Genomic DNA, 57671 nt, shown 5'->3' with positions numbered 1-57671 from the left:
ACTTTTCCAGACAAATGGAAGTTTGATTCTATTATTGGTAATTCCTTCAGTAAGGTGAGCCTTATTAGAAAATCGGGTAAACTCAGCAGTAGGAATTTTGTTTTCCTCGTAAAAAAGCTTTTGTTTCCCTTTATTTTGTATTTTTTCCAGAGTTTTTGAACTTGGATAGACTTTCTTACCTTCTTTCTCTAGCTGAACTAAAGCTTCTAGATTTACAGTTTCGATTTCAAAAGTGAGTACATCTACCTTTTTTCCAAAATTATAAACAGTCTCATAATCCATCAAATTACCTTGTTGAAAATGATCGCATGCAATTTTGCAAGGAGCATCTTGACTTGGATCGAGGACATATGTTTGGATGTCATATTTTCGGGTGTCATAAAGCATCATCTTACCTAGCTGACCTCCTCCTAGTATTCCTAACTTAAAGTTTGACGAGAAAAAATTTGTCATTTTCGGGGTTTCAAATTTATCATAAAATGCAAAAATAATTTTTTCGGAAGGAATAACCACAATAATGTAAGGTAAATGCAATAAGTTAACCATAAGAAAGCCTATTTGGTTGGTATGTGTTTTTATTAGATGATGATTAAACCTATACTAATCTGTATTTGTATAACAACGATTTAGACCCGCCTTTGGTTGTAAGAAGGTTGATGTCGTAATTCTTAGTTATGCTCATTACTAATCACTATCTTTGCGGCTTTAAATTAAAAAATCAAACCAGAACAAGTATAAAATAAGATGGTAAAACTGCACGATTTACAGTTTGTTCCTTTCATTAGTGAGGAAGAAATAGAGACTGCAATAGATAAGGTGTCTGCTGGATTAAATCAAGATTTGGTAGATAAAAACCCTTTATTTATAGGAGTATTAAATGGTGCGTTTATGTTTGCTTCAGAGGTTTTGAAACGGTTTGATTATGATTGCGAAATTAGCTTTGTGAAATTAGCTTCTTATGAAGGGACCGAAACCACACACGAGGTTAAAGAGTTAGTAGGACTAGGTGAAGAGGTTTCGGGAAGAACAGTGGTGATCTTAGAAGATATTGTAGATACGGGTAATACGATCGAAGTGCTAACAGAAATGTTAGTAGAAAAAGGGTGTTTAACATACAAAATTGCTACTCTATTTTATAAACCCGAAGCATATACTAAAAAAATTAATATAAATTATATTGGGATAGAAATCCCAAACCGATTTATTGTAGGATACGGACTTGATTATAACGGATTAGGGCGTAATCTTACAGAAGTTTATCAATTAAAACCAAACAACATGACAAATTTGGTGTTATTCGGACCTCCAGGAGCAGGAAAAGGAACACAAGCAGAAGTTTTAAAACAAAAATATAATCTGATACATATCTCTACAGGAGATGTGTTTAGATACAACATAAAAAATGAAACAGAGTTAGGTACTTTGGCAAAATCATATATCGATAAAGGCCAATTGGTACCTGATGAGGTTACAATTAATATGCTGAATGCCGAAGTTGATAAAAACCCAGAAGCTAAAGGCTTTATTTTTGATGGGTTTCCAAGAACTGAAGCTCAGGCAGATTCACTGGCTAAATTGCTAGAATCAAAAGGAGCAATGGTTAGTGCAATGGTAGCTCTAGAGGTAGATGATGAAGTATTAGTACAACGATTACTCGAAAGAGGAAAAACATCAGGGCGACCCGATGATGCAGATGAAAAAGTGATACGTAATCGTATTAAAGTATATTATGACGAAACAGCCATCTTAAAGAATTACTACCAAAAACAAGATAAATATTTTGGAGTAGATGGAGTAGGAGGTATTGATGAAATTACAGAGAGGTTAAGTAGTGTAATAGACAAACTTTAGTTTGTGAAAGCTGAACCTAATTCAGTATAGTAAAAGTAAAATTGAAATATCTCTGATTTTTATTAGGGTGATATAGGAAACGAATTATGACAGAAGGGAATTTTGTAGATTATGTAAAATTACATATAACTTCCGGGAACGGGGGGAAAGGATCTGCACATTTACATCGTGAGAAATACATTACCAAAGGAGGACCCGATGGCGGTGATGGAGGCCGTGGTGGTCATGTTATTATTCGTGCAAACCCTAACATGTGGACACTACATCACCTTAAATTTAAACGTCACCTAAGAGCTGGTCATGGTGGGCACGGAAGTAAAAGCAGAAGTACAGGAGCAGATGGAGAAGATGTTTATGTAGATGTACCTCTGGGAACCGTAATTCGGGATACCGAAACACAAGATATTATTAAAGAAATTACAGAAGTAGGACAAGAATATGTTGCTGCCGAAGGTGGTATGGGTGGTAGAGGTAACTGGCATTTTAAAAGCCCAACAAACCAAACTCCTCGCTATGCCCAGCCAGGTGTAGAAGGACAAGAATATGATGTTACTCTAGAGCTTAAAGTACTGGCAGATGTTGGGTTGGTAGGATTTCCTAATGCAGGAAAATCTACTTTGCTGTCGGTTATAACCGCTGCAAAACCGAAAATTGCAGATTATGAGTTTACTACACTTAAACCAAATCTGGGTATTGTAGAATATAGAGATTTTCAAACTTTTGTGATGGCTGATATTCCTGGTATTATAGAAGGAGCAGCAGAAGGTAAAGGTATAGGTCATCGTTTTTTACGTCATATCGAACGTAATTCTACCTTGTTGTTTTTGGTTCCGGCAGATGCCCCTGATATCAAAGAACAATATGAAATCCTCTTGGATGAACTACGGAGGTACAACCCTGATTTATTAGATAAAGAACGACTTATAGCAATATCAAAATCTGATATGCTGGATGATGAGTTAAAAAAAGAAATGAAGGTTGAGTTAGATCAGCAACTAAACGTTCCTTACTTGTTTATTTCTTCGGTAGCACAACAAGGGTTGCAAGAGTTAAAAGACAAACTTTGGCAAATGTTGAATGACTAAAAATTTGATTTCTTATTTTGTAATATAGTATTAGTGCTAATTCTATTTTAGCATTAAGATGATATATTAACTTTTTTAGCATGGTATCATATTTAGTGCACCGCTTATTTCTCTAATAAAAAGGTTCACAATTTTCTTCAATTTCTTTTTCTACAAAGTAGAAAACCAAACATTCCAGAGTTCTTTATTACATTGTTATGTGTAGTTCCTTCTCTTGAAATGTAATATTACCATTCAATAAAAGATCTTAATCATAGATCAAAAGCCAAAATTTCCCATCATAACCCTGGAAAGGTTCTTTGTTAATTTTCAAATATAAAATAATGCGTATCGAATATCACTAAAAGCAATGCGAATATGAAGTAAAGCTTTTTTTGTTTTGACCGATATCTATATTTGAACACTTAAAAAATTACTTTAATAATATGAATCAATTTAAGAGTATTCTCATTGTCATTTTAGTATTGTTTTCTGTAAAGGCAAGCGCCCAAAAAATTCCTGATGGACTCTATTTTGTGACTGGAAATAAAATAAACCAAATTAAAATCCTTAATCGAAGAGATGGAAGTATAAAAGCAACATTCGACACGTATCGAGGAATTTCAGAGATGGCTTTTTCATTGCTGAAAAATATACCAGGCAGTTATGAAAGTGTTGATACAAAAGAAAGTTACATTTTGACAAAAAAGAATAACCTTTTAACACTTCTAGTATTAGGAGATATGAATCTGGTCATAAAAAAAGAGGTTTTGGCAATTAGTAAAAAAGAACTAAAAGCCGCAAAAAAACAACTAGGTATTAAGTCCGAATTATCTAAGGAGTTAGGAAACCTGTGGGGAAAGAAAAAAAAGAAGGAGGAAGAAGAAGAAAAAGGACCTCCTGAATATTTTGTGAAGGATGCAACGTCAGATTTTCACAAAAAGAATGTTGGGAAAATAGTTTTCTTTTCTAAAGAGCCTACAGTTGGTAACGAAGATATTTCAACAATAAAAACAGATTTTAAAATTGGAGATGAAATTTGGGGAGTGGCTTACTTTCCTGCAAAAATGAAAGATAGCTATTATTTGAAACGGCTAAGTAATCGTTTTCAAGATAATTTTGGACGAAATCACTATTGGATAACTATAGGTATGGATAAAATGGAGAAAGATCTGTTGCCAAAAGAAAATGAAGTAGTAAATCAATGTACCGTGAAAAGGCTGAAAAAAACAGATTTAGAGAAAAATTATGCGATATTTCAAATAGTTCCTTCTTCTCTAGCTAATATGAAAATAGATAGAGATGGGGCTTCCTTTTTGCTGGGGAGAATGGGAGAACGCTTAGACCCTTATAAGCATAATTTAAGAATTTCACTTACCGATGGGAAAATGGATCAGGAGGATGAACTTTATTTTGGTACGATAACCTATGATACAACAGAGGGGACAGAAGATTTAATAATGATGGCTAAAGAAATTGAAGAAGGAGCTTTAAAAGCAAAAAGAGCACCTACTCCTGTAAAACATAATGCAGATTTGGAAGCAGAAATGATGCAACAAATTGAGTTATGGGCAAATACTAAAGACTGGCCAGGAGTGAAATTTCATAAAGTTATAATCACATTAGATTGGCAAATCTTAAAAGATGATTATGGAAATATTAAAGGAAATTATGTAGAAGGAGATGTGTTATATTCTGATGATGAAGGGTGTGGTTATAGAAATTTTGGGTTTTTAAAAACCTATTTAGGTAATGGGCAATATGATGAAAACATCAAGCAGCATACCATTGGTCATAGAGGAGAATTAAGTTGTGATAAAGTGAAATAGACAACAAAATACAGATACCAATTGTAGAAAAGGTTACTTAGCCAGTAAAAAAATAGTTATGAAAGAAGAGTTAGTAAAAGAAGGAATCCAAAAAGAAGAAAAAGTAGGATATCTTAAATCAAAAGTAAACTTGATGCAGGGAACACTTTATCTAACACCAGATAGACTCGTTTTAGATGCCCATAAGACAGGGGTAAGTGGGTTAGGGCTTTTGGGTAGTTTACTTAAAAAACAAGTTGAAAAGAAAAGTTTTGGATTTAATCTTGAGTTTAAAGACATACAGAAAATAACCCAGGGAAAACATGGTGTAACAAAAAATGTCCTGGAGGTTACAAGTAAACAGAATGAAACATATAGAATCATCGTGAAAAATTATGAAGAGTGGGAAAATGAATTGAATCAAAAATTGTAACCTTTTAATTTAAACAAAAGAAAATCTAACCCCTTCTCCTAAAAAGATTTGTTGGTATAAACCAAGAGATGATCAAGGTTGTATTTAAATAAAATGATTATAGAATTGTAGGAACCTAAATATGGCGAGAAAAATTGAAATAACCACAGAGAAAACACTTAACAAAGAAGTATTAAAAGATGATCTAAACACGATGTTTTCTTCTTTTGGATATGAGGTGTATCTAAGTTCCTTGATAGGAGCAGATGTTGTTATTAAGAAGAATAACTGGATAGGTGCTTCTGTTAAGTTGAAAACTAAATCTGATAAAAACTATATAGTAATAAGTGGATTTTCGCCGTCAACAATGGCAAGAATACTAGTCTCTGGTGTTCTTCCTATCTTAATATTATTACCAAAATGGTTACGATTTGAAAAAGAAATAGAAGGCATAATTAAAGAGGATCAAGCAATTTTTAATACATGAATAATAGCAGATGGTTTATAAATTAAATACAGAAGATGTAAATGCAGCAAAAGAAGAAATAAAAGAATTTGTTTCTGGATTAGCAGCTAAGTTAGATAATGATTTTGGAAATGAATATATAATTTCTTTAGGGAAAGACACCGAAATAGAAGATGATTGGAGTTATGATATAAAAATAAGAAAAGGGAATAAAATCGGTGCTTCTTTATCTCTAAACTGGAAGAAACAACATTTTAGGGACCTAAATATAGAGGTCTCAGAATCTACAAAGATTGGTAGTTTTTTAATGTATGGTATAGCTTTTCCTTTTATGTTTATAGGAGCTTATATGGGGGCTAATCATATAGCGCCATTAGATTTTTTGCCAGGTTATAAATTGGCAGGAGCTTTAGGAGGAATTATAGCTTTTATTCCGGGAATAATTTTGACAACTCTTATTAAGTCAATAATACTGAAAAAATATAAAGAGGAAAATGTAAGTCTTATGAAAAAAGTACTAAGCACGGCGGGTAATACATTTCAGAAAATTTAATATGAAAACAATTATAAAACTTTTTATCGGATTTATTATTTTTTTGGTACTAGGAGCAATCATTCTAGGTGTTATAGCAAATGAACAGGATGGAGCAAGACAGCATTTTAGATTGTTTAATACCAGTGAAGAGCAAAAGTCAGTTACTTTTGAGATGATTTATGACGATGGTACACCAAGTGATGTTTGGGCAATAAACGAAATAATTGATCCAGGAAATACGGTGCAAAAAATACTCCTTCCTGGTACTTATTTAGTAAAAACATGGGATCAAGAAGAGGTGCTAGAAAACGAATTCAAGTTTTCGTTTAGTCTGCCTAACCCAGAGGAATCAAACTATAATTATTACAGGTTTGATATAGCTATGGATAAAGATTTTAGAGTTGTAAATATGGCAGCAGCTTATGAAGGGAGCTCGCTGGCCAATACGATGTCTAAAGCAGTAGGAGCACATCAAGATGATATTTTGATAGTAGAGACTTACATGGGAAACAGGCCTTTTTTAATTCCAGAAAGTTATACAGATCGTACATTTATTGACGTGTATGAGGATATGCCTAATCGAATTAAATACGGAGAATTAATTTATAGATTAGAAATTGTAGATATCGATAGTAAAACAGCTAATGAAACAATAAAATAATTATGAGTGAAGAAGTAACCAAACTCATATTATATTGTTTTGGATGTTAAAAATATAGATGAGCACAGAAGTGTAAAAAAGAGGATTATACTTTGTGGTTTACCTTCTGTGCTTGATCTTAATGTATTATGCCGATTACTTTTTACTTAATAATGTATCGATTTCTAGATATTTTTCTTTGATTATGCTAAGCCCAAATCCAGCTGCTGCTGCAGAGAATACAGAATAATCTAGTGGTGCTTTAACACCAATAGTAACACACATAGTAATGCCGAAAAGGGCAATAAGAGTACCACTTAGCTTGGCAGATAATGATGTTTTGAATCCAATAATCAAAAATATAGCCAATACTATTTCTGCAACTGTTGCTACAACTCCTACAGCATTTATAAGGCTATTAGGAACCCATGGGTTAAGCACTTTGGTGTATTCTATAAAACTACCCCAGTTACCCCAGGCAGAGCTTTCTTGGGGCCACCATCCAAATCGATCTGCTACTGCAGATAAAAAACCTAAAGCAATACTTACTCTTAGAAAGAGTTTGACATAGATAATCTTCATTGATATAAAAATTTAATTATTCTTAAGAAGGTATTGGAGTCATTAAAGTGGCTCTTCCTATTCTATTCCATACATTGATACAACAAATTGCCATAATAATGTCTGCCACTTTTTTTTCACCAAAAAGACGAATGGCCTTTTGATACAGCTCATCACTTAATCCATCTACAGAAATATGAGTTATTTCCTCTGTCATTTCCAGGATGACTTGTTCTTCTTCAGTAAAAAAAGGAGATTCTCTCCAAAAAGGTAAAGCATGTATGCGATATTGTTTTTCTCCTTGATTAACAGCTTCCTGAATATGCATTTGCACGCAGTAGGCACAACCATTAATTTGTGAAGCCCTAATTTCTATCAATAAAAACTCTAAGTCAGATAATGAACTTTTTTTGATATCATCATAAAGTGCCAAAATAGGCTTGTAGGCATTTGGATTAACCTCACTAATATCGATCCGATCTTTTTTCATGTCATTGATTTTATTTGCTTAAGACAAAATTCAACATATAAGATGACTAAAAAAATAATCTAGATTAAGAAATTCATTATGAGTATGACTAAAAACGAATACTAGAAGAAACGTTACGGATAATAAGTTGACGTTTATAATTTTGCTACCCCTGCTACCTTTATAGAGTAATTGTATAGTAGTGTTCTTTGGTTCTTAAAATTTGTTGAATAATGAATTTAGTGTTTTGTTAAGATTTATTTAACCAAAATTTACCAAAGAAAAACACTTCTGTACCGTTCCCATACAAACAAAAAAACGAAAAATCCTTACAATGAAAATTAGAAATGTATTACCAGTTTTTACTTTATCCGGATTGTTATTACTAACCGCTTGTAGTGAAACGAAAAATAATAGGACTACACAAAACGAAAAATTAATAGCACAGAATGTAACATCTTCGGAAACTATTAAGGAAAAACTACCCACTATACTCGAATTTGCTTCTGTGGATAAAGGATTTTCTACACTCACATCTGCAATTAAAGTGACCGAATTGGCAAAATCACTAGAGGATAAAGGTTCGTTTACCATATTTGCTCCTGTAAATTTAGCTTTTGATAAATTAAACCCCGTTACATTAGAAAAATTATTAAACCCAGAAAATAAAGAGCAATTAAAAGCTATTTTGAATTGTCATATTATACCTAGTGTAATTACAAAAGAAGATATTGTTATTGCGATTAATGAAGGTAACGGAAGTGTGAAGTTAAAAACAATAGGAGGAACATTATTGACTGCAACAATGAAAGGGGATAGAATTTTTCTTATCGATAAAATGGGTAATGGAGGTAATCTGGTAACTACAGATGTTAAGGCATCTAATGGGCTTATCCATACGATAGATGCAGTAATGATGCCCAAGAAATAAAATTAGATCTTTATACTATTTCTAGACCTGTCGGTTTAAAACCAGACAGGTCTTTTTTTATCTGTCGGATTAATTTTTATGCATACCCAGTAATCCAAAATCAAAGGGTGTCCATAAACACGCTTTTATATCGCTTTGTTTCAATCCGGTGTTGACCCAGCTATTACAGGTGTTAAAGCATGTGTAATTTCCTGTAGCTTCATAAAAATCATCGTTTTTGTAATACCCTAAACCAGGTAATACTATCTTTTTGTTTTCACCATTTAGTCTAAAAGTAGCAGAGATATATTGATTTATCTTTGTGAGCTGTTTTTGATTGACTTTTAGAGCCACCCAATCCTCTTGCATAGAAGAATGCCTGGTGACATGTAATAAGGTTGGAGTATTAAGAAATAAAGCTTGAAACCCATTAACAAATGTAAGATCAGCCCATAATGGAGTTTCGACATAAAAGTTTTTATCGCCCCAGCCAAATGAGAAATATTGTGCCTGAGAAGTATCTAACTGATCTTCTAAAACAATAGTATTTAAATCGTTTTTGGCAATGATAATTTCTAAATGAACACCATTAGAACTTAGGTAAACAGTGTGATTTTTTTCTTCGTTATCTTGTTTTCCATTTACTGGAATATAGGTTAGTACCAGAGATATGATAAGATATAATGCCGGGAGTATTAAAATGATCCCAATGTATTTCAATATCTTTTTGATTACCCTCATAAAATAAAGCCTGAATATTAGTTAGTCTTCTTCAAGAATACCAAACCATACTCGGTAAACTTGGAGAAGACTAAAATAATTAAAAGAAATGTATTATTCTATTTGATGGTTACTCTGATTCCTTCAGAATGACTAGAGAATTCTGGGGCATACATACTTTGTATCGTGGTGATGCCATTAGAAAAATCTCCTTTATTATTGACACGAAGGTCATACTCAAAAACATATACTCCTTTGGGTAAATAGTCAAAGAAAAAGTTTGTAGAAGCATCTTTCGTACTTTCATAATATCCCAAACCATCTTGCCATTTGTATTGTGAGATTACATTGATGGGCTCCAGGCCAGATGCTCTCATATCTTTCATATGAACAAACTCCATTGTACGATCAGATCTCAATTCGATACGTACTCTTATCAGATCACCTAATTCTAGCTTGGTTTTTGAAGTAATTTCTGTAATTTCTTCACCAGTATCTGTATTCTTCTTTAAGAACAATTTTTTCTTTAAAGAGAGTGGTGTTTTTGCCGAAGTGATTTTATCTAGCTCTTCAAAATATTGCCAGTATAAAGCTCCCCAGGCAATACCTTTTCCTTTTTTAGAGATTTTGGCAGTTGCCATATTAGGTTTTATTTCATTGCCATTCCAGGAGGTTTTAAAATATCCTGTTCCAGCTTCGACCTTTACATCTTCCATTTTGCCTGGATCGATTTTTTGATCTCCTAATACGATATCTACCATATCGGTTACCGATAACCAATCACTACCTTGTAGTAATAATGCATATACAGCATCAGAAGTAGCCTTAGTAGTTTTCCAGCGATTGGTTTGTTTGTTTTTAAGTAACCAGATTTTCAGATTATCAACAATTTTGGTTCGTTTAGGTTCTGCTTCCACTTCAGAAAAGACTTCAATCATTAAAGATTGAGTTTCAATTGGAGCCTGATACCAGAACCAACTTGCTGTATTAGATTTCCAATACATTCCTAATTCTTCACTAGATATACTTTTTTCGTCTAGTGATCTTATGATTTTATTAGCTGTTGCACTATCATCGTTTCGGTGTGTTATTAAGGCTAACATTCCCTGCGCATACAAACTCTGATTTAACCAGTATTTTTTGGATTGTCCCAGGTAGTAGTTCCAAGCCTCGTTAGTATTTTTTGGCCTTTTGATATTGGTAAAGAAACTACGCATATACAAATAATGAATCTGAGTATAGCTTAAATGATTTTTATTAATATCAATCTTATGTTTCTCACAATATCGCTTAAGCTCCTTGTATTCTTTTACAAATTCTGCATCCAGAAAACGAACTGCATTTTGTAGCATATTAGCGGTATCTCCATCATACTTCGTAACTCCTAACTTTTTTAGATGTCCGAATCCTGTAGTAATATGTTGTGTGATGAACCTGTTTTCTCGCCCTCCCTGAAACCAAGGGAACCCACCAGAACCATACTGCATTTGTTTTAATTTGTTTAATGCTGATTGTAGTTCATTATTCATTTTATTAAGATCAAAAAGCAAAGCGATTCGTTTCTTTTGTTCTGTTTCGCTTTGTGCATCACGTAACCATGGTGTTTCTTGAATCATCAGAGACTTTAACTCCTGGTTTTTTTCAAGATTACTTAGTAGTGCATCACTGGATTTCCATTGATTAAATACTTCCTGAATTCTAGGATTAGAGTTAGCGATATGGCTAGCTAAGGTATTTGCATAATACCTCGAAAATGTTTGCTCTGCACATTCATATGGATACTCCATAAGGTAGGGTAGTGCTTGTACGGCATACCAAGCTGGATTAGAAGTCATCTCCAGAGTAAGCTTATGGTGTTTTAATGTACTAGAGGTGTTATCTTTTAATTTATCTAGTGTAAATGTCTTTGTTTGATCAGAACGAATCCACATTGGTAACGTCTCGGTAACCAACATTCGATTACTTAATACCGGAAGTACATTTTGTTCGCCATCAGAGAAATCTCCTGCTTTGGCTATGATTTTATATTGAACAGTCTGTACATCATCGGGAATCCGAAGCTCCCAGGATACATTAGTGTTTCCTTTGGCTTTTACCATAAAGTCTAGACGAGCATTATTGTTTTGAAGCTTTGTGTCTATCATTTTATTGGTTAAAGCATCAAATAATTGTAATTCTACAATACCATTAAGATCTTTGGTAGCAAGGTTTGATATTTTAGAACTTAATACAATCCTATCACCTTCTCGTAAAAACCTGGGTGGATTAGGAAGAATCATCAACTCTTTTTGGGTTACTGTTTCTAAAGTTGTTGTTGCTGCGTTTAAACCTTTGGTATGTGACAGTAGCTGCAATTTCCATTTTGTTAATGCTTCGGGAGCAGTGAAATTAAAACTTACATTGCCGTCTTCATCAGTAGTTAACTGCGGAAAGAAAAAAGCAGTTTCCTGTAGGTTTTTCCGAATTTTAACACCTTCGAGAGATTGCTGTTCTTGTTGTTTTTGTTCTTGTTGTTTTCCTGCTCTACTTTCTTCCTCGTCTTTCTCGGCAACATCTCCAGCGACTCCTCGAACCCCATCATCGGCATTAAATTCTGCTTCTTCCATTGCAACTTCATTGGAAACAGCAGATTTGGCAGCAGACCTTTTCATCATCGGTGCAGGAGCACCACTTTCCATAATGTCATAATTTCTATTTCGACCTCCAAAATATTGTTGACCAAAATATAAACCATACCAGTTTAGTTGATCATACCCCTGGCTGCTATAATGGTATGATGGGTTATTGTGGTTTTGTAATCTAAATGTAAGGACTCCGAAACTCTGTGTAGCATGTCGTTTACTCTGGGTATAATATGTAGGTCGATTGATGGGATCAAAATACCATTGATGAGGTCTAAACTGATCTAAAGAAGCATCATACATACTAGCCAATAGTTCTGCACTAACCTTATCACCTTTAGGACCTTTGATCGTAAAACTCCAGGTTTCCTGTTGACCAGGAAGTAATTTGTCTCTAAAGGTTTTGGTTTCTATGCTAAGCTCTGTAGGTTCATAAGGTACAGGGATTATCATTGCTCCGCTTTGATATCCATTATAATTTAGGTAGCTATATCCGATTGAAAACCCTCCTAGATCCTCTTTTGTAATTGGAATTTTGATAGTTTTACTATTCTTGGAGAGCTTAATAAGTTTTGTTTCAATAATTTTATGGTTCTTCTCAATGTCTACTGTAATTGTTATATCTTCTGAAGCAGAACTAAACTTTACAATCGCTTCATCTCCAATTTTATAGGTAGATTTATTGGTGGTGATTTCAAACAATTGCTGATCACTAATATTTTTGTCTTCCTGACTGTATAGGGTAATGTATTGTATATCTTTTACATCCTGACCAAATCGATCTTTGGTATTTAATTCGATAACATATTTACCAGACTCCCACTTTTTGATGCTACCCAAAGAAAGTTGTTGTGTTCCTGTTTCATTTTCTTTTGTCGATGCAGTATTAAACGGTTTATCCAGTACCATATTTCCTTTATCCCATTTTCGATAATCATGCTCATTTTTGAAAGCATCATGTGGGAATAATTCTGCAAATTTTTCTTTTTTGAAACCCTCATAATCAGGTGCTTTCCATGGGCGAATTCGCATAGGTTTTTTAGGAGCTTTCAGTTTATAAATCTTAATTGTTCCTTTGGTAGCAACAGACTCATTATTTAGGTTAATGGTGGTTATCGTAAGTGTGTTGTCTTTTTGTATTTTATCAATCTTATCTTTGATTGTAATAGCAGCGGTCAACGCGTGATATCCTACATTAACTATTGTTGTAGTACTACGTGTTTCTCCGTTTATATCAATAACATCTGCTGTAACCTCGTAATTAAAAATTGGTAAATCTTCTTTAGATACCCCAAGATCTGGGAGTGCTTTAAAATTAATATTGTACTCTCCTTTTTCGTCGGTTATGGTTTCTCCATGGGTAATTTCCTGAGGCTCTACTGTATGTCTTGGGTACCAATAGCACCAACGAGGGTATTGTACTTTACGATGTACCCGATACACTACTTTGGCATCGGTAATTGCACTACCAGCATAAGCTGTGGCAACTCCGGTAAGTTTTATTTCATCATTAACTTTATAGGTTTCTTTAACTGGATTAAATTTAGTTTCAAATTTAGGTCGTTTATACTCTTCGACAGAAAAAGAAGTACTGTGGTAATTATTAGTTTGTATAGTATACACTCCAGTAAGTCCAGAAGAAGGAACTATAAACTCACCGCTAAAGGATCCATAATCATTCGTTCTAAAGTTTAACGTTTTTACATCTTGTCCGTTTACATCTTTTAGTGTAGCAAAAGTGGACTGATTGGGTAATACTTTAAATTCTTCTTTGCCATCAGAAGACATCATAATTCCTTTAAAATATACGGTTTGTCCAGGTCTGTAAATACTGCGATCTGTAAATAGAAAAGTGGTAGTATTTGTTTTGGTGCTATAATCTGGTTTATAAGATTGATTTAGATAGTATCCTTCAAACCTGGCTACATCTTTTTCATGCGAAACAGTAATACTAACATCATAGTGATATGTATTTACTGTTAAATAAGCCTGACCCTTGGCATCTGTAATTAAGGTTTTATCTAATTTGTTGCCATACCCTCTTTGATTATTTGTTTTTAAATGTATTTTGGCATTGGCAATGGGTGCTCCATTATTACGATCTAAAACCTGGAATATTGATTTTTCTGGAGTTCTGTTTTCTGTTAATGCTAAATTAGTAACCTGGGTATTTCCATAAGAAAACAAACTTTTTTGAGAAAGATCTTTTGATATCGTTGCTAAAATAAGATAAGAGTCTTGTTCTAATTCTGGTAACAATACTTCAGTAGTATGAGTCTGATAATCATGTTCATCACAAATTTCTGCTTCCCATGTTTTAGTAGCCTTTAAGGAACTCAGGAATTTGATCTGATCTGGAGTTTTGTATAACTTATTTAAATCTTTTAATTGCTTAGGAGTAATTTTAAAGGCGTTAAAATAAAGTTTATTCAGGTTTTTATATGTGATTAGTAATCTGCCCGGTTTTTGTATTGGAACATATTTTTCGGTTTTGATGTTTAACTCGGTATGAAGTATCTGGCTTTTTAATGCTTCACATTGGTTGGCTCCTCTCGAATCTGGGAATTTCTTAATTGTAGCATCACATATCTCTAAGGCTTCTTTTAATTTCCAGCGATGGGTTTCGTTTTCTTCTGGGATATACGTATCAGCATATTCTTTATATAAATTTGCAATTTGATAATCGTATAAAGCTGAAGCACTATGAGTTGCAAATTTCTTTTTTTCTGATTGTAAGCATTCGAGTAAAATGGTTTTTTTGTCGCCAAAAACAGCATTTTCTGATACAAATTTTATACGCTCTATATTTACTTCGATCAAAGCATCTGGTGCTTTGTCTCTTGCATGAAATTTTATTAAATCTTGAAATAACTTTAAAGCATTAAATTGTAGTGATAATGAATCTTTGGTTTCTATTTTTAAAGATGAAAAAACAGTGTGTTCCTGTAAATATTTTTTATCATTTATTGTAAAAGCATACGAAGGTTTGGTGATATTGGTTTCTGAGGTTTTATAGAAATCTAAGGCATTATGAGCTAAAAAATCGTATAGTGTAGGGCGATATTTTTTAGAATCAGTACGCGTATCTAAGATTTGATCAAACCTACTAAGATTTGTTTGCTGGGCCAAAACTCCATTTTTAAGAGATTTTTGATAATAAAGATGTGTTTCTGCAAATAATGTTTCCAGATCCCAGGTTCTAAAATCTTCGGCATCAACTTTTTCTGAAGTTTGAGTTCTATTATAGAATTTCCATCGATTTTGTTGAAAATACTGCCAATATAAATTGGCGAGAATGCTTTCTAAAATATTTCTTTTTGGAAATTCGCTATTTTCAATATCGCTTTTTAAGTTTTTGATAATGGTAAGTTGTGCGTTTTCTTCTAGAGTAAGCATATACTTTGCCTTGTGAAGAAAAGCTTTGATTACCTGGTTATCATTATTTTCTTTTTTCGCTTTAGTATATATAGTTTCAACTACTTCCAAAGCAGATTTTGGTAATCCTTGCTGGTTAAAAGCTTCTACTTTTTTCCAATCACTTTGATAGTCATTTTGACCTTTCATAATATACAGGTTTGATATACAGATTATAATAAGGATGATATGCTTTTTCATCATATATTTTTTAGGTTGTGAAACAAACGTAAATAAGTGTTGTATTATTTTATATGATAACGCTTCATAATTCGTAAATAACATCATAAAACTACGTATTTGAAATGAGTCAGGATAATTTTGTTGCTATAAATCAAAATTTCTACCACATTTTATTTGATGACTAAGAAAGGCTTAAAAAAGAACAGATAAAATGATAAATGAGGGAAGTCTCTGTTTTGTTTAGGAAACCCTACGATTTAATGAGGAAAATAATTAAGACTCGAAATTATTTTTCATTACCTCATTATTTTATTAGCTAATTGTTAATTGTATCTTTACTCTCTGATTTAAGAGTTTACTATGCGTGTACATTTTATAGCTATTGGAGGTAGTGCGATGCATAACCTGGCCATAGCATTACATCAAAAAGGATATCAAATAACAGGAAGTGATGATACTATTTTTGAACCTTCAAAATCAAGATTAGAACGATATGGATTATTACCAACCGAATTTGGTTGGTTTCCAGAAAAAATCACTTCAGATCTTGATGCAATTATTTTGGGTATGCATGCCAAAAAGGATAATGAAGAACTTCTTAAGGCTCAGGAATTAGGGTTGAAAATATATTCGTATCCAGAATTTTTATACGAACAGTCCAAAAATAAGACTCGTGTAGTAATAGGAGGATCACATGGCAAAACAACGATTACTTCTATGATTTTGCATGTATTGCACTATCATGATAAGGAAGTAGACTATATGGTAGGAGCGCAATTAGAAGGTTTTGATACCATGGTACATCTTACAGAAGAGAATGATTTTATCGTTTTAGAAGGAGATGAGTATTTATCTTCGCCGATTGACCGCAGGCCAAAATTTCATTTGTATCACCCTAATATTGCTTTGGTAAGTGGGATTGCCTGGGACCATATTAATGTATTTCCGACTTTTGATATGTATGTCGATCAGTTTAGAATTTTTATGAATTCTATTGTTAATGGTGGTGCATTAGTATATAATCAAGAGGATACTGAGGTAAAAAAACTAGCAGAGTTAACAGAAAATCCAATTCGAAAGTTTGAATATGTAACTCCGCAGTATCGCGTAGAGGATGGGGAAACTTTACTAGATACTCCTGAAGGAGAAATGCCTATCGAAATTTTTGGCGCACATAATTTAAATAACCTTGCTGGTGCAAAATGGATTTGCCAGCATATGGGAATTGATGAGGATGATTTTTATGAGGCCATTGCTTCTTTTAAGGGAGCATCAAAACGATTAGAAAAAATTGCAGAGAGCGATAAAGCTGTGGCATATAAAGATTTTGCGCATAGCCCGTCTAAAGTAAAGGCAACTACAAAAGCAGTAAAAGAGCAATATCAAAATAGAAATGTGGTGGCCTGTCTCGAGTTACACACTTATAGTAGTCTGGATGCTTCGTTTTTAAAAGAATATGAAGGCGCTTTGGATGCAGCCGATGAGGCAGTGGTGTTTTACTCTCCTCATGCAGTAAAGATAAAACAGCTTAAAGAAGTTTCTGCTTCACAAATTGCCGAAGCTTTTAATCGCAATGATCTCATTATTTATACCGATCCAGAAAGTTTTCAGCAGTATTTAAAACAGAAAGATTTAGATAATTCTGCACTATTACTTATGAGTAGTGGTAATTATGGAGGGTTAGACTTTAGCGAAGTGAAACATTGGATTGAAAACTGAAAATGTTTTCAATAGACTTGATAGTAAATTTTCTATACTTTTTTGGGTTGGATTGATTAACAACTCATGGTTTAGCACTTCTGGATAATGCTTTTTTATACTAGTATTTTAGGAGTTATGTATTAAACTGTTGAAGATGGTGGTCGAGATGTTTATATTGTAACTGCCCCCACTGCTTATTAGTAAATTTCCCGAATATTGGATGAGGTTCCCATTCTTTTTTATCTCTCTGGCTAGAAAATTCGGTTACAAGATGTAAAAGTTTTTCTTTCTCGGTTTCAAAATCTTTTTGCTCAACTACTTTTAGTTTTGAATGCGTTGGCAAGTTTTTTCTCCATGGTTTATCATTATACATAGATTTTTTGAAGAGTAGCTTTGCCAATATATTGGGTTTAAGTTTGGGATGATCTTTTTTTAAAGCAATTTTTAATGGAAATTGACAATGATGAAACATTTGTGAAACATTCATTTTTCCCCAGATAGCATTACTTGTAACAGATAATTTGTTTATGCGATTTTCTATCTCATTATGTACAGCTGGATCGAGTAGGGATTTCATAATACGCTTTTTTTAGGTGGTGTATACTCAAAAATACCACTTTTTAGACTAAAAAATAAAGGCTAATCATATGATTAGCCTTTTATAGAATATTATATATGTTTTTTTAACTTACCTCATCAAAGAAAAGACTTAGAAACCCATCTAGATCATCATTATTTGCAATATCTTTTGGAGTACCCAAATTGATCATTAGCGGTTGATCTTTAATTGTTCCTTTCAAAAAATATTGGAAAGTAGTACCCATCTTAAATTTATATCCTTTTAATTGGGCACCAAAAGAAGTAAAAGTTACTTCTGTTTTTGAACTATTACTTTCTGCAAATGCACTTATTGTAGCATCAAAAACTGCAGATAACATGTCATCATTATAATAATCCCATTTTATAGATGTTCCGTCACAAGCTTGCAGCTCATATTCAGATTGCGCTTGGCATCCTTTAGGGACTTGTATGTTATTTCCTACTAAATTAAGAAACGAAATCTTCTTATCCTGCCCATAAAAACTCACGGTCGCAAGAAGTAAAACGAAAGTAAAAATATTCTTCATAAATAGGTTCATTTGAAGGTGTTAAAATATTCATTTTTGGATTAAGGGTGACCAAATATAGTAAAACTTTCATTTTCAAACAAATATATATAGTAAAATAATATAATTTGAAGGTAAAAGAAGTGTTAATATCGTGATATTAATTGGGGAATAAGTTGTTGTAATTGAGATAAATAGTTTATACTTACAGGTAGGATTTACCAACTATTTTTAATTGTTAAACTTGTTATATGAGTAAATTAAATTCTTCATTTTCTATCAAGGAATGGAGTGAAAATGATCGTCCAAGAGAAAAATTAATCGCTAAAGGGAAGAATGCATTAACAGATGCAGAACTGATCGCGATACTTATTAGTTCGGGTAATCGCGAAGAAAGCGCTGTTGCATTAAGTAAGCGTATTTTGGCTAGTGTAGATCATGAAATTAATACATTGGGAAAATTATCGATAAAACAATTGATGAATTTTAAGGGGATTGGTGAAGCCAAGGCAATAACCATTGTAGCCGGTTTAGAACTAGGAAGAAGGCGAAGAGATGAAAACGTACCTGTAGTACCAAAAATTACCTGTAGTAAAGATGCATTTCATCTTTTTCACCCTATTATAGGTGATCTTGAGCATGAAGAATTTTGGGTGCTGTTTCTGAATAATGCAAATAAAGTAATTCAGAAAAAACAAATAAGTGTTGGAGGGAAGACAGGAACTCTGGTAGATGCCCGAATTGTTTTTAGATCTGCTTTAGAATATGGTGCTACAGGAATCATATTAGGACATAATCATCCTAGTGGAGTAGTATTACCTAGCCAATCAGATAAAATGTTAACCCAAAAACTAAAACAGGCAGGAATAACTTTAGATATCAATCTACTGGATCATCTTGTTATTACAGAAAAAAACTATTTTAGCTTTGCAGATGAATCCATAATATAAAAGTAAGTCTTACGGAATTATAAATCGTAATTTACAATACACCATATGCTATTAATTCACGTACAAAGAATTACCCCAAGAGTTTCCTATACATTTAAACAAATGTGTAAGCGAATATTAGGTTTGGATATTGATTTAACCTCTAAAATAGAACCTTTTATCGCTCATGATGGTCCTAAGCTATCGTATGGAAGACAACCATTAGGAAAAGAGCTTTATTTCCAGAGTGTTGATTTACTTTTTGAGCATGGCTTAAATGACGTAGATGTTCAAGTTTTTGATTGGGAAGAAACAAAATGTTTTTTTGATGTTAAGCATGCCGATTCTGCATTACCGTTTGATATTTTTGCAGCTACTTTTTATCTTTTAACACGATATGAGGAGTATTTGCCACATGTAAAAGATAATATGGGGCGTTTTCCTGCTACAGAAAGTATAGGATATATCCATAATTTTTTGCAAGATCCGGTAATAGATATATGGGCATATAAATTCAAAAAAGTGCTTTTAGAGAAATACCCTGATCTCGAATTTCGGGAAAAGAAATTTACCATTATTCCTGTTTTTTCTGTCGCTCAGACTTTTGTGTATAAAAATAAAGGAGTTTTGCGATCAATAGGAGGAGGAATTCGAGATTTATGGAAATTACAATTTGATAAACTAACCGATAGGATAAAGGTGCTTATTGGGTTAAAAAGAGATCCATATGATATATTTGATTTTATAATTCAACTTCAAAAAAAGAAAAAAAGAAAAGCTAAAGCCCTATTTGGATTGGGAGATTATTCTAAATATGAAAAAAATGTAGGGTATAACCGCCCAAAACATCATACTATTATTAAGCATATTGCAGATTATATTGATGTAGGACTAAAAGTTTCATATGAAGCTATCTCTGATCTGTCACTTTTGAAAAAGGAAAAATTACGAATAGAGAATATTGTTAATAGAAGACTTCAATACTCACTCTGTTCTTTTTTTAAAATAAAATTACCAGAGGCATATCGCAATTTTATCGAGTTAGAGATAGGGGAGGATTATTCTATGGGCTATCCCAAACAATCTGGTTTTAGAGCAGGAACTTGCTCTCCGTTTATGTTCTATGATCTTGATTATGAGGTGCAAACTCCTTTGGTGGTGTATTCTTTTTGTTTTGCCAGTCAGGGTGATAGAGAAGATATTAATGATCTAATGTCGGCAAGAAAAGAAATTAGCATATATATGGATAAAGTAAAAAAGGTAAATGGGGTCTTTATTCCGGTTTTTAGTAACACATTGTTTAGTGATTTGCAAAATGAACCTTTTTGGAAATCAATTTTAGAATTTATTTGGACAACAGAAGATGAATAGTACGGTAAAACATATATTTTTTGATTTGGATCACACCCTTTGGGATTTCGACAGGAACTCATCTTTAGCATTTAAGATGATTTTTGATAAATTTAATGTCAATACCAAAATTGAAGATTTCCTGGCTGTATATCAACCCATTAACATGAAGTATTGGAAATTATACAGAGAAGAGAAAGTAAACAAAAAACAACTTCGCAGAAGTAGACTTACAGAAGCCTTTATGCATCTTGATATATCATTTTCTCTAGAAATTATAGATGAAATGTCTGATGATTATATTAATTTTCTACCACTTCATAACTATTTGATTGATGGAACCCAGGATTTATTAGAGTATCTTAATCCAAAATATGATTTACATATCATTACCAATGGCTTTAAAGAAGTGCAAAATAAGAAACTATCAAATTCTGGAATACTACATTATTTTAAAACAATAACAGATAGTGAAGAAGCGGGAGTTAAAAAACCCAATCCATTTATTTTTGAACAGGCAATACAAAAATCTGGTGCGAAACTTGATAGTAGTATGATGATAGGAGATAATTATGAAGCAGATATATTGGGAGCAGAGGCAGTAGGTTTAAAAACTATATGTTTTAATTATCATAAAGAAGAACTACCGACGCATAATATTCAAGTTTCTGAATTAAAGCAAATTAAAAAGTATCTTTAGTAGATAAATATTTGTAATTTATTTCAATTCATGTACAATTCCAAGGATTTTTTTAGTAGCTTAAACATTGATTATTAAGTGTTCTAAATTATATTTTTAAAAACACGAAATAAATTAACAATTTGAAAATAGGGTATTTGTAACTTATACTGTTGTTATAATCGAAGATCAAAAGTAAATCTTAGAAGTAAAGGAAATTAACACAAGATGAGGATATGAATAACTAATAATTTAAGAACTCGTCTTAACTTTTTATAATTCCCTACAAAATGAAAACAAAAAAAGTATATGTATTGCTATGTGGTATATGCATACTAATATCATCAATTTCTTGTGTAAAAGATGTAAATTTTGAGCAAGCAGAAGACGTTGTACTTACCCCGGTCTATGAGGTAGATTTTGTGTATTCCCGATTTGATACAAGTCAATTTGTAGATTCTAATATAGATCCTGCTATTGTTATTCCCGAGGTAATCGTAAATGATACTTTAGACTATGACCTTTTAGGAACCGATTTTGTAGTGGATAATTTAGAAAGAGTAGAATTGACTTTTGAGTTTACCAATACTATAGAGCGCGATTTTGATTTTGATTTTGGGTTTTTAAACGATAATGATCAGCGAATTGGCCCTTTATATAGTATGACTGCCAATTCTGGAAACGGAGAAGGCACAAATCCCATTGTTACGACAGAAGTTATTATTCTCGATACTGCAGATATTGATGTTTTGAGAGATGCTACACGACTTATTTCTTCAATGCGAGTACAAAATATTAATAGTAGCTTACGGGGGATTCTTGAATTACGATCCAAAGGAACTTACTTTTTTAATTACGAGCTATGAGAATTGTTATATTCTTTATAGGTCTGTGGGGATGCTTGGGATATTCTCAAAATAAAGAAACCTTATACGATTTCACAGACCTTCCTCAGTCATTGCTTCTTAACCCTGGAGCTGATATAAATTTTGATTACCATGCAGGAGTACCTTTTTTATCACAGTTTCATGTAAATGCAGGGTTAAGAGGAGCCTCTATCTATGATGTTTTTGCAGATGATGGAAGGGATATTAATGATAAAATAGAAAATACACTTAATACACTTACAAGCAATGATTATTTAACCCTAACACAGCAATTAGAACTTATTAGTTTTGGATGGGAAAGCAAAAAAAATAAAAATATATATTTCTCTGGAGGAATCTATCAGGAATTAGATGTTATAGGATATTTTCCGAAAGACTTTGTGGTTCTTGCTTATCAAGGTAATCGGGATTTTCTTAATCAACCGTTTCGTTTTTCTACTATAAATGGATCTGTAGAATTGTTAACTACATTTCATTTTGGATACACAAAGAAGATAAATAAGAAGTTAACTTTTGGAGCCAGAGCCAAATTATATTCTAGTATGTTTCATATTCGTAGTGCTAAAAACAAAGGAACTTTTACTACTGTAGAAACCCCAGAAGGAAATAATGTTTATCAACATATAATTAGTAATGCAGATGTTACTGTAAGAACATCTGGATATGCTTCTCTTAAAGATAAAGAAGGAAAAGATATCGTTAATAAGCTAATAGAAAGAGCTTTTTTGGGAGGGAACCTGGGGCTTGGTGTAGATATAGGGTTTACTCATAAAATAAATGAACAGCTTGCTATTACAGGAAGTGCAAATGATTTAGGGATGATATTATATACTAAAGATGTAGAAACCTATCGAGCACGAGGTAATTATGTTTTTGAAGGATTTGAAACACCAATTCAGTTTTCTGGTCAGGATGCTCAGAATTTTTTAGATGAACTAGAAGAAGCTGTACCACTTGATACATTAAGTACAACTTATATAACTATGCGTCCTTTAAAATTAAACAGTTCTGTTAGATATTCTTTTAACCGATATGATGATGGTACTTGTGATTGTTATCTTGAGGGAGAAAAACCTCCATACATGGATGCTATAGGAGTACAGTTATTTACCCAATTTAGACCCAAAAGACCTCAATATGCAGCTTCCTTGTTTTATTATAAACGTTTTTTTAATTTTTTAAGAACAAAACTTACGTATACTATTGATGATTATTCATATTATAATATAGGATTTCTTGCATCTATTCATATTAATAAAATTAATTTTTATATTTCGGGTAATAATTTATTAGAATATACTAATCTTGCAAAAGCAAGAGGTACTTCTGTACAACTAGGTTTTAATTTCATAATGAGATAGATATGTTACGTATTTTGTTTTTAGGGATTGTTTTAATTTCTACGTTAAGTGTAAATGCTCAAAAAAATATCAATGAGTATAAGTATGTTATAGTGCCCAAGAGCTATAATTTTTTAAAAGGAGAGGATAAGTATCAGCTTAATTCACTTACTAAATTTTTATTGACTAAGTATGGATTTGAAGCCTATTTAAAAGAAGAAAATTTTCCAGAGGATCTTAGGGCTAATGGCTGTAAGGCACTAAGAGCTAATATAAAAAGAAAACCCGGTATGTTTTTAACAAGGCTAGTATTTGAGCTAACAGATTGTAATGGTAGTGTAGTATTTACATCGGCAGAAGGAAAGAGTAGGGAAAAAGAGTATAAGAAGGGATATCATGAAGCACTTAGAAATGCTTTTATATCGGTAGAGGCACTTAACTATACATATAGCGGTGATAAAGAAGAAAAGATTGTTAAAAAAGAAGAGCCTATACAAACTAAAGAAGTCGTAGAGGCTTCATCTCCATCAGGAAATTCGATTACATACCTTTTTAATGATGTAAGTTTCTTGTTTAAAAAACAAGATTATGGATATGAGATATTTAAAAATGAAGAAAAGCAAAACTCGATAGGGAAAATTTTTAAATCAGGAAGCGGAAAAAATTATATAGTTCAGGCGGGAGATTTAAGTGGTAATGGATATTTTGATGGGTATGGAAATTTTATATTAGAGCGTATTAATCCAGCAACCAATAAGCTTATTACAGATACTTTTGCAAGACAATAAAATTTGATCATTCCTTTTTTAAAAAGGAGAAATTATACAATGGGGGGATAAAAGAAGGGTTAATACTCGTATTTATCTCCCCATCTTGATTTAAGAAATGTTCTAAATGAGTTTTCACGCTGGTTATTTCCCGGATCATATAATTTTGTGTTGGCAATATCATCAGGAAGAAATTCTTGTTTTACAAAATTGTCTTTATGATTATGAGCATATTTGTAGTCTTCACCATACCCTAATTCTTTCATTAATTTGGTAGGAGCATTTCTTATATGTAAAGGAATAGATAAATCCCCTGTTTGTTTTACCAATTGCTGGGCTTTATTTATAGCCATATAAGATGCATTACTTTTAGGTGAAGAAGCTAGATAAACCGTGCATTGACTTAATATAATTCTAGCTTCGGGATAACCAATAGTATTAACGGCCTGGAAAGAATTATTTGCTAAAATCAAGGCAGTTGGATTAGCGTTTCCGATATCTTCAGAAGCTAGTATAATTAGCCTTCGGGCAATGAATTTAAGATCTTCACCGCCTTCAATCATACGTGCAAGCCAATATACAGCAGCATTAGGATCGCTTCCCCTGATAGATTTAATAAAAGCAGAGATGATATCATAGTGCTGCTCTCCAGTTTTGTCATATCGCACCGTATTTTGTTGTACTAATTTTGAAACCAGATCATTAGTAATTGTAATGGGTTCCTGATCCTGACTAGAAACAACTAATTCGAAAATATTTAAAAGCTTACGAGCATCTCCGCCACTTAGCCTTAGTAGAGATTCTGTCTCCTTAAGTACTATTTCTTTAGATTTTAAATGCTCATCTTCTTGCATGGCTCTATTGAGTAATGCTTCTAATTCTTTTTTGCCAAAAGGATTAAGTGTATACACCTGGCAACGAGATAAGAGTGCAGGTATGACTTCAAAACTTGGATTTTCTGTAGTAGCCCCAATAAGGGTAATCCATCCTTTCTCTACTGCACCTAATAAAGAATCTTGTTGTGATTTGCTAAAACGATGAATTTCATCAATAAATAAGATAGGGTTTTTGGCAGTAAACAAACCTCCACTTTGTTTAGCCTTATCAATTACTTCTCTTACTTCTTTAACACCACTATTAATAGCACTAAGAGTGTAGAAAGGTCTTTCTGATTCGTTAGCGATAATATTAGCTAATGTCGTTTTTCCCACTCCGGGGGGACCCCAAAGTATTAAAGAGGGGATAAGCCCTCTTTTGATTTGCTGGGTAAGAGAACCATCATCACCAATCAGGTGTTCCTGACTAAGGTACTGTTCTAAGGATTTTGGACGTATTCGTTCTGCAAGTGGTTTATTCATAAGTGTAAAAATACAAGCTTTTATAGAATTTTGAGCTCAAATATTAGAATGTAATAGAGTCGTATATATTTTTTAAAAACAGAATAATTTACTCTTACCAGACAATAAGCTGGGTAGGGTTAAGTTATTAGCTCAATACACGTACTAACAAACAGCCAAAAAAATGAAATATATATATACATGCAAGAATATTTTGTTGTTAATGAGTATGCTCATATTAATTTCTTGTAGTAACGATGATAACTCCAGCGAGGCAGAAAATACCGAATTTGCAGTTAGAGAGTATTCTTTTGATACCGATGCCAATTCTAAATTAATGTTTCGGGATGGTGAGGATCAGGAATTAATGACTTCGGAAACAAGACGATATGAAATCGGTAAGATAATAAGGGTAAAACCAATTGATGCTTTTACTATTGAAGTTGCTAATTTTGCTCCAGTTGATATTGAAAATGTTTTTATTATTGCAGATATAGAAGGGGTAGGATCTAAGATTAAGCTATTTAAAATTAATAAGATAAGGGCACATGCAAAGCAGGAAATTAAATATTCTTTTCTTAGTGAAGAAACTCAGTTTATCAATGTAAATGGAGTCATGGTAGATTTATCTGATTATAGTACAGAAGGGATTTTAGCAGATAAAGTAACGTTTGATTTTATGGGAGAAAGCGAACTTGTCAAAAAGTTAAAAACACTTTCTAAATTGAAATGGGATATTAGATATCATGATTTTGATGAAAATAATAACCCTGATAACAATTGGAGTGATGATATTAGTGCTAAGGATATAAGGAGATTTTCTGGTATGATAATTAATCTGGGTTATATCTTTGCTTCAGAAGCTTTTGAAGAAGGTTTCCTAAAAGAACACTTAATTAAAAATGATGGTGCCATCGTTATGACTAGTGAAGAGAAAAAAGAGCTTTATCAAAAACTAATCAATAAGGAGTTTTTGAAATGCGGAAAAGTTGTAAATGTCTCTGGTTTAGGAGGAGGTAGCACGTTTGGTGTTGCAGAACATATCTTAAGGGATTATTTAACTAAGAAAACGGGACATATTACTGCGCATGAGTTTGGACATTGTTTAGGGTATAATCATTCTTCTAATATGACATACCCTATAAAAGTAGAAGGGATTAAAACAGGTATTGCTCCATTAACCAACCGAATAATAGAAGATATGTTTTCGAAAAAAGCATTTCCTGTAGATGGTGATAATTATTATAAATCTACAGACTTAGAATAAAATATAGGATACACCTGACATTTTAACCGAACTTTTTGTTTTGGACTTTTTTTTGATATATTCTTACTACTATGCAAGAAAAAGAGACTCATTTTAAGTTTAATACAGGAGTAGTAGGGTATCCATTGTTGTTTGTATTACTTATTTGGATAGTTTTTTGGTTTGAAATTCGTTTTGACTTAAGTTTTAATCATTTTGGGGTACTTCCTAGAACAGTGATTGGGTTAAGAGGAATACTATTCTCTCCTTTTATCCATGCCGATATTACCCATTTGTGGCATAATACGTTACCGTTATTGATTTTATCGGCTGCACTCTTCTTTTTCTATCAAAATAATGCTTGGAAAGTATTATGTATAGGAGTTTTTCTTACGGGTTTTTTAACTTGGTTATTGGGTCGGCCAGCAAATCATATTGGAGCAAGTGGTGTAATTTATATGCTTTTTGGTTTTTTGTTTTTTAAAGGGATTTTTGCAAAACACTTTAGATTAATTGCATTATCCTTTGTTGTGGTTTTTATTTACGGAAGCATGGTAATGTATGTATTGCCTATAGATCCTAAAATCTCATGGGAAGGACATTTATCGGGGATATTATCTGGGGTTGTGTTAGCTTTTTTTATCAAAAAAGGAGTAGTGCAACCAAAAAAATATATCTGGGAGTCCGAACATTATGATCCTGAAGAAGATGAGTTTCTAAAGCATTTTGATGATAATGGTAATTTTATCGAAAACCTACCTCAGAAAGATTTGGATGAGGAGATTAGCGTTATATACGAATATAGACCTAATACAGATAAGCCTGAAGAAGAATAATCAATATTATAGCCTTTGCCTTATGATTTCATATAAAAACACACCACAGGCTACAGATACGTTTAATGAGGCAATATCTCCATACATTGGTAGTTTAGCTTGTTGATCTACCAGCTTTAATACAGATTGAGAAATACCTTTACCTTCACTGCCCATAATGATGGCGGTAGGAATAGTTAGATTTGTATCATAAATAGCGGTGTCGGCTTTTTCTGTAGCAGCAACTATCTGAACACCTGAACCTTGTAAATAAAACATGGCATCTTTTATATGATCTACTTTACATATAGGGATTTTGAATACAGCACCAGCAGAAGTTTTTACAGTATCTGCATTAACCGGTGCTCCTCCTTTTTTCTGAATGATAATGCCATGTACACCTGTGCATTCTGCAGTTCTGATAATAGCTCCAAAATTACGAACATCAGAAAGTTGATCTAGAATAAGAAATAAAGGAGTTTCTCCAGATTCAATAACATTCATAACAAGATTTTCGAGATCATAAAAATCGATAGGAGAGGTGTAAGCAACAGCACCTTGATGATTGCTACGGGTTAATCTGTTCAATTTTTCTACAGGAACATAGTTAATAGTAATATTCTGTTTCCTTACAAGGCTCATTAATTCTTTAGCCAGGTCACCATGTAATCCTTTTTGGATAAAAAGCTTATCAATGGTTTTGCCAGACGTTATGGCTTCTATAATTGCTCTGATACCAAAAACTAAGGAATCGTTTTTCATCTGTATATAGTATTATATAGTAAGGCCGTATCTGTCATAACGGTAGATTAGCATTACCCTAATTATTTGTAGCTTATTTATTGAGGCCAAAGATAGTATAATAGAAATGAGTTTTAGGAATTGTATACAAAAAAGAGGCTACATATAGTATGTAGCCTCTCTTTTAACATTTTTGCTTTTAATTGGATTTATTATTGTTTGTAATTCCCTTAAAAAAGTAATAATTGGTATTACAAATATAATACTAGATCACAATTAATGAAAAGGTAAAACCTCATTAGAAGTTTTGTTTGCAACCAAAATAGAATTAAGATCTATCGCGGTAGTTACAACACCAGTTCCGTCATCATAAGTAAATGCATCTAAATTTGCAATATTAGAATTTATAAACGATGGAATAACTGATACAGTACCAGGATCTCCTTCTGAAATATTTGAGTTTTGTAAGATTTCATTTTCATGAATAACCAATTTAACTCCCATATCTGCAAAACGAAGTCCTTCTGCAATAAAAATTTCTTGTCTAGTTCTATATAGTAATTCTAGTGAAGTGTCTCCACCAGTCATAGCATCAATATCTGTTTGTACTAAAGAAGTACCAGATACAGAAGGTACCATTACATTACCAGCCTGACGATCTAGAACTAAACCTGGTCTTGAATTAACCACAACAGTAGCTTTATCTGGTCTAGATCCAGGACTTTGTTGAGTTCTTCCTTCAATAGAATCATCTATAGTTCTTACTTCTCTAGTAGCCACCAAAGTTAATAAATCTTCTAAATTAGTTTGAGCTGCTCCCACATTATTGTCTGCAAGATTAGATTCTGCTATAATTAAATATGCTTCTTCCGCTTTTAAATAATGTACAGAAGCATCTTGATTTGCATCAACAAAAGAATATTTTGGATCAAGAAAATCTAAAGATGGTAACGGTTGAAAATCATCAAAAGTAGCTCTTTCATAAAATGCATCTTCTAATCTATTTGAAGGACCATTTAATTCATCATATCGTGCAGATCTTAGAAAATTAGTACTAAGTCCTAAAGCATCATTTGCCGCTTGTACAGCCTCTGCTTTATTTCCTAAATAATAATTAGCCCTTGCTTTTGCAAGATAATACTCTGCTTTAGGATTAAGGCCTATTGCAAGATCAAATGAAGTTATAGCACTTGTCAGATTCTGAACCGAAGTAAATGTAGGTCCTAGCTCTTCCTGCGGAAGATTAGAGAAGTACATCCCTGCATATAAATACGACATTCCTTCAAAAAAGTTATACTCAGCTTCTGTTTCAGTATTATATTCTGAATCATTAGGACCAACAGATTCTAGCCCAAATTTAGCAGCTTCACGAACTCTAGCTATTCTAAATTGTGTATCTCTCATATCTGGATCATCAATTCTTATTTCAAGACCATCCAAAAATTGACTAAAAAAAGTTTGAGTATTTACATAATTATCAGAACCAAGTTCTGCTAGTATTAATATTTCATTTAAAGTAATTGATAGGTCTCTTTCAATCCCTTCAAGCCATATTGATGAAGAGTTAGGTTTACCTATAATAGATGCCTCAGAAAGATTCGGGTTCTCTACAGAAGTGAAATCAGTTGCATCTTTTAGATCATCTGTACATCCTATTAAAAGAACAATTGTTAAGGTGTATAAAAATATTTTTTTCATTTTTAATATATTTTAAATTTATTCTTAAAACTGGAATTTAAGAGAGGTCATATAAGTTCTTGGTGCAGATTCTGTACCATAAGCAAATCCTCCACTACTAAACCCATTCTGAAGATTAATACCTGAACCTGTAGTCTCTGGATCAAAATCACCAGCAGTCCAGTTGAAAGGATTCGTTACTGTAAATCCAATAATTACATTTTCAAATATTCCCAACTTATCTCCTAAAGAATAATTGATTCCTATATTTCTAATTTTTACAAAATCATTATCATAAGTAAAATAATTAACATAATTAAAAGGACTAGTCGTTCCTACAAGATCTTCAGGAATTCCAGTATCATCAGCTCCTCTTAAATGTCTTAGTAAAAAGCTTAAATCAACAATCTTTCCTCCAAATTGATAATCTCCAGTCATGAAGAAATTTAATTTATCCCATGTATAGTTTATTCCAAATGATCCAAAATAAGGAGCAAATGTATCTCCTAGAGGACTATTTGGAGTAAATGTATATGTGCCATCTCCATTAGGAGCAGCAGAAGTACCTCTAAGATATCCAAGGCTTTCTCCTTCTTCTACCCAAGATCCGATAACAGTAAATCCACCAACATTAAATGCAGGAGCACCACCAGTACTAACTACAGTGTTTTCGTTGGTGTTGTAAGAAAAGTTAACGTTTAAAGTGTGCTTTTCGCTTCTAATAACATCAGCACTCAAGGCAAGTTCCCATCCCTCATTTTTAATTTCACCAATATTTTGGATTTGATTAAATTGACCACTAGTTGGTGGCTGTCCAGGAGTAAATAATGCATCTTCTGTTGTCGCAACATATCTTGTACCACTTAGATTAATTCTGTCATTAAACAATCCTAATTCGATACCATATTCTGTGGTAATAACAGTTTCAGAAATTAAATCATCATTTCCAGGATTGTTAAAGATAAAAGATGGAGCTCCTAAAAATGGATTAAGATTAAAGGTTTTATCTTGTGAAAACGCTCGTGCAAAATTTGTGGCTTCACCATAGTTCGCTCTTAACTTCACAGTAGATAAAATATCTTTTATACCACTGTCATAATAAAAATCATGATCAGAAATATTATAGGTAATACCGATTTTAGGTAAGAATAAAGGATCTGTATTTTTACCCGCTTGAGTATTTTGATCTAGTCGACCACCAAATTCAAGAAAGGCTACATCATAAATCCCAATATTTTCTAAAAAGTACACTCCATAATTAGCATTTTCTAAAATAAAATCATCCGTTGTTTGAGTTGGAAAAAAACCTAAATCAGTAGTACCATCAACTCCACCTGAGCCTCCTGTATTATACTGTCTGTCTGTTGATCTAAAAAATTGTCCTCCAAAAACAGTTACAAATGAGAAGTTTTCTAAATTTGCTCTGTGCGTAAAATTAAGATCACCAGTAACTGTAAAAGCGTGTCTCACTAGTCGGTTTAAGTATGCTTGATCAGTTGTACCAGGGTTAATCGACCCTTGAGCGATTTGAAGTGCATTAGATCCAACCTCTTGTTGTGTCTGTGTTCTAGAATCAACACCTATAATTGCATTTGCTTGAAAACTATCTGTAAAATCGTAAGTAAATTTGTTAGAGTTTGTAAAACGATTTACAGTACTATTTATGTCTACTTGAGCTCCAATGTTATTAGAACGATTTAATTCATCTTGCCATTCTGCTTCTGTCAATTCATCTAGGTTTCCACGTCCAGCACCTTCAAAAGCCGAAAATCTAGAAAAACTAGTATTTGCATTGTAATCCAGGTTAGATTCAAAACCAACATAAGAGAAAGACCCTTGATATTTTAATCTATCAGTAACTTGTGCACCAAGACCAAAAGAAAGGTTTCTTCTTACTTGTTCATTTAATCTATTGAAAGAGTCATCTGCATATAAACTACCTGAAAAGTTATAAGTAACTTTTTCATTACCTCCATTAACTCCTATTTTATATTCTATAGCAAGACCAGGTTCAAATAAAGCCTCACCTGTTCTTTTATATTTAAGAAAGTCTTCAGTCGCTTTGATCGCTCCAACTTTAGTTTCGAACATAAATCTTGTTTTACCAGAAGTACCTTTCTTAGTAATAATTTGGATGATACCATTTGCCGCATCAGCACCATATAAAGTTGTTGCTGCACCTCCCTTAATATATTCTATTTTTTCTATAGATTCTACAGGGATATCTGCTAATGCAGAAATCGCAGCACCTCCTGTTCCAATACCTAACTGAGGGTTCGAATTTAAATTATCTACACGAATACCGTCAACAATAACTACAGGTGTTGCCGAAGTTGAAGCAGAAATAGCTCCCCTTGTTCTTATGATAGCTGCTGTACCAGGTTGACCAGAACTTAACCTTATTTGTGCACTAGGCGTAGTAGACTGTAATAATTGATCTATTTGATTAGAAGGCAATTTGTCTACTTGATCAGCTGTTAAAAAATCTACAGTAGTAGATAATTTTCTTTTAGCTATACCAGAACCTTGTCCGGTGATTACTACTTCTTCTAATTCAGAAGCAGAGGTAACCAATTGAATGTTGATAGTGTTACTATCTCCAATTATTACATCTTTAGGATTAAATCCAACATAACTAAAGGAAAGTACAGCACCTCGATTTGTTTGGATGGTATAGTTTCCATCAAAATCGGTTTGAGTACCACTTGCTGTATTTTTTACAACAACATTAACTCCAGGAAGAGGTAACCCTTTATCATCGGTTACAGTTCCTGAAATCGTTTTTTCTTGTGCAAAAGTGAATTGCACGACAAACGCTAGTAAAAGCGTTAGAATTCCACTAAACTTTGTTCTCATTTTACAATTTATTTGAATTAGCCAGCTCCAAAAATCATCATAATATCTTAATAAAACAACTTTTCACTATTAAAAAAAATATAATTACAATCTAAAGAGGCCAGATATTAGCAATAGTTTATTGCTACTTTATAATGGGATAAGACATTAAAAACAAAAAAAAACCTGTAAAGTAAATTACAGGTTTTTTTGTTTTTATGTAGTAGTAAGCTATTGAAAATTAATGCTATGTCTACTTTTGGTTGTGATCCAATTTCTAATTTGGAAAATTAAAAGTTTTATAGATTCCAATCAACTCTTGGTTTATATAAATCAGCTTCACTTGGACCAGGAGTATTTGTGTTAAACAATAACTCATCACTACTATAATTCCATCTCACAGGAACTTGTGTTCCCGAAGTTGGTGTTAAATTAGGGAATCCGGTCCTTCTATAGTCGTTGTATACTTCTGGTTGAACAAAAAGCCCAATATATTTTTGAGTATAAACATGAGGATCTAATGCAATACTTCCTACGCCAGGGTTAACAGTGGCATTGCCGATGTAGGTGGTATATTGTGCATTTGTAAGGCCTACTTCTTCAAATGATGCTTCTATACCTGCTAAATAAGCTGTAGAAATTGCAGCGTCACTTCCTCCTGTTCTTAGTAAACATTCAGCTTCTATGAATTTAATTTCTCTATATGAAATTAAATCCTGTCCAAAGGCATCAATCAAATAAGAATGACCAGTAACAAATGTTTCAGAAAAAATAGCTAATCTATCAGTGTCATTAAGTGCTGTCATTAAGCCACTCATGAATGGGTGAAATTCAATATCACCTGTTCTTCCATCATTAAACCTATGCCATTGACCAGGTTTGGTTGCTTCATAAGTAAATCTTAAATTATCACTTCTTGATGTGAAAGATGCTTGAGCATCTGTTAAAGCATCAGCATAATTATCTTGGTGTAAATGTGCTCTTGCTCTTATTGCTCTTGCAGCTTTTATCCATAATGCAGTATCACCACCATAAAAAACATCTCCTTCAACAGCAAAACCTCCATCGTTTTTCCCTAGGTTCTCAATACCGCTTTGAAGTAAGGAGAAAATCGCAGGGTATATTACTGTAGCTTGATCATCATATACAGGAGAAGTGTTGTCAAGACCTTGACCTGCTTCGGTATATGGTATATCTCCCCAAACATCGGTGGCTAACATTAATGAGTAAGCCTGAAGTATTTGTCCAATACCTAGATAATGATTAGCTCCTAATTCTTCACTTTGTTTTATATAAATATCTAGTTCGATAAAAATTGCTTCATATAAATTAGTCCAAGCAGTATCAAACCTATTAGGAGTTAATCCTGTATAACTATTGAAAGATGTCCATTGTCTTGCAACACCTTCTACTTGCTGCGTTAACAGGCAGTTAAACCTAGAGAAATCACCTCCTGTAACATCGGCAATATTGATGCCTATAGAGGGTAACATGGCACTAACAGGAACTGAAGAAGGTTTGTTTGGGTCTACGTTTAGATTTTCATCTAAAAAATTTTCACAAGATATTGTGGCGATACACAATAAAAAGATAAATTGTATTTTAAAAATATGTGATTTCATAATATTTTTTAGAATTTAAGTGATAGTTTAAAAATTACAGATTTTGTACTTGGCATATTGAAATAATCAAAGCCTTGTCCATTACCTGTACCTGTTAGACTGGTTTCCGGATCGATACCTTCATAATCAGAAGTAAACCAAAGATTTCTACCAGTTACACCAATTGATCCTCCTTTTACAAATTTGCCTCCAAACATTTTTTCAGGAAAGCTATAAGATAAACCAACTTCTCTAAGTCTTATCCAACCACCATCTTGAACAAATTGTTCACCTACAGCTCCAAATCCACCAAGTGAAGATTGCCAGTATGATTGATCTCTTACCACAGGAATGTTATTTGCTGATCCATCAGATAAAACTCCTTGAATTGGTGCTGGAGCCTCTTGTCTTGTTTCTGCTGTAATTTGAGATCTACCAAAGAAAGAAAGAGCCCATGCTGTTCCATTCCAAAGATCACCACCTTGTCTCCAATCTAATAGGAATGAGAAATTAATTCTTTTATAGCTAAAGCTATTTTTCCATCCTAAAATAAAATCAGGATTTGGATTACCAATCGATCGTTGAGTTGGATCTACTGCTTGATATCCGTATTCAGATGAAGTAGGGTCGTCATTAATTACAACGGAACCACTAGGGATATTTAAGCCATCATCATTTGCGCCACCAGCGCCTTCTCTTAAGTATGCACCTCCAAAAATAGCTCCATATGGGTTACCGGCAACTAGGTATGTACCTGCACTGTTAAAGCCTGCAAGGAAAAGACGTTCTAGTCCTGGAGCAAGTTCGTCAACAACACTTTCAGATTTCGTGAAGTTGAACTGAGTGTTCCAGGTAAAATTGTCATTTCTTACAGGTGTTCCATCAACAACTAATTCGATACCATCAGAAGTTAGTTTACCTGCATTTAGCCATACGTTGGTAGAACCAGTAGATGACGGTAGTGATGCATTTAGAATAGCATCCTTGGTCTTTCTTTTGTAATAGGTGAAGTCAATTCCGAATCTATCATTAAAAAAACGTAAATCAGCACCAACCTCAATAGTTTCAGATATTTCAGGAGTTAGTGAAGAATTACCTCGAACATTATCTAATTCAAAACCTGTTTGCCCAACAATTGGGAAGCTATTCGCATTCCCCCATCCATCTCCAATAGGATCAACTTCAAATGAAGTAGAGGTTAAATATGCAAATGGAGGTGGGGCTCCTACTTGAGCCCAAGAACCTCTTAGTTTACCTAGAGTAAGAATGTCATTCTCTGGTAAGAACTCTGAAAAAACAATAGAAGAAGAAACAGAAGGGTAAAAGAAACTTAAGTTTCCTAAGTCAAAATTATCTCCCGTTCCTGCTAATCTAGTATCCCAGTCATTTCTACCTGTAGCAGTAATAAATATTGCGTCTTTCCATCCAAATTCTATCTGTCCGAAAACACCAAGAGTTCTATATCGGGTAAGGGTTTCAAAAGAGGTAACGTCAGTAGCATTACTTAAATCCAAAAAGTTTTGAAAAAGTAAATTTGTTCCTGAAACATTTAGTCTAGACCTTTTGAAAGAAAACAAATTGGCTCCAACCAAATAATTTAAAGTAAAATCTGTAGTTATTTCTCCTGATCCTGTAAGATTTAAATAAGAATCAATAATAGAAGTGTTGAACTCATCCTTGATTACTTGACCTGATGATTGCGTTCTTGAATTGATTTCGAAATTTTGCTTTCTTCGGTCATTTGTATAATCTGTACCTACATTAAACCCAACATTAAGCCATGGGTGAGCTTGGTAGTTTAATTTGAAACTACCATATACTCTATTAACCTCTTCATCTCGAAGGGTATTGTTGACTGTCCAATATGGATTGTCATATCCACCACCTCCACGATAGTTTCTTTGGTTTCCATTTGAGAATATATAAGCAGCAGGAGTATCAACGGCATCTCTACCATAGCCTCCTGAGTTATCAAATGATGCAGGAGTTCTTAGTAATCCTAACAGAAGCCCAGAGGTGTTAGATCCTTGTTGAACCCTTTGAAAATCAGATTTTGCATAATTTAATGTAGTGCTAAAACTTAATTTTTCTGTAGCTTGTAAATCTCCTGCTAAAGATGCAGTGAATCGATCATAAAGCTCATTAGGAACTACTCCTTCGCCATCAAGATAAGAGGTTGAAAATCTGTAAGATGAATTTTCTGCACCACCTTGAACCCCAAGAGAGTGAAGGGTGCTAACTGCTGTTGTGAAAAAATCACCAACATTGTCGTAAGTATTAGCTGCTTGCCCATTTCCTGTTCCTCGAGGAACTAAAAAACCATTTGGGTCATAAAGATATCGTCCATTAGAATCAAAAGCACTCGCTCCTGGAGCATTTGGATGACTAGAATCTGTAGAGTATTCTAAATCAGATATTCTAGGTCCCCATGAACCACTTGCCCCTGTAGATGGATCACTATAATTTCCACCAGAACCTTGAGCAAATATATTTTGAAGATCAAAAACAGAAGTTACTTGATCAATCGTAGTTTGGGAAGTGAAATCTATACTAAATCTCTGATCTTTATTCCCTTTTTTAGTTTCGATAACAATAACACCAGTTGATCCAGCAGTTCCATATAATGCTGTAGCGGCCGCCCCTTTTAATACTGTTAAAGATTTAATATCTTCTGTATTAAGGTCCATTAAACGATTAGATTGTGCTGTTCCCGCAGTGTTTCCTTCAGTAGATAAGGTTTCATTATTTGTTCTTACCCCATCAATAACAATAAGAGGTTGATTGTTTCCAATCAACGAGGTTACACCACGAACCAGTATTCTAGAACCACCACCTGCAGATCCAGATGATCTGGTAATTTGTATACCAGCAGCTTTTCCTACCAATGCATCTACTGCGTTTGTAGAGCCTGATTCAATAATATCTTCGCTATCTACCTGCTGTAATGCGTATCCAATAGCTTTTTTCCCTCTTTTAAGCCCTTGAGCAGTTATAACAACTTCTTCTAATTCCGAAGCTGAAGCTGATAATTGAAGATTAATTGAGTTACCGTCGCCAACCACCACATCTTTCGTGTCGAATCCGACATAGCTGAAAGAAAGTACTGCGCCCTGAGCTGCCTGAATGGTATATTTACCATCGAAATCAGTTTGAGTACCATTTGCTGTATTTTTCACAATAACATTAACTCCAGGAAGAGGTAACCCTTTATCATCGGTTACAGTTCCTGAAATTGCTTTTTCCTGTGCAAAAGTAAATTGCACAACAAACGCTAGTAATAGCGTTAAAATTCCACTAAACTTTGTTTTCATTTTATAATTTATTTGAATTAGCCAGTTCCAAAAATCTTAATAAAATCTTAATAAAACAACTTTTTGTAATTAAAAGTTTAAAACGGTTGTTGAAAATGCATTTTTTTTGCTTTTTTTTTGTTGAAATAGTAATGGTTTTTTTTTTTTTTTTGTTTGTGGGAATGATAATGTGTTTAAATAAAGTTTATTTAAATGTTTAAGGTGTGATTTGAGTTCTAATTTTAATCATATGTTGTGTTTTTGTGTGCTAGGTAGATAGGAGGGATTGATTAGGTTGACTAATTTAATACTTTATGTTGTGTATTAGGCTTAATGTAAGGAGCGTCCTTTTGATTAAGAAGTTGTAAAAGCTTGGTGCTGTGTAGAAGAGTTGTTTTGATTTGGGTCTATTAAGTGTTTAAATTTGATTGTGATATATATAAGGATGTAGTATTGGGAGTTTATGTTATTATTGGATAAGTGTTTTTTTAGACAAAGGATAAGCTATGATAATTTAAAGTGTAGCTATTGCAAAGTTAGTATGATTAGTTAGGTGTATACCTTAATAATATAGTAAGATGTTGTAATCGTATATTATGGTATTATGTTTGTCTTCTGTTTAAGTTAATGCAGAAGGTTTTTGTTGTGGTTTGTTTGGTAACATTACTGTTCTGCCTTGTTTATTTCGGGTGATATATATAAACGAATAAAAATTAATCCCTTAGGATTTGATTTGCTCGAAAATATTTCTACCTTTGCAGCCCTTTAAAAGGGATATTTTTTTAAATTTTTAATAATAGTGTAAAGCAAATTATGCCAACAATTTCACAATTAGTAAGAAAAGGTAGAGCCAAAATAACTAAGAAGAGTAAATCGGCTGCTTTGGATTCGTGCCCGCAACGCCGCGGTGTTTGTACACGTGTTTATACTACTACACCAAAAAAACCAAATTCAGCTATGCGTAAAGTGGCTCGTGTTAGGTTAACAAATGGTAAAGAAGTAAATGCGTACATCGGTGGTGAAGGTCATAACCTCCAGGAGCACTCGATAGTATTAGTTAGAGGTGGAAGGGTAAAAGATTTACCAGGAGTTAGATATCACATTGTTCGTGGAGCTTTAGACACCGCAGGTGTAGAAGGAAGAACACAACGTAGATCTAAGTATGGTGCTAAACGCCCTAAGAAGTAATCAAAAAACTTTAAGAAGAAGACATGAGAAAAAGAAAGGCTAAAAAAAGACCGATTTTGCCAGATCCACGTTTTAACGATCAATTAGTTACACGTTTTGTGAACATGATGATGTGGGATGGAAAGAAATCGACAGCTTTCAAAATATTCTATGATGCAATTGATATCGTAGAAGAGAAAAAACAAAATGACGAAAAAACGTCTTTAGAAATTTGGAAAGATGCTTTATCTAATGTAATGCCACACGTAGAGGTGCGAAGTCGTCGTGTAGGAGGAGCTACTTTTCAAATTCCTAATCCAATCAGACCAGATCGTAAAATATCTACCGCTATGAAGTGGTTGATTCAATTTTCACGTAAAAGAAATGAGAAATCTATGGCTCAGAAACTTGCTGCAGAAATTATAGCTGCAGAAAAAGAAGAAGGAGCTGCTGTTAAGAAAAGAGTAGATACTCATAAAATGGCTGAAGCAAATAAAGCATTCTCTCACTTTAGATTTTAATCATTAAGAAATGGCTAGAGATTTAAAATATACTAGAAATATAGGAATTGCTGCGCATATTGACGCAGGGAAAACTACAACCACCGAACGTATACTTTATTATACAGGGGTGAGTCATAAAATTGGTGAGGTGCATGATGGTGCAGCTACTATGGATTGGATGGAGCAAGAGCAAGAACGTGGTATCACGATTACTTCTGCTGCTACAACATGTGAGTGGAATTTTCCAACAGAAAATGGTAAACCAGTAGATGATACTAAAGGATATCATTTTAACATAATTGATACTCCGGGTCACGTTGATTTTACCGTAGAGGTAAACCGTTCTCTAAGAGTATTAGATGGATTGGTGTTCTTATTTAGTGCTGTTGATGGGGTAGAGCCTCAATCAGAAACAAACTGGAGACTTGCTGATAACTATAAAGTACCAAGAATTGGTTTTGTAAATAAAATGGATCGTCAAGGATCTAACTTTATGGCAGTTTGTCAACAAGTTAAGGATATGTTAGGGTCTAATGCTGTGCCGATTGTAATGAATATTGGTGATGAAGCAGATTTTAAAGGTATTGTAGACTTAGTGAAAAACCGTGCAATTGTATGGCATGATGAGACGCAAGGTTCTACATTTGATGTTATTGAGATTCCTGAAGATTTAAAGGCTGAAGCTGCAGAATTAAGAGGTAAACTTATTGAAGAAGTTGCTGCTTATGATGAAAATCTTTTAGAGAAATTTATGGAAGATGAAGATTCAATTACAGAAGAAGAAGTGCATGCTGCACTTAGAGCTGCTGTAATGGATATGTCTATTATTCCTATGATTTGTGGATCAGCATTTAAAAATAAAGGAGTACAGTTTCTTTTAGATGCTGTATGTCGTTATTTGCCTTCTCCAACAGATAAAGAAGGTATTGTAGGTGTAAACCCAAATACTGATAAGGAAGAATTACGTAAGCCAGATGTAAAAGAACCATTTGCTGCTTTAGCATTTAAAATTGCTACAGATCCTTTTGTAGGACGTTTAGCATTCTTTAGAGCGTATTCTGGTCGATTGGATGCGGGATCATATATCTTGAATAACCGTTCGGGTAAAAAAGAACGTATTTCTCGTATTTATCAAATGCACTCTAATAAACAAAATGCAATTGAGTATATCGAAGCAGGAGATATTGGAGCAGCAGTAGGATTTAAAGATATCAAGACTGGTGATACTATGTCTGATGAAAAGAATCCTATCGTTTTAGAATCTATGGATTTCCCTGATCCGGTAATCGGTATTGCGGTTGAGCCTAAGACTAAAGCAGATGTTGATAAATTAGGTATGTCTTTGGCTAAATTAGCAGAAGAAGATCCAACATTTACAGTTAGAACAGATGAAGCTTCAGGACAGACAATTATTTCTGGAATGGGTGAGCTTCACTTAGATATTATTGTTGACCGTTTAAGACGTGAATTCAAAGTTGAAGTAAATCAAGGTCAGCCACAAGTAGAGTACAAAGAGGCTATTACTCAGGCAGCTGACCATAGAGAGGTTTATAAGAAGCAATCTGGAGGTCGAGGTAAATTTGCAGATATTGTATTTACAATTGAGCCAGCAGATGAAGGACAAGTAGGGCTTCAGTTTGAGTCTACGATTAAAGGAGGTAATGTTCCTAAGGAATTTATCCCTTCTATTGAAAAAGGATTCAAAATGGCTATGGTAAATGGTCCATTAGCTGGATATGAGGTTGATGCTATGAAAGTAACATTGAAAGATGGTTCTTATCACGATGTGGATTCTGATCAATTATCTTTCGAATTAGCTGCTAAATTAGGTTTTAAGAATTCAGCGAAAGCTGCTAAAGCCGTAATTATGGAGCCGATTATGAAATTGGAAGTTATTACGCCAGAAGAAAATATGGGTGATATCGTAGGAGATCTTAATCGTCGTAGAGGACAAGTAAGTGATATGGGTGATCGTGCTGGTGCAAAAACTGTAAAAGCAACTGTTCCTCTTTCTGAAATGTTTGGATATGTAACAACATTAAGAACATTGTCATCTGGTAGAGCAACATCAACAATGGAATTTTCTCACTATGCTGAAACTCCTTCTAATATCTCGGAAGAAGTAATTGCAGCTGCAAAAGGAGTTAACGCTTAATTATTACAGAAATGAGTCAAAAAATCAGAATAAAACTAAAATCTTACGATCATAACTTAGTAGATAAATCTGCTGAGAAAATCGTAAAGACGGTAAAGAGTACGGGAGCTGTAGTAACTGGGCCAATTCCTTTGCCAACACATAAGAAAATTTTTACGGTGCTTCGTTCTCCACACGTAAACAAAAAATCCAGAGAGCAATTTCAATTAAGTTCTTATAAAAGACTTTTGGATATTTATAGCTCTTCTTCAAAAACGATCGATGCGTTAATGAAGTTGGAATTACCAAGTGGGGTAGAGGTTGAAATCAAAGTGTGATAGACCTTGGTGCGTAAGTGTGCCTTACGATAAAATGTCCCAAGCTGTATGCGAGGGAAAAACGGCAAAGAAATACATTCAGGGTTGAACGTGTTTTGACCCTGTTTTTTTGCAAAAGAATAAAAAAATTGAAAGTAATTTCAATATAGAATAAGTAAATCATTAATAAATAATTAAATATGTCTGGGTTAATAGGAAAAAAGATCGGCATGACCAGCATCTTCGATGAAAATGGAAAGAATATTCCATGTACAGTAATCGAAGCTGGACCATGTGTGGTTACCCAAGTCAGAACTGAAGAAGTTGACGGTTATGAAGCTGTTCAGCTAGGTTTCGATGACAAAGCAGACAAAAATGCTACTAAAGCGGCGTTAGGTCACTTTAAAAAAGCAGGAACTGTTGCTAAACGTAAAGTTGTCGAATTCAAAGGTTTTGAGGAGGATTACAAATTAGGAGATACAGTAACTGTTGAGCACTTTGCCGAAGGAGAATTTGTTGATGTATCAGCAACTTCAAAAGGAAAAGGTTTTCAAGGGGTAGTAAAGAGACACAATTTTGGTGGTGTTGGTCAAGCAACTCATGGTCAGCATAACCGTTTAAGAGCCCCGGGTTCTATTGGTGCTGCATCATATCCTGCAAGAGTTTTCAAAGGAATGAAAATGGCAGGTAGAATGGGTGGAGAAAAAGTAAAAGTTCAAAACTTAAGAGTGTTAAAAGTAGTTCCCGAAAAGAATATACTTGTTGTTAAAGGATGTGTTCCTGGACATAAAAACGCTTATGTAACGATTCAGAAGTAATGAAAGTAGCGGTAATTGATATAAACGGAAAAGAAACAGGAAGAAAGGCAGACCTTTCTGATGCTGTTTTTGGTATAGAACCAAATGATCATGCTGTATACTTAGATGTGAAGCAATACTTGGCTAATCAACGTCAAGGTACTCATAAAGCTAAGGAGCGTGCAGAAATTGTAGGTAGTACTAGAAAGATAAAGAAGCAAAAAGGGACAGGTACCGCGAGAGCAGGTAGTATAAAGTCTCCTATATTTAAAGGTGGAGGTAGAGTTTTTGGTCCTAGACCACGTAGCTACTCTTTTAAATTAAATAAGAACTTAAAGAGATTAGCACGTAAATCTGCGTTAAGCATTAAGGCAAATGACAAAGCAATAACAGTGATCGAAGACTTTACTTTTGATACTGTAAAAACTAAGAATTTTACTGCAGTTTTAAAGTCTTTAGGGCTTGAAAACAAAAAGTCTTTGTTTGTGTTGGCAGAGTCGAATAAAAATGTATATTTGTCGTCACGCAATTTGAAAAGTTCAGAAGTTATAACTTCCTCAGAATTAAGTACTTATAAAATACTTAATGCGAATAATGTTGTGCTTTTGGAAAGTTCTTTGAAAGGAATTGAAACGAATTTAAGTAAATAGAAGCCATGAGTATCTTAATAAAACCTATTATTACAGAAAAGGCTACTGCAGATAGTGAAGTGTTTAACCGCTATGGTTTTGTAGTAGATAAGAAAGCGAATAAGGTAGAGATCAAGAAAGCAGTTGAAGCTGCTTATGGTGTATCTGTTACTAAAGTTCGAACAATAAATGTCCGTCCAGATCGTAATACTCGTTATACAAAAACAGGTATGGTCACTGGTAAAACAAGTGCTTATAAAAAAGCAATTGTACAGGTGGCGGAAGGTGAAGTAATTGATTTATATAGTAATCTTTAAGACTAGAAAATGTCAGTAAGAAAATTAAAGCCAATTACCCCAGGTCAGCGTTTTAGAGTAGTAAATGGATTTGACGCCATTACTACTGATAAGCCGGAAAAAAGCCTATTGGCTCCGAAAAAAAGATCTGGAGGTAGAAACAGTCAAGGAAAAATGACTATGCGCTACAAAGGTGGTGGTCATAAAAGAAGGTATCGTATTATTGATTTTAAACGTGATAAACAGGGAATTCCTGCTACCGTTGCAACAATAGAATACGATCCAAACAGAACTGCATTTATAGCGTTGCTAAATTACCAAGATGGTGAGAAGCGCTATGTTATCGCTCAAAATGGTTTACAGGTAGGTCAGAATGTCGTTTCTGGTAGCAATGTAGCTCCAGAGATCGGTAACGCTATGCCACTTAGTGATATTCCACTAGGTACAATCATTTCTTGTATAGAATTACGTCCAGGTCAAGGTGCTGTTATGGCTCGTAGTGCTGGATCATTCGCTCAGCTTATGGCTAGAGATGGTAAGTTTGCTACGGTAAAATTACCTTCTGGTGAAGTGAGAATGATATTAGTTAACTGTGTAGCTACTATAGGTGCTATATCTAATAGTGATCATCAATTGATCGTAGGAGGTAAAGCTGGTAGAACAAGATGGTTAGGTCGTCGTCCTCGTACAAGACCAGTAGCGATGAACCCTGTTGATCACCCAATGGGTGGTGGAGAAGGACGCTCTTCTGGAGGTCACCCACGTTCTAGAAAAGGTCTTCCTGCAAAAGGATTTAGAACCCGTTCTAAAACGAAAGCGAGTAATAAGTATATTGTAGAACGTAGAAAGAAATAATAAGATATGGCACGTTCATTAAAAAAAGGACCTTACGTTCACTATAAGTTAGAGAAAAAAGTAGCTGCAAATGTAGAAGCTAATAAAAAGTCTGTTATTAAGACTTGGTCTAGAGCATCTATGATTACTCCTGACTTTGTAGGGCAAACAATTGCAGTTCATAATGGTCGCCAATTTGTACCGGTATATATTACCGAGAATATGGTAGGTCATAAATTAGGAGAATTTTCGCCAACACGTTCCTTTAGAGGACACGCTGGTGCTAAAAATAAAGGTAAAAAATAATTTAAGTCATGGGAGTTCGTAAAAGAGAAATGGCAGAAAGAATTAAGGAAGAGAAAAAGCAAATCGCTTTTGCTAAACTTAATAACTGCCCTACGTCACCTCGTAAGATGCGTTTAGTAGCGGATTTAGTTCGTGGTGTAAAAGTTGAAAAGGCGCTTCATATTCTTAGATTTAACCCTAAAGAAGCATCACGTCGTTTAGAAAAGTTATTGCTTTCGGCAATAGCAAACTGGCAGGCGAAAAATGAAGACGCTAGCATCGAAGATGCAGATCTTTTTGTAAAAGAGATTCGTGTAGATGGAGGGAGTATGTTAAAAAGACTTCGTCCTGCTCCACAGGGTCGTGCACACAGAATAAGAAAACGCTCTAACCACGTAACAATAGTGGTTGCAGCAAACAATAATACACAAAGCTAATATAAACTATGGGACAGAAGACAAATCCAATCGGAAATCGCCTTGGTATTATCAGAGGATGGGAATCTAACTGGTACGGAGGTAATGACTACGGTGACAAACTTGCCGAAGACGATAAGATTAGAAAGTATGTACACGCACGTTTATCAAAAGCTAGTGTATCTAGAGTAATTATTGAGCGTACGCTTAAACTTGTAACCGTTACTATCACTACTGCCAGACCTGGTATTATTATCGGAAAAGGTGGTCAAGAGGTAGACAAGTTAAAAGAAGAGCTTAAGAAAATTACAGAAAAGGAAGTTCAGATCAATATTTTTGAAATCAAAAGACCAGAACTTGATGCATTTTTGGTAGGATCGAGTGTCGCAAGACAAATCGAAAGCCGGATCTCATATCGTCGTGCTATTAAAATGGCTATCGCGGCAGCAATGAGAATGAATGCAGAAGGTATCAAAATCCAGATTTCAGGACGTTTGAACGGTGCAGAAATGGCACGTACAGAGTCTTATAAAGAAGGTCGTATTCCTTTATCAACATTTAGAGCTGACATAGATTATGCTTTGGTAGAATCACACACTACTTATGGTAGATTGGGTGTTAAAGTATGGATTATGAAAGGCGAAGTATATGGTAAAAGAGAGCTTTCTCCTTTGGTTGGTTTATCCAAAAAACAAGGAAAAGGTGACAGAGGTGGACGAAGTGGAGGTAATAACAAATCACGTCGTAGAAAGTAATTTTTTAAAGTAAATTAACAATGTTACAGCCTAAAAGAACAAAATTCCGTAAGCAACAAAAAGGACGTATGAAAGGTCTTTCTCAAAGAGGACACACACTTTCTAATGGTACTTTCGGAATCAAATCATTAGATTCAAGTTTTGTTACTGCTAGACAAATAGAAGCAGCTCGTATTTCTGCTACTCGTTATATGAAGAGAGAAGGTTCTCTGTGGATTAAAATTTTCCCAGACAAGCCTATAACTAAGAAACCTCTTGAAGTACGTATGGGTAAAGGAAAAGGTGCTGTTGAGTATTGGGCAGCAGTAGTAAAACCAGGAAGAATATTATTTGAAATAAGCGGAGTGCCTTATGACGTAGCTAAAGAAGCTTTACGTCTGGCAGCTCAGAAGCTTCCTGTAAAAACTAAGTTTATAGTAGCTAGAGATTATCAAGCTTAATATTTGAGGATTATGAAACAATCAGAAGTAAAAGAATTATCTACAGCTGAATTACAAGAGGAACTTGGTAAATCTCAAAAAGCGTATTCAGATTTAAGAATGGCTCACGCTATGTCTCCCTTAGAAAACCCTTTACAATTACGTAAAGTAAGAAGATCTATTGCGAGAATGGCTACAGAGCTAACAAAAAGAGAATTAAACGGTTAATTCTGCTGAAAGATGGAAAAAAGAAATTTAAGAAAAGAGCGTATAGGAGTTGTTACTAGTAACAAAATGCAGAAATCCATTGTGGTTGCTGAAGTTAAAAAAGTAAAACATCCTATGTACGGAAAATTCGTGTTAAAAACGAAAAAATACGTTGCACACGACGAGAAAAACGACTGCAATATTGGTGATACTGTAAAGATCATGGAAACAAGACCTTTGAGTAAAACCAAATGCTGGAGATTAGTAGAAGTAATTGAAAGAGCGAAGTAATTATGGTACAACAAGAGTCTAGATTAAAAGTAGCCGATAACACAGGTGGAAAAGAAGTTTTAGTCATTCGTGTTTTAGGTGGTACAAAAAGAAGATACGCCTCTGTAGGAGACAAAATAGTTGTCAGTGTAAAAGAAGCAACTCCAAATGGAAACATTAAAAAAGGAGCAGTTTCAACTGCAGTTGTAGTTCGTACCAAAAAAGAAGTGCGTAGACCAGACGGTTCTTATATCCGTTTTGATGATAACGCGTGTGTTCTATTAACTCCTACAGGAGAAATGAGAGGAACACGTGTGTTTGGTCCAGTAGCAAGAGAACTTCGTGATAAGCAATTCATGAAGATTGTTTCACTAGCGCCAGAAGTGCTTTAAAACATTTGTGAAGATGACAAAGCTAAAAATAAAATCAGGAGATACTGTGCGAGTTATTGCTGGAGACAATAAAGGTCAAGAGGGAACTGTACAAAAAGTATTGAAAGATAAGAACAAGGCAATTGTAGAAGGTGTGAACTTAGTGTCAAAACACCAGAAGCCTAGTGCTACAAATCCACAAGGTGGTATTGTAAAACAAGAAGCACCTATTCATATTTCTAACTTATCATTGTTAACCGCTAAAGGTGAAACAACAAGAATAGGATATAGAATAGAAGGAGATAAGAAAGTGAGATTTTCTAAAAAATCTAATGAAGTAATATAATTATGGCTTATATCCCAAGATTAAAACAAGAGTATAAAGACAGAGTAGTGTCTGCTCTTACAGAAGAATTCAGCTATGATAATGTAATGCAAGTACCAAAACTTAAAAAAATAGTTTTAAGTAGAGGTGTTGGAGCAGCAGTAGCTGATAAAAAGTTAATCGACTATGCAGTAGACGAATTAACAAATATAACAGGTCAGAAAGCTATAGCAACGATTTCTAAAAAAGATGTTGCTTCTTTCAAATTACGTAAAGGAATGCCAATTGGAGCAAAAGTTACGTTAAGAGGAGAGAGAATGTACGAATTTTTAGATCGTCTTATTACTTCAGCTTTACCACGTGTTAGAGATTTTAACGGAATTAAAGCTACAGGTTTTGATGGTAGAGGTAATTATTCATTAGGTGTTCTTGAGCAGATTATTTTTCCCGAGATCGATATCGATAAAGTAAATAAGATTTCAGGAATGAACATTACTTTCGAAACTTCGGCAAAAACCGATAAAGAAGCAAAATCATTGTTAACCGAACTAGGATTACCTTTTAAAAAGAATTAATTATGGCTAAAGAATCAATGAAAGCCCGTGAGGTGAAGAGAGCAAAAACTGTAGCAAAGTATGCTGAAAAACGTAAAGCTTTAAAAGAAGCTGGAGATTATGAAGCATTACAGAAGTTGCCTAAAAATGCTTCGCCAATTCGTAAGCATAATCGTTGCAAGTTAACAGGAAGACCAAAAGGATATATGCGTCAGTTTGGGATTTCTCGTGTAACATTCAGAGAGATGGCGAACAAAGGATTAATTCCGGGAGTAACAAAAGCTAGTTGGTAATAAAAAGTAAATTAATTGGTTTAAGGTTCAATTAAAAAATTGAAAACCAAAACCATAAATTATAAACAATGAATACAGATCCTATAGCAGATTATTTAACCAGAATTCGTAATGCAAATAGTGCTCAGCACAGAGTAGTTGAGATTCCAGCATCGAAGGTTAAAAAAGAGATCACTAAGATATTATTCGATCAAGGATATATTTTAAGTTATAAATTTGAAGATAATACAACGCAAGGTACTATCAAAATAGCACTTAAATACGATAAAATAACTAAAGAACCAGTTATTAAAGAATTACAAAGAATCAGTAAGCCAGGTTTACGTAAGTATGCAGGGTCTAATGATATCCCAAGAATTCTTAACGGATTAGGTGTTGCAATAGTCTCTACTTCTCATGGTGTAATGACCGGTAAACGTGCAAAGCAAGAGAATGTAGGTGGTGAAGTACTTTGTTACGTATATTAACAGTATAAAAGACAAAAGAAATGTCAAGAATAGGAAAAAATCCAGTAACTATTCCGTCTGGTGTCACTGTTGAAGTGACAGGTAATGTTGTTACTGTTAAAGGAAAATTAGGAGAGCTTTCTCAGAAAATCGATAGTATCGGTGTGAAAGTCGAAGAGGGCCAGGTAGTTCTAGAAAGACCTAGCGAAGCCAAAGATCATAAAGCAAAGCACGGTTTATATAGAGCTTTGATTAATAATATGGTTAATGGAGTTTCTGAAGGATTTACCAAAGAGTTAGAATTGGTAGGAGTTGGTTATAGAGCTTCTAATCAGGGTCAGAAATTAGATTTGGCTTTGGGATTCTCTCATAATATAGTTTTAGACATAGCACCAGAAGTTAAGGTTGAAACTATTTCAGAAAAAGGTAAGAACCCTATCGTAAAATTAACTTCTCATGATAAGCAATTGGTGGGTCAGATAGCAGCTAAAATTAGAGGCTTCCGTAAACCAGAACCTTATAAAGGGAAGGGAGTCAAATTCGTAGGAGAACAATTAAGAAGAAAAGCAGGTAAATCTGCATAATAACTAACGTTATGGCATTCTCAAAAGATTTAAGAAGATTAAAGATAAGAAAGCGTATCCGCGGTAATGTAAGCGGTACAGAACAACGTCCTAGATTATCTGTTTTTAGAAGTAATAAAGAAATCTATGCTCAAGTCATAGATGATGTAACTGGTAAAACAATCAGTGCTGCTTCTTCAAGAGATAAAGACATTGCTTCAGCAAAAGGAAGTAAGATAGAAAAAGCAAACTTAGTAGGAAAAGCGCTTGCTGAAAAAGCTAAGAAAGCTGGTGTAGAAACAGTATCCTTTGATAGAGGGGGGTATTTGTATCACGGTAGAGTAAAATCATTAGCAGACGGTGCTAGAGAAGCAGGACTTAAATTCTAAGAAAATATGTATCAAAAATATAAAAACGCAGAATTAGTAAAACCAAGCGGGCTTGAACTTAAAGATCGTTTAGTTGGTGTACAACGTGTAACTAAGGTAACTAAAGGAGGTAGAGCATTTGGTTTCTCGGCTATAGTTGTTGTAGGTGACGAAAACGGTGTTGTAGGTCACGGTTTAGGTAAGTCTAAAGAGGTAGCAGAAGCTATCGCTAAGGCAGTAGAAGATGCAAAAAAGAATTTGGTTCGTATTCCATTACATAAAGGTACATTACCTCATGAACAAAAAGGTAAGTACGGTGGAGCAAGAGTTTTACTCTTACCTGCTGCTACAGGTACCGGGGTAATTGCTGGTGGAGCAATCCGTGCAGTATTAGAATCTGTAGGGGTACATGATGTACTTTCTAAAAACCAAGGATCGTCTAACCCACACAATGTGGTGAAAGCAACGTTTGATGCTTTGTTACAATTGCGTAGTGCGCAACAAGTAGCAGCTCAACGTGGAGTTTCACTAGAGAAAGTGTTTAAAGGATAAATTCAGGAACGATGGCAAAGATTAAAATTACTAAAGTAAAAAGTGCGATTAACCGTACTCAGAGACAGAAGAGAACCCTAGAGGCTCTAGGTCTTAAAAAGATCGGCCAGGTTGTGGAGCATGAAGATACTCCTAATATCCTTGGGATGGTAAATAAAGTTAAACATTTAGTTTCGATAGAAACAAAATAATAAAAGCACATGGATTTAAGTAACTTAAAACCTGCTGCAGGTTCGGTAAAAAACAATAGCAAACGAGTAGGTCGTGGACAAGGTTCTGGAAAGGGAGGAACTGCTACTCGTGGACATAAAGGAGCAAAATCACGTTCTGGATATTCTAAAAAGATAGGTTTTGAAGGTGGGCAAATGCCACTTCAAAGACGTGTGCCAAAATTTGGTTTTAAAAACATCAACAGAAAAGAGTATCAAGGGATTAATTTAGACACACTACAAAAATTAGTAGATGATGGTAAAATTAAAGATACTGTTGATCTGGATGTGATTTTAACTACACGTTTGGCGGGGAAAAATGATTTGGTTAAAATATTGGGAAGAGGTGAACTGAAAGCAAAATTAAAAGTTTCAGCTCACAAATTTACAGCCACTGCAAAAGCTGCTATAGAAGCAGCAGGTGGTGAAGCAGTAACCTTATAATAGACAATTCATGAAATTTATTGACACAATAAAAAACATTTGGAAAATCGAAGAACTAAAGAATAGAATCTTAGTTACACTAGGATTACTTTTAGTATATCGATTTGGGGCGCAAATAGTACTTCCAGGAATAGATGCTTCAGAATTAGCAAACCTGGGAACACAAACTCAAGATGGTTTGTTGGGATTACTTAACGCGTTTACAGGAGGAGCTTTCGCTAACGCTTCAGTATTTGCATTAGGTATTATGCCATATATATCAGCCTCAATTGTAGTGCAGTTAATGGGAATAGCTATTCCTTATTTACAAAAACTACAAAAAGAAGGAGAAAGTGGTAGAAAAAAGATTAACCAAATTACACGTTGGTTAACTATTGCTATTACTTTGGTTCAAGGACCAGGATATATCTATAATCTGTTTGCAACACTTCCGGCAGAAGCTTTTGTGATTCCTAATCAAACAGTTTTTGTTGTGTCTTCTGTAATCATTATATCTACAGGTTGTATTTTTGCCATGTGGTTAGGTGAAAAAATTACAGATAAAGGTATAGGTAATGGTATCTCTCTTTTAATTATGGTGGGTATTATTGCTACTCTACCACAATCATTTGTGCAAAACTTTGCATCAAGAACTTCAGGAGATGGAGGAGGAATGATTATGGTATTGATAGAACTGGTTATCTGGTTTGTAATTATATTAGCATCAGTATTGTTGGTAATGGCGGTACGTCAAATACCTGTTCAATATGCTAGAAGAACAGCTGGAGGAGGATACGAGAAGAATGTTTTTGGATCCCGTCAATATATACCTTTAAAATTAAATGCTTCAGGGGTAATGCCTATCATTTTTGCTCAAGCAATTATGTTCGTACCTGCCGCTGTAGCTGGTTTGTCAGATTCAGAAACCTCTCAAGGTATTGCTGCAGCATTTAGCGATATTTTTGGGTTTTGGTATAATGTTTTGTTTGCAGTATTGATTATCATATTTACATATTTTTATACAGCTATCACGGTGCCAACAAATAAAATGGCAGACGATTTGAAACGTAGTGGTGGTTTTATTCCTGGTATTCGCCCGGGAAGTGAAACATCAGAATATTTAGATAAAATCATGTCTCAGATCACATTGCCAGGATCAATATTCTTGGCGCTAATTGCAGTGTTTCCTGCGATAGCAGTTAAATTGTTGAATGTACAACAAGGTTGGGCATTGTTTTTCGGAGGAACTTCTCTACTTATTATGGTAGGTGTAGCTATCGATACAATGCAACAGGTTAATTCATATTTGTTAAATAGACATTATGATGGATTAATGAAAACTGGTAAAAACCGTAAAGCAGTAGCATAATGGCAAAACAACCAGCAATAGAACAAGACGGAAGTATCATCGAAGCATTATCAAATGCAATGTTTCGTGTAGAACTAGAAAATGGTCACGTAGTGACAGCTCATATATCTGGTAAGATGCGTATGCATTACATTAAATTATTACCAGGAGATAAGGTAAAGTTAGAAATGAGTCCTTATGATTTAACTAAGGCTCGTATAACATATAGATACTAAATAATTAAAGAATATTGTAAATTAAGATTTTTTGTGTAATTTTGCAGGCCGAAAAATCTTGTTACTGATATCTTCCAAAAGATATAATTGTATGTTTTGGAAACTAAAAACAAAGAGATGAAAGTTAGAGCATCAATAAAAAAAAGAAGTGCCGAGTGCAAGATTGTGCGTAGAAAAGGCCGACTTTACGTAATTAATAAAAAGAATCCTAGATTTAAACAAAGACAAGGGTAATTATGGCAAGAATTGCAGGGGTAGATATACCTAAACAAAAGCGAGGAGTTATAGCATTAACCTATATCTTCGGAATTGGTAGAAGTAGAGCTAAAGAAATTTTAGAAACTGCCAAAGTAGATGAAAGTGTAAAAGTTTCAGATTGGGATGATGACCAAATTGGTCGTATCCGTGAAGCTGTTGGAGTCTATACCATTGAAGGAGAATTACGTTCTGAGGTACAGTTAAACATCAAACGCCTTATGGATATTGGATGTTATAGAGGTATCCGTCATAGAGCTGGTTTACCACTTAGAGGGCAACGCACTAAGAACAATTCTAGAACACGTAAAGGAAGAAGAAAAACAGTTGCGAATAAGAAAAAAGCAACTAAATAATAAGTAGTATGGCAAAGTCAACTTCAAAAAAACGTAAAGTAATTGTTGAATCTATAGGAGAAGCACACGTAACAGCTTCTTTTAACAACATAATTATTTCGTTAACAAATAAAAAGGGAGACGTTATTTCTTGGTCTTCTGCTGGTAAAATGGGTTTTAGAGGTTCTAAGAAGAACACTCCTTATGCTGCCCAGTTAGCTGCAGAAGATGCTTCTAAAGTGGCTATCGAGGCTGGACTTAAGAAGGTGAAAGTATATGTTAAAGGTCCTGGTAATGGTAGAGAATCAGCAATACGTTCTCTTCATAATTCTGGTATTGAAGTTTCAGAAATTATTGATGTTACTCCAATGCCACACAATGGATGCCGTCCTCCTAAAAGACGTAGAGTATAAATTTTATCCCGAATTTTAATTTCGGGATCTTTTATATATAAATAACAATAAGTAAATCTAAATTAGGAATATTGATTATCGAAGGAAAGAGACCTTAATTCATAATCATCCTAAGTAACTAAATTATTAATAATGGCAAGATATACTGGTCCAAAAACTAAAATCGCTCGTAAATTTGGTGAAGCGATCTTCGGAGACGATAAGTCATTCGAAAAAAGAAATTACCCACCGGGACAACACGGAAATAACAGACGTAGAGGAAAGAAAAGTGAGTACGCTATCCAGTTAATGGAAAAGCAAAAAGCGAAGTATACGTATGGAGTATTAGAGCGTCAGTTCCGTAACATGTTCGAAAAAGCAACACGTGCTCAAGGAATTACGGGTGAGGTATTACTTCAACTTTGCGAATCTCGTTTGGATAATGTAGTATTCAGAATGGGATTAGCAAATTCTCGTAGAGGAGCAAGACAATTAGTTTCTCACAGACACATAACTGTTAACGGACAACAAGTTAACATCCCTTCGTACCAATTAAAAGCAGGAGATGTTGTTGGGGTAAGAGAAAAATCAAAATCATTAGAAGTAATTCAGAATTCACTAGCTAATAATAGCAAAGTGTATGAGTGGATTACGTTCAATAATGATACTAAAGAAGGTACTTTTGTATCTGTTCCGGCAAGAATTCAGATTCCGGAAAATATCAATGAACAATTCATCGTCGAATTATACTCTAAGTAATAACTCAAAGAAGAAACAATAACATGGCAATATTAAATTTTCAGAAGCCCGATAAAGTTATCATGATCGACTCCACAGAGTTCGATGGTAAATTTGAATTTAGACCATTAGAACCTGGGTACGGATTAACAGTTGGTAACGCTTTGCGAAGAGTTTTGCTATCTTCTTTAGAGGGATTCGCTATAACTTCTCTTAGAATAGAAGGTGTAGATCATGAGTTCTCTACGATCTCTGGAGTAGTAGAAGATGTTACCGAGATTATCTTAAATCTTAAGCAAGTACGTTTTAAGCGTCAAATAGAAGATATAGATAATGAATCTGTTACAATCTCTATTTCGGGTCAAGAGCAATTAACTGCTGGTGATTTTCAGAAATTTATTTCTGGATTCCAGGTGTTAAATCCTGATCTTGTAATCTGTAACATGGATAAAAAAGTAGCACTTAACCTAGAAATTACTATCGAAAAAGGTAGAGGTTATGTTCCTGCTGAAGAAAATAAGAAAGCTAACGCTCCTATTGGAACCATTTTTACAGATTCTATTTACACTCCAATCAAAAATGTTAAGTATAGCATTGAGAACTATCGTGTAGAGCAAAAAACAGATTACGAAAAATTAGTTTTCGAAATTGTAACAGACGGATCTATTCATCCTAAAGATGCATTAACCGAAGCTGCTAAAATATTAATCCATCACTTCATGCTATTCTCTGATGAGCGTATTACATTAGAAGCTGATGAAATTGCACAAACAGAAACTTATGATGAAGAATCACTTCACATGAGACAGTTGTTAAAAACTAAATTGATCGATATGGATCTTTCTGTACGTGCACTTAATTGTTTAAAAGCTGCAGAGGTAGATACTTTAGGAGATCTGGTATCTTACAATAAAAATGACTTAATGAAGTTCCGTAACTTTGGTAAAAAATCTTTAACAGAACTAGAAGAATTAGTGAATGTTAAAGGACTTAACTTCGGTATGGATCTTTCAAAATACAAATTAGATAAAGACTAACTCATCATAATTTGCTCTCTGCACGAGGCGGATTGAGCAAGATGATGATTAAAATAAAATGTCATGAGACACGGAAAGAAAGTAAATCATTTAGGAAGAAAAACAGCACATCGTAAAGCAATGCTTGCTAATATGGCTTGTTCCCTAATTGAACATAAAAGAATCAATACTACAGTTGCAAAAGCAAAAGCGCTTAAGCAATTTGTAGAGCCATTAGTGACAAAATCTAAAGAAGATACTACACATAATCGTCGTATCGTATTCAGTAGATTGCGTAATAAATACGCGGTTACAGAATTATTTAGAGATGTTGCTGCTAAAGTAGGAGATAGACCAGGAGGATATACAAGAATTATAAAACTTGGTAATCGTCTTGGGGATAATGCAGATATGGCTATGATCGAATTGGTAGATTACAATGAGCTGTATAATGCTGGTAAGCCTGCTAAGAAGAAAGCTAGAAGAAGAGGTGGTAAAGGGAAAAAGGCTGAAGCCGCTCCTGTAGCACCAGCAACAGAAACTACTAGCTCTGAAGAAGAATAAATGAAAAATGCGAATTGCACATAATAATAAAAGGATAAACGTTCGTCGTTTATCCTTTTTTTTTGAATAATTCTAAAAAAGTTGATTTCTGTTAAAACAGAAATTGTACAGTCAAATAAAGTTGAAAATGATGAAATTAACATAGTAACTAATCAGAATGAATACTGTGTGAATTTTGTCAGACCATTAAAAATAATAGATATAACAAATGAAATATCAATCTCGAAAAAAAGCAATTCTTTTATTAGCAGATGGTACAATTTTTCATGGCAAAGCTGTGGGAAGAGAAGGTAGCGCTTTTGGTGAAGTGTGTTTTAATACTGGTATGACAGGGTATCAGGAAATTTTTACAGATCCATCGTATTATGGGCAGTTAATGGTGGCTACCAATGCACATATAGGTAATTATGGAACTAATGAAAACGAAATAGAATCAGACTCTATTAAAATTGCAGGTTTAATTGTTAAGAACTTTAGTTACGAATATTCTCGGGATAGGGCCGATAGTTCTTTACAAGAATTTTTAGAAAAACATAATCTCTTAGCAATTTCTGATGTAGATACGAGAGCATTAGTGAGTTATATTAGAGATAATGGAGCAATGAATGCTGTAATCTCTACAGAAGTTGATGATGTAGATAAACTAAAAAAAGAACTTGCAGCGGTTCCTGATATGAATGGTTTAGAACTAGCTTCAAAAGTTTCTACCACAGCACCTTATTTTGTAGGTGATCCTAATGCTACTTATAAGATTTCAGCTTTGGATATAGGAATAAAGAAAAATATACTACGTAACCTTACAAGCCGAGATGCATATGTAAAAGTATTCCCGTATAATGCTACATTCGAAGAAATGAGTGGATGGGAACCAGACGGATACTTTCTTTCTAATGGTCCTGGTGATCCAGAACCGTTAACTCAGGCAATTGCAACAGCAAAAGAGATTCTTGAAAAAGACTTACCACTATTTGGTATCTGTTTAGGGCATCAGGTGATAGCATTAGCTAATGGAATAAGTACTTATAAAATGCATAACGGGCATAGAGGAATAAATCATCCGGTTAAAAATCTGATTACAGGTAAAGGAGAAATCACTTCACAGAATCATGGTTTCGCAATACGTAGAGAAGAAACAGAAGCACATCCTGATGTAGAAATAACTCATGTGCATCTTAATGATGATACCGTTGCAGGAATCAAAATGAAAAATAAGAACTGTTTTTCTGTACAATACCACCCAGAGGCTAGTCCGGGACCTAATGATTCAATCTACTTGTTTGATCAATTTATCGAGAATATTAAAAAAACAAAAATTACAGCATAATATAACGGTAGCTTAGTAGCTTTTGATTCTTTTTGATAAAACTTTAATCTATAACGTTATAGTTGATAACTTGATCGTTATATCACGGATTCTGTGGTAAATTATGGTTTTTTTGAAGGGCCTAAAGTATACTGGTTTTGTATATTGCGAAGAATTAAAATTATCCAACAAAATAAATTAAAAACATGAGTGTAATTATTAATATTCACGCTAGACAAATCTTAGATTCACGTGGTAACCCAACTGTAGAAGTAGACGTGATTACCGAAAACGGTATTTTAGGAAGAGCTGCTGTTCCTTCTGGGGCATCTACTGGAGAACACGAAGCTGTAGAGCTACGAGATGGCGGTGCAGCATATATGGGTAAAGGAGTTC

At 34.0% G+C, this 57671-nt stretch carries 64 protein-coding genes (2 of these 64 only partly in view); 51 read left to right on the top strand and 13 right to left on the bottom strand.

What is annotated here, in order from left to right:
* Positions 1-453, bottom strand: the start of a protein-coding gene (locus DK441_RS06240) for a 5-(carboxyamino)imidazole ribonucleotide synthase (protein WP_074409122.1). The gene continues 702 nt to the left of window position 1, outside the view; 453 of the gene's 1155 nt are visible here — the first part of the coding sequence; its start codon is at positions 451-453; its stop codon lies off the left edge, out of view.
* Between the two features lie 291 nt (positions 454-744).
* Here DK441_RS06240 and DK441_RS06235 point away from each other — a divergent pair, with 291 nt between their 5' ends.
* The 7 genes from DK441_RS06235 (at position 745) to DK441_RS06205 (ending at position 6797) form a co-directional block, all read left to right on the top strand.
* Positions 745-1851: an adenylate kinase gene (locus tag DK441_RS06235; RefSeq protein ID WP_109097946.1), complete on the top strand. Its 1107-nt coding sequence runs from the start codon at positions 745-747 to the stop codon at positions 1849-1851.
* A gap of 86 nt (positions 1852-1937) precedes the next feature.
* Positions 1938-2936 (top strand): GTPase ObgE, encoded by a 999-nt coding sequence (gene obgE / locus DK441_RS06230; protein WP_109097945.1) that lies wholly within the window; start codon positions 1938-1940, stop codon positions 2934-2936.
* Positions 2937-3361: 425 nt separating this feature from the next.
* Positions 3362-4744 (top strand): hypothetical protein, encoded by a 1383-nt coding sequence (locus tag DK441_RS06225; RefSeq protein ID WP_109097944.1) that lies wholly within the window; start codon positions 3362-3364, stop codon positions 4742-4744.
* Positions 4745-4802: 58 nt separating this feature from the next.
* A complete protein-coding gene (locus DK441_RS06220) occupies positions 4803-5156 on the top strand; it encodes a hypothetical protein (RefSeq protein WP_109097943.1) in 354 nt (117 codons plus the stop codon).
* 121 nt (positions 5157-5277) lie between these two features.
* The gene (locus tag DK441_RS06215) at positions 5278-5622 is read left to right on the top strand and encodes a hypothetical protein (protein ID WP_109097942.1); all 345 of its coding nucleotides are present in this window, start codon (positions 5278-5280) and stop codon (positions 5620-5622) included.
* Between the two features lie 10 nt (positions 5623-5632).
* Positions 5633-6154, top strand: coding sequence for a hypothetical protein (locus tag DK441_RS06210; protein WP_109097941.1), 522 nt, complete (start codon positions 5633-5635; stop codon positions 6152-6154).
* Between the two features lies 1 nt (position 6155).
* On the top strand, positions 6156-6797 hold the full coding sequence (locus DK441_RS06205; RefSeq protein WP_109097940.1) for a hypothetical protein: 642 nt from the start codon (positions 6156-6158) through the stop codon (positions 6795-6797).
* A 135-nt stretch (positions 6798-6932) separates the two neighbouring features.
* Here the strand turns inward: DK441_RS06205 and DK441_RS06200 are convergent, their stop codons facing one another.
* Positions 6933-7358: a DoxX family protein gene (locus DK441_RS06200; RefSeq protein ID WP_109097939.1), complete on the bottom strand. Its 426-nt coding sequence runs from the start codon at positions 7356-7358 to the stop codon at positions 6933-6935.
* A 22-nt stretch (positions 7359-7380) separates the two neighbouring features.
* Positions 7381-7827: a carboxymuconolactone decarboxylase family protein gene (locus tag DK441_RS06195; RefSeq protein WP_109097938.1), complete on the bottom strand. Its 447-nt coding sequence runs from the start codon at positions 7825-7827 to the stop codon at positions 7381-7383.
* A gap of 313 nt (positions 7828-8140) precedes the next feature.
* Between DK441_RS06195 and DK441_RS06190 the strand changes: the two genes are divergently transcribed.
* Positions 8141-8737 carry a fasciclin domain-containing protein gene (locus tag DK441_RS06190; protein WP_109097937.1) on the top strand — a complete coding sequence of 199 codons (597 nt, stop codon included), beginning with the start codon at positions 8141-8143 and terminating at the stop codon, positions 8735-8737.
* A gap of 69 nt (positions 8738-8806) precedes the next feature.
* On the opposite strand, the gene DK441_RS06185 is transcribed toward DK441_RS06190, so the two are convergent.
* Positions 8807-9457: a TIGR02117 family protein gene (locus tag DK441_RS06185; protein ID WP_109097936.1), complete on the bottom strand. Its 651-nt coding sequence runs from the start codon at positions 9455-9457 to the stop codon at positions 8807-8809.
* Positions 9458-9555: 98 nt separating this feature from the next.
* Positions 9556-15621 (bottom strand): alpha-2-macroglobulin, encoded by a 6066-nt coding sequence (locus DK441_RS06180; protein ID WP_235015715.1) that lies wholly within the window; start codon positions 15619-15621, stop codon positions 9556-9558.
* Positions 15622-16014: 393 nt separating this feature from the next.
* Here DK441_RS06180 and murC point away from each other — a divergent pair, with 393 nt between their 5' ends.
* On the top strand, positions 16015-17373 hold the full coding sequence (murC, locus tag DK441_RS06175) for a UDP-N-acetylmuramate--L-alanine ligase (protein WP_109097934.1): 1359 nt from the start codon (positions 16015-16017) through the stop codon (positions 17371-17373).
* Positions 17374-17488: 115 nt separating this feature from the next.
* Here murC and DK441_RS06170 read toward each other — a convergent pair whose 3' ends face one another.
* Together DK441_RS06170 and DK441_RS06165 are read right to left on the bottom strand one after the other, a co-directional pair.
* Positions 17489-17932, bottom strand: a complete 444-nt coding sequence (locus DK441_RS06170) for a DUF1569 domain-containing protein (RefSeq protein WP_109097933.1) — start codon at positions 17930-17932, stop codon at positions 17489-17491.
* 106 nt (positions 17933-18038) lie between these two features.
* The gene (locus tag DK441_RS06165; protein ID WP_025666433.1) at positions 18039-18482 is read right to left on the bottom strand and encodes a hypothetical protein; all 444 of its coding nucleotides are present in this window, start codon (positions 18480-18482) and stop codon (positions 18039-18041) included.
* Positions 18483-18712: 230 nt separating this feature from the next.
* Between DK441_RS06165 and radC the strand changes: the two genes are divergently transcribed.
* The 6 genes from radC (at position 18713) to DK441_RS06135 (ending at position 24434) form a co-directional block, all read left to right on the top strand.
* Entirely contained in the window at positions 18713-19411 is a 699-nt protein-coding gene (gene radC / locus DK441_RS06160; protein ID WP_109097932.1) for a DNA repair protein RadC, read from the top strand.
* 45 nt (positions 19412-19456) lie between these two features.
* Positions 19457-20761 (top strand): hypothetical protein, encoded by a 1305-nt coding sequence (locus tag DK441_RS06155; RefSeq protein ID WP_109097931.1) that lies wholly within the window; start codon positions 19457-19459, stop codon positions 20759-20761.
* On the top strand, positions 20754-21440 hold the full coding sequence (locus tag DK441_RS06150; RefSeq protein WP_109097930.1) for a YjjG family noncanonical pyrimidine nucleotidase: 687 nt from the start codon (positions 20754-20756) through the stop codon (positions 21438-21440). The genes DK441_RS06155 and DK441_RS06150 overlap by 8 nt, the downstream gene beginning before the upstream one ends.
* A gap of 269 nt (positions 21441-21709) precedes the next feature.
* Positions 21710-22285: a hypothetical protein gene (locus DK441_RS06145; RefSeq protein ID WP_109097929.1), complete on the top strand. Its 576-nt coding sequence runs from the start codon at positions 21710-21712 to the stop codon at positions 22283-22285.
* A complete protein-coding gene (locus DK441_RS06140; protein WP_109097928.1) occupies positions 22282-23667 on the top strand; it encodes a DUF5723 family protein in 1386 nt (461 codons plus the stop codon). Before DK441_RS06145 ends, DK441_RS06140 begins: the two co-directional genes overlap by 4 nt.
* A 2-nt stretch (positions 23668-23669) precedes the next feature.
* Positions 23670-24434 carry a hypothetical protein gene (locus DK441_RS06135; protein ID WP_109097927.1) on the top strand — a complete coding sequence of 255 codons (765 nt, stop codon included), beginning with the start codon at positions 23670-23672 and terminating at the stop codon, positions 24432-24434.
* Positions 24435-24493: 59 nt separating this feature from the next.
* Here DK441_RS06135 and DK441_RS06130 read toward each other — a convergent pair whose 3' ends face one another.
* The gene (locus DK441_RS06130) at positions 24494-25771 is read right to left on the bottom strand and encodes a replication-associated recombination protein A (protein ID WP_109097926.1); all 1278 of its coding nucleotides are present in this window, start codon (positions 25769-25771) and stop codon (positions 24494-24496) included.
* A gap of 163 nt (positions 25772-25934) precedes the next feature.
* On the opposite strand from DK441_RS06130, the gene DK441_RS06125 reads away from it, so the two are divergent.
* Positions 25935-27017: a hypothetical protein gene (locus DK441_RS06125; RefSeq protein ID WP_160111967.1), complete on the top strand. Its 1083-nt coding sequence runs from the start codon at positions 25935-25937 to the stop codon at positions 27015-27017.
* Between the two features lie 71 nt (positions 27018-27088).
* A complete protein-coding gene (locus DK441_RS06120) occupies positions 27089-27832 on the top strand; it encodes a rhomboid family intramembrane serine protease (RefSeq protein WP_109097924.1) in 744 nt (247 codons plus the stop codon).
* 6 nt (positions 27833-27838) lie between these two features.
* Here the strand turns inward: DK441_RS06120 and rlmB are convergent, their stop codons facing one another.
* The 5 genes from rlmB to DK441_RS06095 form a co-directional block, all read right to left on the bottom strand.
* Positions 27839-28573, bottom strand: coding sequence for a 23S rRNA (guanosine(2251)-2'-O)-methyltransferase RlmB (gene rlmB / locus DK441_RS06115; RefSeq protein WP_109097923.1), 735 nt, complete (start codon positions 28571-28573; stop codon positions 27839-27841).
* A gap of 255 nt (positions 28574-28828) precedes the next feature.
* Entirely contained in the window at positions 28829-30250 is a 1422-nt protein-coding gene (locus DK441_RS06110) for a hypothetical protein (protein ID WP_109097922.1), read from the bottom strand.
* 24 nt (positions 30251-30274) lie between these two features.
* A complete protein-coding gene (locus DK441_RS06105; protein ID WP_109097921.1) occupies positions 30275-33085 on the bottom strand; it encodes a TonB-dependent receptor domain-containing protein in 2811 nt (936 codons plus the stop codon).
* A 278-nt stretch (positions 33086-33363) separates the two neighbouring features.
* A complete protein-coding gene (locus tag DK441_RS06100) occupies positions 33364-34686 on the bottom strand; it encodes a SusD/RagB family nutrient-binding outer membrane lipoprotein (protein ID WP_109097920.1) in 1323 nt (440 codons plus the stop codon).
* Between the two features lie 8 nt (positions 34687-34694).
* Entirely contained in the window at positions 34695-37976 is a 3282-nt protein-coding gene (locus tag DK441_RS06095; RefSeq protein ID WP_109097919.1) for a SusC/RagA family TonB-linked outer membrane protein, read from the bottom strand.
* Positions 37977-38768: 792 nt separating this feature from the next.
* Here DK441_RS06095 and rpsL point away from each other — a divergent pair.
* The 34 genes from rpsL to eno all read left to right on the top strand — a co-directional run.
* Positions 38769-39143 (top strand): 30S ribosomal protein S12, encoded by a 375-nt coding sequence (rpsL, locus tag DK441_RS06090; RefSeq protein WP_024770883.1) that lies wholly within the window; start codon positions 38769-38771, stop codon positions 39141-39143.
* Between the two features lie 23 nt (positions 39144-39166).
* Positions 39167-39643, top strand: coding sequence for a 30S ribosomal protein S7 (rpsG, locus tag DK441_RS06085; RefSeq protein WP_024770882.1), 477 nt, complete (start codon positions 39167-39169; stop codon positions 39641-39643).
* 10 nt (positions 39644-39653) lie between these two features.
* Positions 39654-41780 (top strand): elongation factor G, encoded by a 2127-nt coding sequence (gene fusA, locus DK441_RS06080; RefSeq protein WP_109097918.1) that lies wholly within the window; start codon positions 39654-39656, stop codon positions 41778-41780.
* Positions 41781-41791: 11 nt separating this feature from the next.
* On the top strand, positions 41792-42097 hold the full coding sequence (gene rpsJ, locus DK441_RS06075) for a 30S ribosomal protein S10 (RefSeq protein ID WP_010181931.1): 306 nt from the start codon (positions 41792-41794) through the stop codon (positions 42095-42097).
* A 179-nt stretch (positions 42098-42276) separates the two neighbouring features.
* Positions 42277-42894 carry a 50S ribosomal protein L3 gene (gene rplC, locus DK441_RS06070; protein ID WP_074408996.1) on the top strand — a complete coding sequence of 206 codons (618 nt, stop codon included), beginning with the start codon at positions 42277-42279 and terminating at the stop codon, positions 42892-42894.
* Positions 42894-43523 (top strand): 50S ribosomal protein L4, encoded by a 630-nt coding sequence (gene rplD, locus DK441_RS06065; RefSeq protein WP_025666448.1) that lies wholly within the window; start codon positions 42894-42896, stop codon positions 43521-43523. The genes rplC and rplD overlap by 1 nt, the downstream gene beginning before the upstream one ends.
* Before the next feature lie 5 nt (positions 43524-43528).
* Positions 43529-43819, top strand: coding sequence for a 50S ribosomal protein L23 (gene rplW, locus DK441_RS06060; protein WP_024770878.1), 291 nt, complete (start codon positions 43529-43531; stop codon positions 43817-43819).
* A gap of 9 nt (positions 43820-43828) precedes the next feature.
* Positions 43829-44653 carry a 50S ribosomal protein L2 gene (rplB, locus tag DK441_RS06055; RefSeq protein WP_074408995.1) on the top strand — a complete coding sequence of 275 codons (825 nt, stop codon included), beginning with the start codon at positions 43829-43831 and terminating at the stop codon, positions 44651-44653.
* A 6-nt stretch (positions 44654-44659) separates the two neighbouring features.
* Positions 44660-44938: a 30S ribosomal protein S19 gene (gene rpsS, locus DK441_RS06050; RefSeq protein ID WP_024770876.1), complete on the top strand. Its 279-nt coding sequence runs from the start codon at positions 44660-44662 to the stop codon at positions 44936-44938.
* 8 nt (positions 44939-44946) lie between these two features.
* Entirely contained in the window at positions 44947-45354 is a 408-nt protein-coding gene (gene rplV / locus DK441_RS06045; protein WP_024770875.1) for a 50S ribosomal protein L22, read from the top strand.
* 8 nt (positions 45355-45362) lie between these two features.
* Positions 45363-46088, top strand: coding sequence for a 30S ribosomal protein S3 (gene rpsC / locus DK441_RS06040; protein ID WP_025666450.1), 726 nt, complete (start codon positions 45363-45365; stop codon positions 46086-46088).
* 20 nt (positions 46089-46108) lie between these two features.
* A complete protein-coding gene (rplP, locus tag DK441_RS06035) occupies positions 46109-46528 on the top strand; it encodes a 50S ribosomal protein L16 (RefSeq protein ID WP_025666451.1) in 420 nt (139 codons plus the stop codon).
* Between the two features lie 12 nt (positions 46529-46540).
* Positions 46541-46735 (top strand): 50S ribosomal protein L29, encoded by a 195-nt coding sequence (gene rpmC, locus DK441_RS06030; RefSeq protein WP_025666452.1) that lies wholly within the window; start codon positions 46541-46543, stop codon positions 46733-46735.
* 12 nt (positions 46736-46747) lie between these two features.
* Complete coding sequence (rpsQ, locus tag DK441_RS06025) at positions 46748-47005, top strand: 30S ribosomal protein S17 (RefSeq protein ID WP_025666453.1); 258 nt, start codon at positions 46748-46750, stop codon at positions 47003-47005.
* 2 nt (positions 47006-47007) lie between these two features.
* Entirely contained in the window at positions 47008-47376 is a 369-nt protein-coding gene (gene rplN, locus DK441_RS06020) for a 50S ribosomal protein L14 (RefSeq protein WP_024770870.1), read from the top strand.
* 13 nt (positions 47377-47389) lie between these two features.
* Positions 47390-47701 (top strand): 50S ribosomal protein L24, encoded by a 312-nt coding sequence (gene rplX / locus DK441_RS06015; RefSeq protein ID WP_025666454.1) that lies wholly within the window; start codon positions 47390-47392, stop codon positions 47699-47701.
* Between the two features lie 2 nt (positions 47702-47703).
* Complete coding sequence (rplE, locus tag DK441_RS06010) at positions 47704-48255, top strand: 50S ribosomal protein L5 (RefSeq protein ID WP_025666455.1); 552 nt, start codon at positions 47704-47706, stop codon at positions 48253-48255.
* Positions 48256-48257: 2 nt separating this feature from the next.
* The gene (gene rpsN, locus DK441_RS06005) at positions 48258-48527 is read left to right on the top strand and encodes a 30S ribosomal protein S14 (RefSeq protein WP_025666456.1); all 270 of its coding nucleotides are present in this window, start codon (positions 48258-48260) and stop codon (positions 48525-48527) included.
* Between the two features lie 68 nt (positions 48528-48595).
* Positions 48596-48994, top strand: a complete 399-nt coding sequence (gene rpsH, locus DK441_RS06000) for a 30S ribosomal protein S8 (protein ID WP_025666457.1) — start codon at positions 48596-48598, stop codon at positions 48992-48994.
* A 20-nt stretch (positions 48995-49014) separates the two neighbouring features.
* Positions 49015-49557 carry a 50S ribosomal protein L6 gene (rplF, locus tag DK441_RS05995; protein ID WP_109097917.1) on the top strand — a complete coding sequence of 181 codons (543 nt, stop codon included), beginning with the start codon at positions 49015-49017 and terminating at the stop codon, positions 49555-49557.
* Between the two features lie 11 nt (positions 49558-49568).
* On the top strand, positions 49569-49925 hold the full coding sequence (gene rplR / locus DK441_RS05990) for a 50S ribosomal protein L18 (RefSeq protein WP_025666459.1): 357 nt from the start codon (positions 49569-49571) through the stop codon (positions 49923-49925).
* Positions 49926-49931: 6 nt separating this feature from the next.
* On the top strand, positions 49932-50456 hold the full coding sequence (gene rpsE, locus DK441_RS05985; protein WP_034243868.1) for a 30S ribosomal protein S5: 525 nt from the start codon (positions 49932-49934) through the stop codon (positions 50454-50456).
* Positions 50457-50467: 11 nt separating this feature from the next.
* Entirely contained in the window at positions 50468-50647 is a 180-nt protein-coding gene (rpmD, locus tag DK441_RS05980) for a 50S ribosomal protein L30 (protein WP_024770862.1), read from the top strand.
* A 9-nt stretch (positions 50648-50656) separates the two neighbouring features.
* The gene (rplO, locus tag DK441_RS05975; protein ID WP_025666461.1) at positions 50657-51109 is read left to right on the top strand and encodes a 50S ribosomal protein L15; all 453 of its coding nucleotides are present in this window, start codon (positions 50657-50659) and stop codon (positions 51107-51109) included.
* A 10-nt stretch (positions 51110-51119) separates the two neighbouring features.
* Positions 51120-52457, top strand: coding sequence for a preprotein translocase subunit SecY (gene secY / locus DK441_RS05970; protein WP_025666462.1), 1338 nt, complete (start codon positions 51120-51122; stop codon positions 52455-52457).
* On the top strand, positions 52457-52672 hold the full coding sequence (gene infA / locus DK441_RS05965) for a translation initiation factor IF-1 (RefSeq protein WP_008613577.1): 216 nt from the start codon (positions 52457-52459) through the stop codon (positions 52670-52672). The genes secY and infA overlap by 1 nt, the downstream gene beginning before the upstream one ends.
* Positions 52673-52789: 117 nt before the next feature.
* The gene (ykgO, locus tag DK441_RS05960; protein WP_013621733.1) at positions 52790-52906 is read left to right on the top strand and encodes a type B 50S ribosomal protein L36; all 117 of its coding nucleotides are present in this window, start codon (positions 52790-52792) and stop codon (positions 52904-52906) included.
* A gap of 2 nt (positions 52907-52908) precedes the next feature.
* Complete coding sequence (rpsM, locus tag DK441_RS05955; protein WP_024770859.1) at positions 52909-53283, top strand: 30S ribosomal protein S13; 375 nt, start codon at positions 52909-52911, stop codon at positions 53281-53283.
* An 8-nt stretch (positions 53284-53291) separates the two neighbouring features.
* Complete coding sequence (rpsK, locus tag DK441_RS05950; RefSeq protein ID WP_074408993.1) at positions 53292-53675, top strand: 30S ribosomal protein S11; 384 nt, start codon at positions 53292-53294, stop codon at positions 53673-53675.
* Between the two features lie 132 nt (positions 53676-53807).
* On the top strand, positions 53808-54413 hold the full coding sequence (gene rpsD, locus DK441_RS05945) for a 30S ribosomal protein S4 (protein WP_025666465.1): 606 nt from the start codon (positions 53808-53810) through the stop codon (positions 54411-54413).
* Positions 54414-54436: 23 nt separating this feature from the next.
* Positions 54437-55429, top strand: a complete 993-nt coding sequence (locus tag DK441_RS05940) for a DNA-directed RNA polymerase subunit alpha (protein WP_024770856.1) — start codon at positions 54437-54439, stop codon at positions 55427-55429.
* Positions 55430-55492: 63 nt separating this feature from the next.
* Positions 55493-55972 (top strand): 50S ribosomal protein L17, encoded by a 480-nt coding sequence (gene rplQ, locus DK441_RS05935; RefSeq protein ID WP_025666466.1) that lies wholly within the window; start codon positions 55493-55495, stop codon positions 55970-55972.
* A gap of 208 nt (positions 55973-56180) precedes the next feature.
* Complete coding sequence (gene carA, locus DK441_RS05930) at positions 56181-57296, top strand: glutamine-hydrolyzing carbamoyl-phosphate synthase small subunit (protein ID WP_109097916.1); 1116 nt, start codon at positions 56181-56183, stop codon at positions 57294-57296.
* A 185-nt stretch (positions 57297-57481) separates the two neighbouring features.
* On the top strand, positions 57482-57671 hold the 5' portion of the coding sequence (gene eno / locus DK441_RS05925; RefSeq protein WP_025666468.1) for a phosphopyruvate hydratase. The gene runs 1100 nt beyond the window's last position; 190 of the gene's 1290 nt are visible here — the first part of the coding sequence; it begins with the start codon at positions 57482-57484; its stop codon lies off the right edge, out of view.

The sequence above is a fragment of the Aquimarina sp. AU58 genome (assembly GCF_900312745.1).
Taxonomy (GTDB): Bacteria; Bacteroidota; Bacteroidia; order Flavobacteriales; family Flavobacteriaceae; genus Aquimarina; species Aquimarina spinulae.
Note: the sequence above shows the minus strand (reverse complement) of the source record. Positions and strands in the feature narration are given on the sequence as shown.

Bases quoted from the DNA above. Each gene is read 5' to 3' on its own strand.
- DK441_RS06200 (WP_109097939.1), bottom strand. From the start codon at position 7,358: ATGAAGATTATCTATGTCAAACTCTTTCTAAGAGTAAGTATTGCTTTA.
- murC (WP_109097934.1), top strand. From the start codon at position 16,015: ATGCGTGTACATTTTATAGCTATTGGAGGTAGTGCGATGCATAACCTG.
- DK441_RS06100 (WP_109097920.1), bottom strand. From the start codon at position 34,686: ATGAAATCACATATTTTTAAAATACAATTTATCTTTTTATTGTGTATC.
- DK441_RS06220 (WP_109097943.1), top strand. From the start codon at position 4,803: ATGAAAGAAGAGTTAGTAAAAGAAGGAATCCAAAAAGAAGAAAAAGTA.
- radC (WP_109097932.1), top strand. From the start codon at position 18,713: ATGAGTAAATTAAATTCTTCATTTTCTATCAAGGAATGGAGTGAAAAT.
- DK441_RS06125 (WP_160111967.1), top strand. From the start codon at position 25,935: ATGAAATATATATATACATGCAAGAATATTTTGTTGTTAATGAGTATG.
- rplP (WP_025666451.1), top strand. From the start codon at position 46,109: ATGTTACAGCCTAAAAGAACAAAATTCCGTAAGCAACAAAAAGGACGT.
- DK441_RS06140 (WP_109097928.1), top strand. From the start codon at position 22,282: ATGAGAATTGTTATATTCTTTATAGGTCTGTGGGGATGCTTGGGATAT.
- DK441_RS06105 (WP_109097921.1), bottom strand. From the start codon at position 33,085: ATGAGAACAAAGTTTAGTGGAATTCTAACGCTTTTACTAGCGTTTGTC.
- rplB (WP_074408995.1), top strand. From the start codon at position 43,829: ATGTCAGTAAGAAAATTAAAGCCAATTACCCCAGGTCAGCGTTTTAGA.
- DK441_RS06165 (WP_025666433.1), bottom strand. From the start codon at position 18,482: ATGAAGAATATTTTTACTTTCGTTTTACTTCTTGCGACCGTGAGTTTT.
- DK441_RS06150 (WP_109097930.1), top strand. From the start codon at position 20,754: ATGAATAGTACGGTAAAACATATATTTTTTGATTTGGATCACACCCTT.
- DK441_RS06185 (WP_109097936.1), bottom strand. From the start codon at position 9,457: ATGAGGGTAATCAAAAAGATATTGAAATACATTGGGATCATTTTAATA.
- rplD (WP_025666448.1), top strand. From the start codon at position 42,894: ATGAAAGTAGCGGTAATTGATATAAACGGAAAAGAAACAGGAAGAAAG.
- DK441_RS06120 (WP_109097924.1), top strand. From the start codon at position 27,089: ATGCAAGAAAAAGAGACTCATTTTAAGTTTAATACAGGAGTAGTAGGG.
- rplF (WP_109097917.1), top strand. From the start codon at position 49,015: ATGTCAAGAATAGGAAAAAATCCAGTAACTATTCCGTCTGGTGTCACT.
- rpsM (WP_024770859.1), top strand. From the start codon at position 52,909: ATGGCAAGAATTGCAGGGGTAGATATACCTAAACAAAAGCGAGGAGTT.
- rpsD (WP_025666465.1), top strand. From the start codon at position 53,808: ATGGCAAGATATACTGGTCCAAAAACTAAAATCGCTCGTAAATTTGGT.
- rpsG (WP_024770882.1), top strand. From the start codon at position 39,167: ATGAGAAAAAGAAAGGCTAAAAAAAGACCGATTTTGCCAGATCCACGT.
- DK441_RS06215 (WP_109097942.1), top strand. From the start codon at position 5,278: ATGGCGAGAAAAATTGAAATAACCACAGAGAAAACACTTAACAAAGAA.
- rplC (WP_074408996.1), top strand. From the start codon at position 42,277: ATGTCTGGGTTAATAGGAAAAAAGATCGGCATGACCAGCATCTTCGAT.
- DK441_RS06205 (WP_109097940.1), top strand. From the start codon at position 6,156: ATGAAAACAATTATAAAACTTTTTATCGGATTTATTATTTTTTTGGTA.
- rplV (WP_024770875.1), top strand. From the start codon at position 44,947: ATGGGAGTTCGTAAAAGAGAAATGGCAGAAAGAATTAAGGAAGAGAAA.
- DK441_RS06210 (WP_109097941.1), top strand. From the start codon at position 5,633: ATGGTTTATAAATTAAATACAGAAGATGTAAATGCAGCAAAAGAAGAA.
- rplE (WP_025666455.1), top strand. From the start codon at position 47,704: ATGGCTTATATCCCAAGATTAAAACAAGAGTATAAAGACAGAGTAGTG.
- ykgO (WP_013621733.1), top strand. From the start codon at position 52,790: ATGAAAGTTAGAGCATCAATAAAAAAAAGAAGTGCCGAGTGCAAGATT.
- rplX (WP_025666454.1), top strand. From the start codon at position 47,390: ATGACAAAGCTAAAAATAAAATCAGGAGATACTGTGCGAGTTATTGCT.
- DK441_RS06155 (WP_109097931.1), top strand. From the start codon at position 19,457: ATGCTATTAATTCACGTACAAAGAATTACCCCAAGAGTTTCCTATACA.
- rplN (WP_024770870.1), top strand. From the start codon at position 47,008: ATGGTACAACAAGAGTCTAGATTAAAAGTAGCCGATAACACAGGTGGA.
- secY (WP_025666462.1), top strand. From the start codon at position 51,120: ATGAAATTTATTGACACAATAAAAAACATTTGGAAAATCGAAGAACTA.
- rpsJ (WP_010181931.1), top strand. From the start codon at position 41,792: ATGAGTCAAAAAATCAGAATAAAACTAAAATCTTACGATCATAACTTA.
- rplR (WP_025666459.1), top strand. From the start codon at position 49,569: ATGGCATTCTCAAAAGATTTAAGAAGATTAAAGATAAGAAAGCGTATC.
- rpsS (WP_024770876.1), top strand. From the start codon at position 44,660: ATGGCACGTTCATTAAAAAAAGGACCTTACGTTCACTATAAGTTAGAG.
- rplW (WP_024770878.1), top strand. From the start codon at position 43,529: ATGAGTATCTTAATAAAACCTATTATTACAGAAAAGGCTACTGCAGAT.
- fusA (WP_109097918.1), top strand. From the start codon at position 39,654: ATGGCTAGAGATTTAAAATATACTAGAAATATAGGAATTGCTGCGCAT.
- rpsN (WP_025666456.1), top strand. From the start codon at position 48,258: ATGGCTAAAGAATCAATGAAAGCCCGTGAGGTGAAGAGAGCAAAAACT.
- rpmD (WP_024770862.1), top strand. From the start codon at position 50,468: ATGGCAAAGATTAAAATTACTAAAGTAAAAAGTGCGATTAACCGTACT.
- rpsC (WP_025666450.1), top strand. From the start codon at position 45,363: ATGGGACAGAAGACAAATCCAATCGGAAATCGCCTTGGTATTATCAGA.
- rpsE (WP_034243868.1), top strand. From the start codon at position 49,932: ATGTATCAAAAATATAAAAACGCAGAATTAGTAAAACCAAGCGGGCTT.
- DK441_RS06235 (WP_109097946.1), top strand. From the start codon at position 745: ATGGTAAAACTGCACGATTTACAGTTTGTTCCTTTCATTAGTGAGGAA.
- rplO (WP_025666461.1), top strand. From the start codon at position 50,657: ATGGATTTAAGTAACTTAAAACCTGCTGCAGGTTCGGTAAAAAACAAT.
- rlmB (WP_109097923.1), bottom strand. From the start codon at position 28,573: ATGAAAAACGATTCCTTAGTTTTTGGTATCAGAGCAATTATAGAAGCC.
- infA (WP_008613577.1), top strand. From the start codon at position 52,457: ATGGCAAAACAACCAGCAATAGAACAAGACGGAAGTATCATCGAAGCA.
- rpsL (WP_024770883.1), top strand. From the start codon at position 38,769: ATGCCAACAATTTCACAATTAGTAAGAAAAGGTAGAGCCAAAATAACT.
- DK441_RS05940 (WP_024770856.1), top strand. From the start codon at position 54,437: ATGGCAATATTAAATTTTCAGAAGCCCGATAAAGTTATCATGATCGAC.
- rplQ (WP_025666466.1), top strand. From the start codon at position 55,493: ATGAGACACGGAAAGAAAGTAAATCATTTAGGAAGAAAAACAGCACAT.
- DK441_RS06225 (WP_109097944.1), top strand. From the start codon at position 3,362: ATGAATCAATTTAAGAGTATTCTCATTGTCATTTTAGTATTGTTTTCT.
- DK441_RS06180 (WP_235015715.1), bottom strand. From the start codon at position 15,621: ATGAAAGGTCAAAATGACTATCAAAGTGATTGGAAAAAAGTAGAAGCT.
- rpsH (WP_025666457.1), top strand. From the start codon at position 48,596: ATGAATACAGATCCTATAGCAGATTATTTAACCAGAATTCGTAATGCA.
- DK441_RS06130 (WP_109097926.1), bottom strand. From the start codon at position 25,771: ATGAATAAACCACTTGCAGAACGAATACGTCCAAAATCCTTAGAACAG.
- DK441_RS06145 (WP_109097929.1), top strand. From the start codon at position 21,710: ATGAAAACAAAAAAAGTATATGTATTGCTATGTGGTATATGCATACTA.
- carA (WP_109097916.1), top strand. From the start codon at position 56,181: ATGAAATATCAATCTCGAAAAAAAGCAATTCTTTTATTAGCAGATGGT.
- rpsQ (WP_025666453.1), top strand. From the start codon at position 46,748: ATGGAAAAAAGAAATTTAAGAAAAGAGCGTATAGGAGTTGTTACTAGT.
- DK441_RS06190 (WP_109097937.1), top strand. From the start codon at position 8,141: ATGAAAATTAGAAATGTATTACCAGTTTTTACTTTATCCGGATTGTTA.
- rpsK (WP_074408993.1), top strand. From the start codon at position 53,292: ATGGCAAAGTCAACTTCAAAAAAACGTAAAGTAATTGTTGAATCTATA.
- DK441_RS06095 (WP_109097919.1), bottom strand. From the start codon at position 37,976: ATGAAAACAAAGTTTAGTGGAATTTTAACGCTATTACTAGCGTTTGTT.
- DK441_RS06135 (WP_109097927.1), top strand. From the start codon at position 23,670: ATGTTACGTATTTTGTTTTTAGGGATTGTTTTAATTTCTACGTTAAGT.
- obgE (WP_109097945.1), top strand. From the start codon at position 1,938: ATGACAGAAGGGAATTTTGTAGATTATGTAAAATTACATATAACTTCC.
- DK441_RS06170 (WP_109097933.1), bottom strand. From the start codon at position 17,932: ATGAAATCCCTACTCGATCCAGCTGTACATAATGAGATAGAAAATCGC.
- DK441_RS06110 (WP_109097922.1), bottom strand. From the start codon at position 30,250: ATGAAAAAAATATTTTTATACACCTTAACAATTGTTCTTTTAATAGGA.
- rpmC (WP_025666452.1), top strand. From the start codon at position 46,541: ATGAAACAATCAGAAGTAAAAGAATTATCTACAGCTGAATTACAAGAG.
- DK441_RS06195 (WP_109097938.1), bottom strand. From the start codon at position 7,827: ATGAAAAAAGATCGGATCGATATTAGTGAGGTTAATCCAAATGCCTAC.